Consider the following 56061-nt stretch of genomic DNA (forward strand, 5'->3'; position numbering starts at 1 on the left):
AACCACTTCGGCGGCAATGCACTCGTCGCCGGCACGACCGACGCTGAACATCCCGTCGCAGTCGTCGTCATGCCGCCATCGACGCTCACACCGATCGACGCAACCAAAGACTGGTTCCGCGCACGCGGCGGCAACAACGCCTACCTGCCGTGGTGGGGGCGTCGATACGATACCGATTACGGCATGCAGGGCTATTCGTGGTGATGTAAGCGACACGGCGGCGCAATCCGAGCGACCGGGTTGCCGCCGCCGTGTCATCGAACGAAATGGCCAAAGCGCGAGGATTCATCCCGGCCGAGCGAAGTCCCACGCACCCTCCCACCGACGATAGAACGCCAGTGAACAGCGTGCCCCGCAACACACGCTCGGTGGCCTCCGCACACACACCATCAAGGCGCCAGCCGCGTGAACACGAAGTCGTGATTCTTCACGCGCGCCTGGTGGCACGCAAAGCACGTCTGGTGCTGACCGATATCGGCCGGCACGCCGTTGATGAAGCGCCCGAAGCCCCACCCGCCCGTCGACGCATAGCGACGCGAATCCTTCACCATCACCTGCACGGTCGTCGCCTGGCCGGGCACCGTTGCCGGCGCGAACTCGTCCGACTGCTTGCGCTTGTACGCAAGCTTCACGAGGATCGTGCCGTCCGGAAACGGCAGCGTCGATTGCTCGAGCGCACGGATCGCGACGGGGTTGCCGAGCACCACGCGCAATTCGTCGAGCGGCGCGGCTTCCTCCGCCGGCGCGACCATTTCCCACTTCCGGTAGCCGGGCGGGATCGTCACGCCATAGATCGGCGACGCGGCCGCGGCCGGCTGCGGCTGCTCCGCGAACGCGGCCGGGCCGCTCGCCGACAACGCGCCGGCCAGCAGCACACCCGCAACCAGCGCACGGCGCGCGCCGCGACGCACGACACCCGAACCTGCCCGCATCACAGATGCTCCACTTGCAGGATCGCATCCGCGAACGCCTGCGGCGCTTCCTGCGGCAGGTTGTGGCCGATGCCGCCGGTGATCGTCCGGTGCTGGTACTTGCCGGTGAACTTCTTCGCATACGCGGCCGGTTCCGGATGCGGTGCGCCGTTCGCGTCGCCTTCCATCGTGATCGTCGGCACGGTGATGGCCGGGCCGGCCGCGAGCCGCCGCTCGATGTCGTCGTATTGCGCCTCGCCCTTCGCGAGCCCGAGGCGCCAGCGATAGTTGTGGATCACGACGGCCACGTGGTCGGGGTTCCGGAACGACGCGGCGCTGCGCGCATAGGTCTCGTCGGAGAACTGCCATTTCGGCGACGCGAGCTGCCAGATCAGCTTGTTGAACGCATCGCGGTTCTCCGCGTAGCCGAGCGCGCCGCGCTCGGTCGAGAAGTAGAACTGATACCACCACTGGAATTCGGCCTGCGGCGGCAGCGGCTTGCTGTTCGCCTGCTGGCTGCCGATCAGGTAGCCGCTCACCGACACCAGCGCCTTCACACGCTGCGGCCACAGCGCCGCGATGATGTCGGCCGTGCGCGCGCCCCAGTCGTAGCCGCCGAACACCGCGCGGTCGATCTTCAGCGCATCCATCAGCGCGACGATGTCGACGGCCGTCACCGCCTGCTGGCCGTTGCGCACCGTGTCGGCCGAGCGGAACGTCGTCGATCCGTAGCCGCGCAGGTACGGCACGATCACGCGATAGCCGGCCGCCGTGAGCAGCGGCGCGACTTCCGCGTAGCTGTAGATGTCGTACGGCCAGCCGTGCAGCAGGAACACGACGGGGCCGTTCTTCGGCCCGAGGTCCGCATACCCGACGTTGAGCACGCCGGCGTCGATCTGGTGGATCTTGCCGAGCGACGCCGCGCCGGCCGCGCGCTTCGGCGTCGACGCATCGGGCGCCGACTGCGCGCGAGCCAGCGAGCCGAACCCGAGGTCGGCCAGGCTCAGGCTGGCGAGTGTCGTACCCAGAATCAGGCGGCGGCGGGTGTTCACGGTATCAGGCATGACGCGTTCTCCATTGTCGATCGCTAAGGAAGGGGCCCGCGGCACATGCGGGCGCTCCGGTATCACCGTTCAGGGCGGCGGCGCATGGCACCGCGCCGCCGTGTGAATCGCTTCACCGGTTTTATATCCGAACCATCCGGATGCTTTGTATCCCAACGTATCTGTGTTCGGGGACGACACACAGCGATTCAAAATCGCACGCTAAACGGCGCGTTTCGGCAGCCGCGCGGCACACGCGGCCCCATGCGCCGAAGCGTCAGAGCAGCTTGACGATCGCCGGCACGCTGAGCACGGCGACGTAGTAGCCCATGAACTGCACGCCGGTATTGAACGCGAACAGGCGCGACAGCATCCCGCCGAACAGGCCGACCGTGACGATCACCGCCAGCCCCAGCAGTTGCCCTTCCCACACGCCGATCACGACGATCAGCCCGGCGAAGGTCGCGATGATCGCCTCGTGGCTCAGCTTGCGCGCGACGAACGACGCCGCGCGGTGCGCGTGATGCATTGCAAGCGGATACGCGATCAGCGCGGCCAGCAGGATCGACAGCAGCCCGTAGCCGAGGAACTCGGGCCAGCTCATCAGCGTATGCAGGTTGTGGATCTGCCCGCTCGCCGCGTCGACCGTGAAGCGCGGCGGCGCATTGAACAGCGGCGCGGCCGGGCCGGCCGCCACCGGGCTCAGCGGCAGCCCGAACGCGATCAGCGGAATCAGTGCCTCGGCGATGTAGGTCGCCTCGGTCACGCCGTTGCGCGCGGCGATCACGGTCGTCAGGCGCTGATACGCATGACGCACGCGCGCGCCGACGATCTCGCCCATCAGCACCGTCATCGCGACCGGGCTGAACACGAAGGTCGCGCTCGACACCGCAGCCGTCCCGACCGTCCAGCCCACCTGCTCGCGGTCGAGCACCTTCAGCGGATTCGGGAAGTAGCCGCGCCAGCCCTTCACGTCCGGCGCGAGCACGAACGTCGACGGCCCGTCGCGGCGCATGCGCCGCCGCTCGGCCGGCGACAGGATCGAGAACAGGTCGGCGACCAGCGGCCCGATCGCGATCCCGAGGAAGTAGCTGACGCTCAGCTTCACGCCGTAATGACCGGTCAGCGCCTGCAGCCCGACCACCAGCATCACGAACGGCACGAGCAGCAGCACCGACGCCCAGCGTCCCGCGGAAAAATATGCAATGCCGACCGCGGCCGCGAGAAACACCCATGGCGCGGCTTTGGCGATCACCGTGCCGAACGGCGCGAGCAGCGACGCGAACAGCACCGCGAGCGGCAGCGCGACGAACGCGGCGACGATCGCGCCGGAGATCATCTTGCGCAGCGCGATGTGCGGCACGCCGAGCGCGCGCAGCAGCGTCGCCTGCTGCAGCAGCGGCGCGGCCATCGTATCGCCGGGAATGCCGAGCAGCGCGGTCGGGATCGAATGCGTGATGTGCTTGGCCACCGCGCCCGCGAGGAAGAACGTGAACACGCCGGCGGGCGGCACGCCGAGCAGCGCGACGAGCAACGTGAGCGGCGCGATCGTCGTCGTTTCGTCGGTGCCGGAGATCAGACCGATGCCCGAGAACACGATCGCGCCGAGCAGCCCCATCGCCAGCGCGGCCGGCAACGCATGCAGGAGCGCGTCCATCAGCGACCTCCGGTGCGCGCCCGCGCGCTCGACGCTTCGTACGAAGCGAACAGGTCGAGCAGACCGAGCTCTTCCATCTCGGCGCGCGCACTCGGCGACAGGTCGCTCACCGCGCCGAGCCCGCCCGATGCTTCGGCGAGCTGCCGGAGCGCTTCGTCGCGCTCGGGGCCACCGGCCGCGTGCTCGATCACCGTACGCTTCGGCTTGAACAGCAACGCGCACAGCGCGCCGGCCAGCAGGCAGCCGCCGAGGCCGATCAGCATCGCGTATGCCCGCGCGATGGCCGCGTCGTGCACGAACGACGCGAGCGCGATCCGGCCGGTCTCGAAGGCGCCGAGGCTGATCGCGATGCCGAGCAGGACCGACCACGCCAGGTGCTTCGTGGCGACCGTGTCGCCCCACACCTCGACGAGCGTGTCGGCGGACGCATCGGCCTGCGCGAACGGCTGCACGCGATGCGACGACGCCGATACCGCGCTTGAACCGGTCTGTTCCATCTGTCTCCTCCTTGATTGATCTGTCGCCGGCCATACCGGCACGGCATGCGGCACACGGCATGCCGAACGCCGCGCGTCAGCCGGCGCTGCGCTCCGTCAGCAGCGCGACCGCGAAATCCGCGCGCACGTCTTTCGCCGCGACCATCCGCTGCGCGATCCGGTCGATGTCCGCGCCCGTTGCACCGGCCGCGACGGCGATGTTGCGCGCATGCAGCGCCATGTGGCCGCGCTGGATCCCTTCGGTCGCGAGCGCGCGCAGCGCTCCGAGATTCTGCGCAAGGCCGACCGCGACCGCAATCTCGCCGAGTTCCTGCGCGGACGTCACGTCCATGATCTTCAGCGCGAGACGCGCGAGCGGATGCGTCTTGGTCGCGCCGCCGACGAGCCCGACCGGCATCGGCATCTCGATCGTGCCGACGAGGTCGCCGTTGTCGGCCTTCTCCCACGTCGTCAGCGACGTGTAGCGGCCGCTGCGGCTCGCATACGCATGCGCGCCGGCCTCGACCGCGCGCCAGTCGTTGCCGGTCGCGACCACCACCGGATCGATGCCGTTCATGATCCCCTTGTTGTGTGTCGCGGCACGGTACGGGTCGGTCGCCGCGAACACGTACGCATCGATCACGCGATCGATGACCGCCTCGCCCGGATAGTCGACGGTCGCGAGCGTCTGCGCCGAGTACCGTACCTCTGCACGCGCCAGCCGAAGATCCGCGAGATTGGACAGTATCCGCAACCGTACCTGCCCGCCGGTGATCGCTTCAATACGGGTCGCGACGGCTTCGGCCATCGTGTTGACCGTGTTCGCGCCCATCGCGTCGCGCACGTCGACGATCAGGTGCGCAATCACCATCGCGCCGCGCGGCGTGTCGGGGAACACATGCACCTCGATGTCGCGGCAGCCGCCGCCCAGGCCGACCAGCACCTTGTCGCGGCTGTTCGCGAGCGCGATCAGTTCGGCCGCGTGCCGCAGGATCGCGAGCCGCGCGCCGTACGGGTCGCCGACGCCGATCACCTGCACCTGCGCGCGCATCAGCGGCCCGCTGCTCGACGTGCGGAAACCGCCGGCCGCGCGGGACAGCTTCGCCATATACGAGGCGGCCGCAACGATCGACGGCTCCTCGACGGCCATCGGCACGATCACGTCACGGTCGTTGATCCGGAAGTAGCCGGCAACCGCCATCGGCAACTCGAACGTGCCGATCACGTTCTCGATCATCCCGTTCGCGGTGTCGAGCGACAGCGCACCGGGTTCGGCGAGCAGCGCGTGCTCGGCATCGTCGAGCCCGACAGTACGGGCGAGGTGGGACAGGCGCTGTGCGGGCGTGAGCGCACGAAAGTTCGGCAACGCGGAATCGATGGGCATGATGTCGTTCTGTTTCGGGGTGGCGCTGTTGCCTGCTGCGGTTGCGGCGGGCTGCGGATAGCCGAATAATAGTCACACTGTACCCATTTAAAAGGTACAGACGGACCAGACAGTCGACCCTCCGTACCCATGACAGTGAACCTGCCCGACGGAACATTGCGATGAAACAGCGTGCAAGAGCCAGCCTGTCTGGCGCCATGGCGGACAATCTCGCCAGACAGATCGAGGAAGGCGTGTTGCCGGCCGGCGCGAAGCTGCCTTCCATCAGGGAATACGCTGAGGCGTCCGGGTGTTCGAAGAACACCGTGATCAGCGCGTTCGAGATGCTCGCCGCCGACGGCCTGATCGAGCCGCGCCGCGGTGCCGGCTTCTTCGTCACGCGGCGCGCGGCGGCCGCGCCCGACCTCGACGAGCCGAGCTCGCTCGACCGCGCGATGGACATCGTGTGGCTGATGCGCGAGCAGCTTCACGAGAAACCCGACGTGCTCAATCTCGGCGAAGGCTTCCCGCCGATCGAATGGCTCGAGGAAACGCGGCTGAACCAGTACCAGCAGCGCATCGTGCGTACCGGGTCCGCTTCGCTGTTCCGCTACGGCAGCCGGTTCGGCTACCTGCCGCTGCGCCAGTCGCTGCAGCAGAAGCTCGCCGGCTACGAGATCGAGGCGCCGCCCGCGCAGATCGTGCTCACCCACGGCGCGAACCAGGCGATGGACCTCGTGCTGCGCTACTTCGTGCGCCCCGGCGACACCGTGCTCGTCGACGATCCCGGCTACTACCCGCTGTTCGGCAAGCTCAAGCTGAGCGGCGCGAACATCGTCGGTGTGCCGCGCGAGATCGACGGCCCGGATGTCGCGAAGCTGGCCGAGCATATCGCCGCGTATCGGCCGAAGCTGTTCTTCACGCAATCGGTCGGGCACAACCCGACCGCGACCGACACGAGCGCGGCCAAGGCACACCGGATCCTGCAGCTCGCCGACGCGCACGACCTGATCATCGTCGAGGACGATGCGCTGGCCGATCTGCGGCCGCGCTCGCTCACGCGCATTTCGACGCTCGATCAGCTGCGCCGGACGATCTATATCGGCAGTTTCTCGAAGTCGGTATCGGCGGCGCTGCGCGTGGGCTTCCTCGCGTGCAACGCGGCACTCGCGAGCGACCTCGCCGACGTGAAGATGCTGACCCACGTCAGCAGCTCCGAATACTGCGAGCGTACGCTCGATGCGATCGTCAGCGACGGGCATTTCCTCCGGCACACGAATCATCTACAGGAGAAGCTGCGGCGCGCGACCGCCACTGCGCTCGACGCGCTCGATCGGCTCGGCGCGCAGGTCTATCGGCCGAGCGAGCAAAGCCTGTATCTGTGGGCCGCGTTGCCCGGATGGTCCGATTCGATGGAACTCGCGCAGGCGATGCTGGCGCGTGGCGTGATCCTCGCGCCGGGCGCGGTGTTCTCGCCGCAGGCCGATCAACCGTCCGCCTATTGCCGGTTCAATGTCGCGTATCTGGCCGACAAGCGGTTTGCGCAGGCGCTGCAGGCGCTGAAGTAGCAAGGAACACGGGGCGGCATTGCAGCCGGCCCGCGCGCTCCCGTCAGACCACGCTTACGTGCGCCGCAACGGCCGGAACCCGGCACGCACGTCGCGGGCAAACAGCTCCGGCTCCTCCCATGCCGCGAAATGCCCGCCCTTGTCGACTTCGTTGAAGTAGATCAGGTTGTGATAGCTGCGCTCGGCCCAGCTGCGCGGCGCCTGGTAGATCTCGCCGGGGAACACCGTGATCGCCGCCGGCAGCGAGATGTCTACCGCGTTGAAGTTGTTCGAATGATCCTCCCAGTAGATCTGCGCGGCGGACGTCGCCGAGTTGGTCAACCAGTACAACGAAATGTCGTCGAGAATCTCGTCGCGCGGAATCGAGCGTTCGGGCACGCCGCCGCTATAGGTCCACTGCGAGATCTTGTCGTACATCCACGCGGCCTGCCCCGACGGCGAGTCGGCGAGTGCGTAGCCGACCGTCTGCGGACGCGTGACCATCATCGCCGAGTAGCCGCAGTTGTCGCGATAGAACGTCGCGAGCTTCTCGTACGCGGCCTTCTCCTTCGGCGACAGCGATGCCGGCGCCGGCGCGTCGGTCTGGAGCAGCGTCGCGATGTCCGGCGGCACCGTCGCCGGCATGTTCACGTGAATCCCGGCCAGGCCCTGTACACGCTGCATCGCCATCCGGTGCGAGATCACCGAGCCGCAGTCGCCGCCCTGCGACACGAAGCGCGTATAGCCGAGGCGCGCCATCAGCTCGCCCCATGCGCGCGCGATGTGGTCGGAGCCCCAGCCCGGCTTCGTCGGCTTGCCCGAGAAACCGAAGCCCGGCAGCGACGGCACGACGACGTGGAACGCATCGTCGGCACTGGCACCGTGTGCGGTCGGGTCGGTCAGCGGGCCGATCGCCTTCAGCAGTTCGAAGATCGAACCGGGCCAGCCGTGCGTCATGATCATCGGCATCGCGTTCGCGTGCCGCGACCGCACGTGGATGAAGTGAATGTCGAGCCCGTCGATTTCGGTGATGAACATCGGGAAACCGTTCAGGCGCGCCTCGCCCTTGCGCCAGTCGTAGTCGGTGCCCCAGTACTGCAGCAGCGCCTGCATGCGCGCGAGCCGCACGCCCTGCGATTCGTCGGCGACGGTCTCGCGTCCCGGCCAGCGCGTCGCGGCGATGCGGCGGCGCAGATCGGCCAGCGCTTCATCGGGAATGTGTGCGGTGAACGGGCGTATGCCGTTGCCGCCGGTTGCCGCATGGAGCGCGGTGGGCAGCATCGCGGATACACCGGCGGCCACGGAAGTGGCCAGCAGGTGGCGACGCATCGGGGAAAACGGTGTGGAAGACATCGTTCGGCATCTCCTTTCGTGAAGTGGAAAGTGAACATGCCGCGCGCCCGAGCGCGCCTTCGCTTTCAATCGGGCGCGCGCCGATCACGCGGCGTTGCCCATTTGAAAGGTCTGATGTATCCGGGATTTGTCTGATTTGTACGCGTTTGTAGCGGAGATGCGGACGCCACCGTCACCTCAGGGCGCGACCCAGCGGCCTTCGTAGCCGTCGTCGTTCAGGTCGAACACCGCGCGGCGATGACCGCTGCGGGCGAGATCGAGCCAGTCGATGCGCGTCACCGTGACATGGAGCACGCAGAAGTTCCGATAACCGTCGTCGATGGGCGATGTGCCTGGGCTTGCGCTCGCCGTGATATGCGCTTCTTCAGGCGACTCGATCGGCGTGCCCGGCCGCAACGGTGCGCGATACAACAGCAGCGTATGCGGACGGCTCGACTGCCAGATCGCGCGACGTTGCGCTTCGTCGTCGCAGATCGATGCGACGCCTTCCGCGCGAATCTGCACGAGCGCGTCGAGATCGGTCGCGACGATGGCGATGCGCGGATCGCGGCGCAGCTCCGCAACCTTCTCCGAACGCGCATCGGTATGGAACGCCAGCAGACGATCGGCGCGGCTCACTTGCCGCAACACAATCGTGCGCACCTTCGGCGCGCCGTCGAGCCCGAGCGTCGCGGCCTGCACCATCGTGAACGGCGAGCGCTCTGTGCCGACGCCGGACTCGAGGCAGGACCAAAGGCGGTGGTACGTTTGCGTCAGCGATTCGGAGGCGGGATCAGACATGATGGCGCGGCGATCTTGCGGGATTCGGTCGCGCTAGCTTAACCGTTTCCGCGGCAGGATTCGTGGCACCCCACTGCTTCCGTTGAAACCCGCCGCCGCATGGTTCAGTTGTAGCCGAGGACGACCGGTGCGGCGTCGCTCGTGTCGTTCGAATCAGCGCCAAAGCGGCCGAGCACGTCCGCGACGTACTGCGGCCCCGCGCTGATCTGCGACGACTTGTGTTCGACGGGACGGATAGCGGCCATGCCCGGCGCTTCATCCATCCATGCGGTGTCGTTGATGACGATGTTCATGTGTGTCTCCTCACCCGGCCAGCGCCGCACCATACGCGCGCATCAGGCGCGCGACGCCTTCCCGGATCGCGTCGACGTCGGGCGCGGCGAACGACAGACGCAGCGATGCGGCGTCGACGTTGTCCGCGAAGAACGCCTTGCCCGGCACGAAGACGACCTTGTTCGCGATCGCCTGTTGCAGCAGCACGTCCGACGACACCGCGCCGATCCGCGCCCACACGAACATCCCGCCTTCGGGACGATGGAACGTGATCGCATCGCCGAATCCGTCGCGCAGCGCGTCGCACATCGCATCGCATTTGCGCTTGTAGGCCGCCGTGATGCGCGGCAGGTGGCGTTCGAGCGCGCCGTCGGCGAGATACTCGGCGGCGGTGGCTTGCGTCCACGGTGCGCTGCACAGGTCGACAGTCTGCTTCGCTATCACGCAGCGTCGCGCGATCTCGGCCGGCGCGATCGTCCAGCCCACGCGCAGCCCCGGTGCGACGATTTTCGACAGGCTCGCGAAGTGCACGATCCAGTCGCGCGCGCCTTCGACTTCGTTCGCGAGCGCGAGCATCGACGGCACCGGTTCGCCTGCAAAACGCAGGTCGCCGTAGGGATCGTCCTCGACGATCAGGAAACGGTATTGCACCGCGAGACGCAGCAGCTTCACCCGGCGCTCGCGCGTGAGCGTCGCGCCGGTCGGGTTCGCGAAGGTCGGGACCGTGTAGAGCAGCTTCGGCTGCGCGATCGCGCCGGATGCGAGCTGCGACGCGAGACGGTCGACGTCGAGGCCTTCGCCGTCGACTGGGATCGTCACGATGCGCGCCTGTTGCAGACGCATCGCCGACAGCGTCGCCGGATAAGCCGGTTGTTCGGTCAGCACGACGTCGCCCGGGGCGACCATCACGCGCAGCAGCAGGTCGAGGCCCTGCTGCGAGCCGGTCGTGACGAGCAGTTCGGCCGGCGTGCAGGTCACGTTGCGGCGCGCCATCAAGGCGATCAGTTGCTGCTTCAGTTCGGCGAGGCCGTCGGTCGGGCCGTATTGCAGGCAGCGGACCGGCTGCGCGTACGCGCGTTCGGCGGCGGTGTTCAGGCCGTCGACGTCGAACAGGTCGCTGGCCGGATAGCCGCCCGCGAAGGAAATCATCCCCGGCTCGGAGAGGTACTTGAACAGCTCGCGGATCGGCGAACCGGCTGGATTCTGGAATGAGGGCGTAAACGCGTACATGTCGTCGTGAGCTGGATGGCACGGACGGCCGGGATAGCCGACAGGTGCCGCCCGCCAGGGCGCTTCTGGCGCCCAAGGCGGGAATTCGAGCCACGATTGTCGATAGTCATTAACGCTGCGGCAAACGATATCTATGCACTAGGTCTTGCGGTTTGGTCATTAATTGGGTGGAGCGGGGGATGCTTGCTGTCGGCTGGAATCGAATCTATTCGACGGCCTCGACAGACACGTTGGAGCTTCACGGTGTGGCAGCAAGCTCTCTCTGGCAAATTGCTGCTGCACACCTTTCCGCATCTCTCCGCCATCTCAATGTATTGCTACGTGTAGCCCTCGGGACACCAAGATCAACGATACGGCAATTTCTGTAGCCCACGGGCTACTAGACCCTTGTTTGATCGACTCAACAATCGACTGCCACTTCACTGGCCGGCAGCACCGCGCACAAACAGCGACCACCGGCCAAAGACGCATGGCAGCCCCACCCCGCCCCCGATTACCTAGGTAATTGACACCTATCGACCTAGGTAATTGTCCTCCCTACCATGGTTTCCGACGCGACCCAAAGCGCCCCACACCAAGAGGACACGACCATGACCACCCAGGACGTCGACACCAGCACCCTGCGGCGCGTGATCGCCGCAGCGTCCATCGGCAATTTCGTCGAATGGTTCGATTTCGCCGCATACGGCTTTCTCGCCACCATCCTGACGCGCGAATTCTTCCCGAGCGGCGACCCCACCATCGGGCTCCTGAAGACCTTCGCCGTCTTCGCGGTGGCCTTCGCATTCCGCCCGCTGGGTGGCCTCATCTTCGGCGTCATCGGCGACCGGATCGGCCGCAAGCGCACGCTTGCGCTGACGATCCTGATGATGGCCGGCTCGACGACGTTGATCGGCCTGCTGCCGACCTACGCGAGCATCGGATACTGGGCGCCGTTGCTGCTCACGATGATTCGCTGCGTGCAGGGCTTTTCCGCCGGCGGCGAATATGCCGGTGCATGCGCTTACGTGATGGAACACGCACCGCGCCGCCGCCGCGCCTTCTTCGGCAGCTTCGTGCCGGTATCGACCTTCTCGTCGTTCGCTTGCGCGGCGGTGGTGGCCTATCTGCTCGAGTCGTCGCTGTCGTCGCAGGCGATGATCGACTGGGGCTGGCGCGTGCCGTTCCTGATCGCGGCACCGGTCGGCCTCATCGGCGTCTACCTGCGTGTCAACCTGAATGAAACGCCCGCGTTCCAGGCGCTCGAAGGCAAGCACGACGTCGCGCATGCCCCGCTGATGGAAACGCTGCATTCGCAGTCGTTGAATATCCTGAAGCTCGGTGCGTTCGTGTCCGTGACGGCGCTGTCGTTCTACACGTTCACCACGTATTTCGCGACTTACCTGCAAGTGGCCGGACACCTGTCCCGCGGCACGTCGCTTCTCGTGACGGTGCTCGCCCTCCTCTTCGCAGCGGCGTTGTGCCCGGTCGCCGGCCTCTTCTCCGACCTCGTCGGCCGCCGCGCGACGATCGCCACGACCTGCCTCTTCATCATCGTGTCGGTTTATCCGGCATTCTCGCTGGGCGGCTCGGGCGTGTTGTCGCAATCGCTGATCGGCGTCGCGCTGCTCGCGATCGGCGCGGTGTTCTCGGGCGTGGTGACGGCACCGCTGATGTCGGAAGTGTTCGCGACGAAAACCCGCTATACGGCATCCGCGATCACCTACAACCTCGCCTACACGATCTTCGGCGGCACCGCCCCGCTCGTCGCCACGTGGCTGATCTCCGCGACCGGAACGAACCTGTCGCCTGCGTACTACCTGATCGCCGTGTCGATCTTCGCGATGATCGGTGGCCTGGCGCTGCCGGAAACGTCGAAGACGGCACTCGAGGAAGCCGGTCCGGCAACCGCGAGAACCGCCAAGCGCGGCGTCGAACGCGCCGTTTGAGCAACCCGTCACGCAAGAAGATCAACACACGGAGAGGCATCATGACCAACCTTCACGACGCCAGCATCATCATCGACGGCCTGAACATTTCCAGATTCGAGCGCTCGGTGTTCGAAGACATGCGCAAAGGCGGTGTCACGGCCGTCAATTGCACGGTCTCCGTGTGGGAAGACTTCCAGAAGACGATCGACAACATCGCGGAAATGAAGCAGCAGATCCGCGAATACAGCGAAATCCTCACGCTGGTACGCACGACGGACGACATCCTGCGCGCGAAGCAGGAGAACAAGACGGGCATCATCCTCGGCTTCCAGAACGCGTACGCGTTCGAGGACAATCTCGGCTACATCGAAGTGTTCAAGGAACTCGGCGTGAACGTGGTGCAGCTCTGCTACAACACGCAGAACCTCGTCGGCACAGGTTCTTATGAACCTGACGGCGGATTGTCCGGATACGGCCGCGAAGTGATTCAGGAGATGAACCGCGTCGGCATCATGGTGGATCTCTCGCACGTCGGTGCGAAAACATCATCCGATGCGATCGCCTGTTCGAAGAAACCGGTCACCTACTCGCACTGCTGCCCGTCCGGTTTGAAAGAGCATCCGCGCAACAAGACGGACGATCAACTGCGCGAGATCGCCGAAGCAAACGGCTTCGTGGGCGTCACGATGTTCATGCCGTTCCTGCGACGCGGCGCCGACGCGACGATCGACGACTATCTCGAAGCGATCGAATACGTGATCGACGTAATCGGCGAGGACAAGGTCGGCATCGGCACGGACTTCACGCAGGGCTACAGCACCGAGTTCTTCGACTGGATCACGCACGACAAGGGCCGCTATCGTCGTCTGACGGACTTCGGCAAGGTCGTCAATCCGGAAGGCATCCGCACGATCGGCGAATTCCCGAACCTCACGGCCGCGATGCAGCGCGCCGGCTGGAGCGAGTCGCGCATCAAGAAGGTGATGGGCGAAAACTGGCTGCGGGTATTCGGCGAAGTCTGGAACGGTTGAACCGCACGACAGATACGCTCGCGCCATGCGGTTCGGCTGAAGTCCAGGGCGTGAGCGAGGGGCACGATTGGCGTGTCTTTCACGTCGGATGAGTGCCTTGCACGCGCTACCGCTACAATCCGACAGGAGCGCCCCACCCGATAGCATGGGTCCGAACCCGGTTCGGCCCAGTCGACAAGATGCCGAACATGACCGACACGATGCCCAGCCTCGACTACGAAGATCTCTTCAGGCATCTGCCTGTCGCGGCGATCGTGGCCAGGGAGCGCATCATGATCGACTGCAACGAGCAGGCGCTGCAACTGTTCAGGGCGAGCCGCGACGACATCGTCGACCAGTCGTTCGCGAAGCTGTATCCGCAGCAGAAGGACTTCGCGACGACCGGCCGCCGCCTCGCGCCGCTGCTCGCGAAACATGCGGGATTCAGCGACGACCGCATCATGCGCCGTGTCGACGGCAGCCATTTCTGGGTGACCGTATGCGGCTTCGGATACAACCCGAAGCGCCCCTTCGAGCTGGCCATCTGGACCTTCACCGACCTGTCGGGCAACGCCAAGCATCCGGACGTCGCCAACACGTTGACCGATCGCGAGCGCGACGTCGCGGCCTTCCTGGTGCACGGCCTCACCAGCAAGGAAATCGGCAAGGAGCTGAACATCAGCCCACGCACCGTCGACATCCATCGCGCGAGCCTGCTGAGAAAGTACGAAGTCCGTACGACCCACGATCTGATCGCGTGCCTGCTGGCGTGAGTCGGGCGCGCGTCAACAAAGAAGGGGGCTTCGTGGATTTCCGCGGACATCGCTTGCCGACCCGGAGCGCACCTTCAGCGTACTCGCCTGAAAAATCCGCAAGCAGATGTATAAAGGCCGCCGACGTTAGACACTCGTCTGTCCGCGATGCGCCAACGATCTTGTCAAAGATGCAAGTAGAGATGCTTGCCGAACGCGCGTATTACCTCTTCATTACGAGAGACAAAAATCCACTGACCCACTCGGTTTGAAACGAGAAGCCCGGCGTCAATCAACGTCGCGATATGTGCAGACACCGTAGACTGCGACAGACCGCTACGTGCATGGATCGCATTCGACGGCACGCCGTGACGAAAGTCGACGACGCCTCTCTCGAATCCTCGATCCGGCGTTTTCAGCCACGCCAGAATTTCGCGCCTCAAGGGGTTCGCGAGCGCCTTATGAATCAGATTTTCGTCAATCATGATGTTCGACCAGGATCGGGATGGAAGTCGGCGATATGAGGCAAGGCGGGGCTGGCATACGATATGCGTCGCCCCGACCGTTCTGCTTCACGTCGTGCACACGTTAGGTGCCGCAGCGCCAGAGTGCGGCAGCATCAGAACATGTCGGTCCGGTTCGGGTGGCCTTCGTGGTGCGCGCCACGCTCAATGCCCGCCCGAGCCTCGATAAAGGGCCCCGTGACCATCGTCGAATAGCTTTGGCCCGGCCCGACCATTGGGAACACATCGGCGTCCGGGTCGATCCTTACGTCGAGGAAGGCTGGCCCCTCGAATTCAATGAACGCCCTGAGCTTGGCCTCCAATTCATTGACCGTATCGACGCGGCAAGCGAATTCGAATCCATCGGCTCGAGCCGCCATCACGAAGTCCTTTCGATGAAGCGCCTTGTCGCTCACGAACATCCGTCCATCAAAGAAGAGCCGCTGCCACTGCCGGATCATCCCGTCGCCGCAGTTGTTGAGAAGCAGCACCTTCACGGGCACACCATACGTACTCGCCGTTTCGAGTTCGCCGACATTCATCCGGATGCTGCCGTCACCGTCGATATCGATGACGAGGGCATCCGGCCTCGCCAACTGCGCACCGATCGCAGCCGGTAGCCCGAAGCCCATTGTGCCCATGCTGCCCGATGTGAGGAAGCTGCGCGGCTCGACGAAATCGAAATACTGAGCAGCCCACATCTGATGCTGGCCTACTCCAGTCGTGACGATCGCGCGCCCGCCTGTCATCTCGCTGAGTTTCTCGATCACATACTGTGGCTGAATCGCCGTGTTGTTCCGGTCGAAATTCATGCCGTGGCGACGCTTGAGTTCCCCCACCCGATCGAGCCAGTCCGCAGAGCTTTGCACAATACGGTCATGCGCCATCAACGACTGCAACGCGTCCTTCGCATTGCCGACGTGGCTCCACTGCACCCGCTTGACCTTGTTGATTTCCGCTTCGTCGATATCGATGTGAGCCACATGCCGCGCGCCCGGCGCGAATCGGTCAGGGCGGCCACCCACGACCCGATCGTCGAACCGAGCACCCACTGCGATCAGGAAGTCGCAGTCTTCGACCGCATAGTTCGCGCAGGCGGCGCCATGCATGCCGAGCATGCCGAGCCCCAGCTCATATCGTGCGGGTATCGCACCGATGCCCATGAGCGTGGTCACGACGGGAATCCTGTAGCGCTCGGAAAACCGCAGCAGCTCATCCGCCGCTTCTGCCGCGACAACGCCGCCGCCCGCATAAAGCAGCGGGCGCCGGCTCTGCGCCAGCAGGTCGAAGAATGCCGCACGCTTGTCGTCGTCCAGATGGACGCCCTGCGCCACCATTCGAAGGCGATCCGAGTATCCGCGAAAACTGCAATGTACCGTGCCCGAGATAAGGTCCCATCCAGTTCTGAACGTCCTTCGGCACATCGACGACCACGGGTCCCGGACGGCCGGTGCGAGCGATGTCGAACGCGCTTCGCAACGTCTGCTCCAGCTTCGACGGATCGGTGACAAGAAATACCTGTTTTGCGCACGCCGACATGATGTTGAAGACAGGTGCTTCCTGAAACGCATCGGTGCCGACCATTGCGCGAGGCACTTGTCCGCAAATCAGGACGACGGGAACCGAATCCCCGTTGCAGTCGGCGATCGGCGTCACCGCATTCGTTGCACCTGGGCCGGATGTCACCATGAACACGCCCACTTTTCCGCTGGCACGAGCGTAGCCGGCGGCCATGAAGCCTGCAGCCTGCTCGTTGGCAGGAACGACGAACCGAATCTGACGCTCGGGGCTTGCCTTGTGTCGTTCGTTGAAACGAAACACCGCGTCGTACGTCGGCAGGATTGCGCCGCCGCTATAGCCGAACAGCGTATCGACGCCCTGTTCGGCGAGCACTCGCAGGATGATGTCTGCGCCGGACATCAGCTCGCCGGCGTGAGCCGGCGGATGAAGGCGTTGCGACGCAACATTCGGATTCTGGGTCATGGATAACTCGCAGGGAAAGGGACACCGATTACGTCGGCGACCGATGACAAGGGATGATTTCCCTTCCAACTCGAGAACAGCGTATGTTCCAAACCAGTTCGTGGACGATCGTTCCAACGGGCTCGGTGTATCGGGCCCTGCCCATCGCGCACGTTGGTGCTTGCGCGCCTGGAAGAATTGCGAAGGAGTTGAAATCATTCTGCCAACGATCGAAGCCGCCGGTGCGCGGATGAACCACGCGCACGGGCCAAAGTGATCGTTATCCGGGCCACGGCGGGCTCGACGCCATCGTCCTGATCAGCGTCCCGATGTCCCGGGGCAAACGCGTGCGACCGATGGGGTTGGCTCGCGCGCCGCTTCGGTGCGGTTACGCCAACAACGCTTTGGCGATGCGCTCGACGACGCGTTGACCGAGATCCTCGCTGACCAGGGCCAGGGCCAGGCGGATGCCGGCGTTCACCCCGTCCGCCGAATAGACGTTCCCGTCTTTCACGCAATGCTGACCCGCGAGGACGTTGACTCGGGAATGCTCGTTGGCAAGGCGTTGTGCGTCGCCGGGATGCGTGACCAGCCAACGACGATCGGCAAGGCCGGCACGGGCGAGCAAAAACGCACCGTTGGACACGGTCGCGAGCTTCCGCGCGTGATAACCGGTTTCGCGAAGCCAATCGACGAGTTCCCGATGCTCTCGCTCCGGACCGGCGAACCGGGAGCCGGGTATGACGACGATGTCGAACGACGCGGGCGCGTCCGCCAGGCTAGCTGTCGTGCCTACCGCGGTTCCGTTCGAGCAAACGACCGGCCCGGGCGCCGGCCCGACGAGGTGCTGTTCGTAGACTATCCGGCCACACTGTCGATTCGCTTCCTGAAACACATCCATCGGACCGCTTGCTTCGAGAAGCCGAAACCCGGCGTACAGCATGATTGCGACATCCATAGTGCATTACTCCGCAGACGTACTCGGGCGAATCGCTGACTTTGTCGCCGCACCGCAGTGGCAGGCCATGCCGGCGGGAACGCCTCCGGCCGACCGGGCATAGCCGGCACGGGCCCCCGACATGGCATGCAATTCCTTCGAACAACGGCAACGCGTGACGCGCTTCGGTCGATACGACAATTCGGCTTACCCGATCCATTTCCGGCGCCGTTCTTGCCCCGCACGTTGTCGGAACCCAGTCTAGTCAGACGACGCGAAAGCCGAAACCCGAACATGCAATCTTGCGCGGCCAATCGCGGCGAGATTTCGGCCACGTCGCGTCGCCGGTTTCGGCGCCCGACGAGCGGCTGCAACGCTGCAAACGTCGAAGCACGCCGGCCTGGCTGACATTCAGCCTTGTTCCCACGACGCAAAAGTCAATTACCGGACCGTGTGTCCACGCAGTCCCTCCGTTGCGGTAATCTGGCGCAACGCTCGTCACCACGTCCCCGCGCCGGCTCGAAACGCGATGCAGCAGCCGCGGCGCGTGATGCCTCTGCGCGAGCGGGCTCTTACTTGCTGAAGGTCAGGAATGAAAGTCGCCATTGTCATCTTCGATGGTGTGCAGGCGTTGGATGTCGCAGGCCCACTGGACGTATTTGCGGAAGCCAACACATATCTTCCTGTTCATCAAAGGTATGAGGTTTCCCTCGTGGGAAGCCGGGCCGGCACCGTGACCTGTTCGAACGGAATGCAGTTGTCCGTCCCGTTCGGCTTTGCGGATATCGACGCGCAATATGACCTGATACTGGTCGCGGGTGGTCCGCAGTTGCCGGACGCCCGACCGTCCGGCGACGTCCTTGCCTGGCTGCAGTCGCAGGCACGGGGCGCGACACGGTTCGGCTCCGTGTGCAACGGCACGTTTCTGCTCGGCCATGCGGGCCTGATCGACGGCAAGGCCGTGACGACGCACTGGGCGGTTGCAGAGCGTCTCGCAAACGAGTTTCCATTGGCAAGCGTAAAACCCGACAGCATATTCATCCGGGACGGGCGACTGTTTACGTCCGCCGGCGTGACGGCAGGCATCGATCTTTGCCTGTCGTTCGTGTCGGAAGACTGGGGACACGAGATGGCCGTCCGCATCGCGAAGCAACTGGTCGTCTATATTCAGCGCGAAGGCGGGCAGTCGCAGTACAGTCCGTTCGTCTCGGCCGGCAAGGACGAGGATCCGATCATCGGCAAGGTTCACCAGTACGTGACCGACCACATCACCGATACGCTGTCGATCGAGCAGCTCGCGAGCGCCGTGTCGGTGAGCCGCCGGACCTTCTCGCGGCTGTTTGCCAAGCATGCAAAGGTGACGCCGTCCGCGTTCGTCGAACAGATTCGCGTCGACACCGCGAGGACATTGCTCGAAAAGTCCGACGCACCGCTCAAGACCGTCGCGTTCAGATGCGGCTTTCACAGCGCGACGCATATGCGCTCGACGTTCGCGCGGCGGCTCAACGTCACGCCGCAACAGTACCGGCAACGGTTCAGGAGCACGGCGGATTCGAATCGGCACGCGCAGGCCGGTGCGGGCGACCCAGCCGGTTCGCAAGAGCCATTGCATCCGTGAGTCGCGCCGATTCGGTTCAGCCGCTGCCGGACATTCTCGAGCCCGGGTTGTCGGTGATCTTCTGCGGAATCAACCCGGGGCTCGGTTCGGCGTCGACGGGCCATCACTTCTCGAACGCAAGCAACCGATTCTGGCGCGTCGTTCACCTGGCCGGCTTTTCTCCCGAACGGATTCGTCCCGAAGACGATCGCACGCTTCTTCGATATGGTTGCGGGCTCACCACGGCAGTTTCGCGTGCGACGGCGCGTGCCGACGAGTTGTCGCGATCAGAGCTGGAAGCGGCCGCATCCGGATTTAAGCGGAAGATCGAACATCATGCGCCGCGGTACGTCGCGTTTCTCGGCAAGGCCGCACTTGCCGCGATGTCCGGCAAGCGCGACATCCAGTGGGGCACGCAACCCGATACGTTCGGCGGTGCACTTGCATGGGTGCTGCCGAATCCGAGCGGCCTGAACCGCGCGTTCGACCTCGATTCACTGGTAGCCGCCTACCGTGAACTCCGTGTCGCGATCGCGTCCGTGCCTTGAAGTTCTGCGTTGTTGCGCAGCGTGTCGGTAACGAAATCCACGAAGGCCCGGACCTTTCCGCTCGCGCCTCGCCGCTCGACATGGAGCAGGCTTACCGGAATCGGCTCGGGCTCGAACGCCGTCAGGACGGGCCGAAGCCTGCCGTCGCGCACCTCCTGGGCGGCCTGATACGACAGAAGCTGCGTCATGCCCACGGAATCGACGGCAGCCAGAACGGCGGCCGGAACCAGGTCGACGATCATCCGCGGTCGAAGTCGAACGGGCACCCGCAAACCGTTGTCGTAAAACACCCACTCGAGCGGAAGCGACACACCGGTGCATGACACGCAGTCGTGACGGATCAGGTCGCGCGGATGCGCGGGTTCTCCATGCGCGGCGAAATAGGCAGGCGCTGCGTACGTTCGTCGCCGAACGACACCCAACGGAAGCGCGAATATCGACGAGTCGCCCAGGTGGCCGATCCGGATGGCAATATCGACGCCCTCCTCGAGCAGCCGCGTGGTCCGGTCGACATACACCGCGTTGACGTCGACATCGGGATAACGCAATACGAATGCATTCACCAGCGGCGCGATGAAGCGCTGGCCGAACAGCACCGGGGCCGAAACGGTCAGCGTGCCCACGGGGTTCTCATGATCCGCGGCAATATTCACCTCCGCGTCCGCGATGACGTCCAGCACCTTGCGGCACGCATCGGCGTAGGTCGTACCCGCGTCCGTTGCCCGCACCGAGCGCGTCGTGCGCGCCAGCAGTTGCGTGCCGATTCTGGTTTCGAGCGAATGGACCGCCCGCGAAACCGCCGCCGTCGACAAGCCGAGCTTCTCCGATGCGGCGGTGAAGCTGCCGCGGTCGACGACGGCCACAAAGACTTCCATCTCGCGCAACTTGTCCACTCCGCCTCCCGACCCGGTCGATTGAATCCATACGTCGCGATTGTATGCGCGCGATCCTGCCGGTCGTGCTTTCGCACGTTCGGGTGACCCAAAAACGCGGCAGGATGGCCGCAATCGATCCATTTCCGTTCGGCATGAAGCATGCCGATCGTGCCACTCGCGGTTCGCCGATGCCGGTCATTCCGGCCCGACGTAAACAGAGTCTTTCCGTTCGTGCCGGTAATGAAGACGTCCACTACGGCCGTGGCACATTTCGCTCGCTCATTGGCCCAAAACCGAAGCTGCTCGCGCTATGGGAAAGCCGCTCCATCTCTGACAATGAATGCCATCACCGCGTGGCCGCGACAGCACGACAATACCGGCCCGCATCGCCGGGCGCCGTGCGTCTTGCACATTGCGTCGTATTGCTAACCGAATGAGAGAGTCCGCCATGTTTTCTGCAATGCTTGAAGTCAAGCCGATACCGGAACAGTTCGATGCCTATCTCGGCATGGCGAAGATGCTTCGGCCCGAACTCGAGAAGATCGACGGGTTCGTCGATAACACGCGCTATGGAAGCCTGACCCGGGACGGATGGCTTCTGTCGCTGTCGAGCTGGCGCGACGAGAAGTCGCTGGTGCGCTGGCGAACCTCGACGAAGCACCACACCATTCAGCAGGTCGCGCGCGATCGCATATTTTCCGACTACCACCTGCGCATCGGCCAGGTCGTCGCCGATACGTGCATTCCAGCAGGTCAGGTCCTGCAGGAACAGCGCCTCGACGTGACCGAGGTCGGCGCAGGCACGGCCGTCATGCTGCTGGATGCGACGTGCGCACCGGACTGGCCCAGGCAGGCAGGCGCGCAAGCGGTTGCCGAATGGTTGGGGCTCGACACGCAGGCGCACGGCCTCGTTGCATGGGACGCGTTTGACGCGCTGTTGACGCCCGGCGACGTGATCGTCGTCGCGACCTGGCGCGATCAGGCTGCCGCCGCCGCGTTCGAACGCGGAGCGAACCTGCGCTCCGATACGCGCGTTCGGCATATCCGCATCGTGCGGGAGTACGGCATGTTCGATCGCAGGGAAGCGCCGCAGCACTTCGACGAAGCGCGTCGCCATGAACCGGCCACACGCTGACGGCATCTTGCCGATGCCGTCATTTCTCCAATCTCTGTAGATAAGGGATCCTATGAGTTCCGCCCCCCCTTCGACGACCGGAACGAGCGAGCCGCTCGGCGTACCCGCACCGGCGCACGCGCCGTTGCGGAACACGCAGACGCCGGTGCAGCCGGGCTCCGGCCACGCTGCATTGTCGCCGCGTGTCGCTATCGGCCTGGTCGGAATGCTGTTCGCGTCGTTGCTGGCGATACTCAACGAACAGGTCACCGCATCGGCGATGGCCGACATTCAAGGCGCACTGTCGATCGGACATGACGACGGGACCTGGCTGACCGCGCTGTTCGAAGCCGCCAACGTTGCGACGATGGTGTTCGCCCCATGGTTCGGCATGACCTTCACGCTGAAACGATTCACGATCGGCGCCGTCGTCGCCACGTTGATCTTCGGCATGCTTTGTCCGCTCGCGCCGACCCTGCCCGCACTTTACGTGCTGCGCGTGCTGCAGGGCGTGGCGGGCGGTTGCCTGCCGCCGATGCTGATCATCGTCGCGCTGCGCTATCTGCCGCCCAAGATAAAGTTGTACGGGCTCGCCGGATACGCGCTGACCGCAACGTTCGGGCCCGCGCTCGGCACGCCGCTGGCTGCATTGTGGACGGAGTATGTCAGTTGGCGCATGGCCTTTCTTCAGATTGTGCCGCTCGGGATCGCGAGCTGTCTGGCGATTCGGTTCGGCATCCCGGCCGATCCGCTGAAACTCGAACGGTTCGGTTCGTTCAACTGGATCGGATTCCTCACCGGCTTTCCCGGCGTGGCAATGCTCGTGATCGGCCTTCTGCAAGGCGATCGCCTCGACTGGCTGCATTCCGGCTTCATCTGCGCGATGTTTTCCGGCGGGGCGTTCCTGCTTGCGGTGTTCCTCGTCAACGAATGGTTTCACCCGCTGCCCTTTTTCAAGCTGCAGATGCTCGGCCGCCGCAACTTCGCGCACGGCCTCCTCACGCTCACGGGCGCCGTGGTGCTGCTGGTCGGCGTCGCCGCGATACCGGGGCAGTATCTCGCGAAGGTTCACGCCTATAGAGCGCTGCAGACGGCTCCGCTGTCGCTGCTGGTCGCGCTCCCGCTACTGATTGCGCTGCCCCTGACGGCCGCCGTGCTGAACCTTCGGCAGATCGATCGCCGCTGGGTGCTCGGTATCGGACTTGCCCTCATGGCAACGACATGTGCGATGGGTAGCGTGATGACGTCCGAGTGGATTCGCGACAATTTCTATCTGCTTCAGTCGTTACAGATCGCGGCCCAGCCGATGGTAATCCTGTCGATCCTGATGGGCGTCACGACGGGTTTGCCGCCGACCGAGGGCCCGTTTGCGTCGGCCATGTTCAATTCGCTGAAGACGTTCTCCGCCGCAGCCGCGACTGCGCTGATCGAAGGAGTCGGTACCGCTCGCGAACGCTTTCATTCGAACGTGCTGGTGGACCGCCTGGGCAACCACATGGCGGCGACGGACCAGAGCATCGACACCCTTCGCGGTCTTAGCGAGCTTGCACACCGAGTCCACGAGCAAGCGTTCGTGCTGACGTCGGCCGATCTCTATCGCGTGATGGCGGGCGTCGCGATTGCGCTTCTTCTCCTCGTTCCGGTGTTGCCCGTGCGGATCTATCCGCCGTGGACCATGACGCCGCCTCCTTCCCGTTGATGGACAAAATCATGTCAACCGCCACCCGTTTCCCGTTCAAGACCGCTTACGTTGCCGCATCCTTGGTCGCGGCAGGCATGGCCGTATGGGGCTGCGCACGGCTCATTTCCGCACCGGCTACCGAGTCAACGAACGACGCCTACGTACAGGCCGACTTCACGCTCGTTGCACCGCGCGTCGCCGGTCAGATTTCCGACGTCCTGGTGGACGACAACGAGTCGGTGAAAGCCGGCCAGTTGCTGGTACGCATCGACGATCGCGACTTCCGCGCGGCATTGCTGAGTGCCCAGGCGGATGTGATTGCTGCCAAGGCGTCCGTGGCCAATTTCGAAGCCGAGATTGCACGACAGCCATCGCTCGTCGGGCAGGCGCGAGCGACGCTTCGGTCCGACGAGGCCAGTATCGCGTTTGCGCGGGCGAATGCATCGCGTTACCAGAATCTCTCGGAAGCCGGTGCAGGCACGGCACAGGAGCAGCAGCACGCTTCGACGACGCTCGCCGAGCAGCTCGCCCAGCAAGCGCGCGATCAGGCCGTGTTGACGGCGACCGAGCAGAACCTCGACGTCCTGCGCGCCGGACGCGACAAGGCGGCGGGCGCGCTGGCGCGTGCCGAGGCGGCGCTGGAACAGGCCACGCTCAATCTGTCCTATACGGAAATCCGCGCGCCGGTTGACGGAAAGATTGGACGACGTTCCGCGCGGGTGGGTGCGTTCGTGACGCCCGGGACAGCGATTCTCGCGATCGTTCCGCTCCGCGACGCCTATGTCGTGGCCAACTTTCAGGAAAACCAGATCACCAACATGCGACGAGGTGCCGGCGTACGCATCAAGGTCGACAGCTTTCCGGGCGTCGTGATTCGCGGCCATGTGGACGGTCTCGCGCCCGCGACCGGCGTGAGCTTCGCGCCCATCGCGCCCGACAACGCGACAGGCAATTTCACGAAGGTCGTACAGCGTGTACCCGTCAAGATCACGATCGACCGCGGGCAGCAGGCAGCGTCTGCACTGAGTGTGGGGCTTTCCGTCGAAGCGGAAGTGGCCGTTGGCGAGCATCGCGATGTGCCGGTGGCGGGAGGGAACGGGAAATGAAAACGAGCGAATTCTCCGTACGCGAGACGGTACTGGCGATACTCGCATGTCTCGTGATGGCGGGATGCACGTTGGGTCCTGACTTCGAACGTCCGAAAAGCCCGACACCCGATGTCTTCAGCCGCACCGAAGCGGCGCAAGCTTCGAGCAAACCCGTCGAATCGCCATTCAATCCGGATTGGTGGGCGCTCTTCGGCGATCCGATACTCGACTCGCTGGAAAAACAGCTCGCCGACGCGAATCTGGACGTGGCAGCGGCCTCGGCACGCCTGCGACAGAGCCGTGCGCAACGGCGCGTTGCGGGTGCCGCGGAACTTCCCACCATCGTCGGCGCTGCATCGTATGACCGCGAGCGTGGAAGCGAGAACGGCATATTGTCGTTGCTTGGCGTCACGCCGACACAGACTCAACCGCAATCGGCATCGGGAAACGCGCCGGTCGGCGTGGCGGCGTTGCCGGGATCCAAAGGTTCGCCGGCCTACAATTTGTATCAGTCGGGTTTCGATGTATCGTGGGAGATCGACATCTGGGGCCGGGTTCGACGCGGCGTCGAAGCTGCAACGGCATTGACCGACGCGTCTTACGAGGATCGCAATGCCGTGCTGCTGTCGGTCCGGGCCGAGCTCGCGCGGGACTATATCGAGTTGCGCGATACGCAGTCTCAGCTTCGTATCGCACGGCAGAACCTCGAGATTGCCCGGGATGCAGTCAACCTCACGCAAGTTCGCGTGCGCGAAGGGGTAACGACGGAGCTCGACGTCGCCAATGCCTCTGCACAGGCCGAGTCGATTGAAAGTCTGATCCCGACGCTCGAAGCGAAATGCGAGACGACGATCAATGCGATTGGCATGTTGCTCGCACAGAATCCGGGGGCGCTGCGGGATGTGCTCGGCGAGTCTCGCGACGTTCCGCCGCTCCCTGAACACGTGCCGATCGGCTTTCCGTCCGAACTCATGCTGCGCAGACCGGATGTCAGGAGAGCGGAGGCGCAGCTGCATGCAGCAACGGCGTCGATCGGAATGGCGAAGGCCGACTTTTATCCGCGCATTTCGTTGAACGGCAGCGCGGGTTTCCAGAGCCTGCAACTGTCGAGCCTCGCCAACTGGGCATCCGGCCAGTTCGTCGTCGGGCCGTCGATTACGCTTCCGATCTTCGAGGGTGGCCGTCTCAAGGGAATGCTCCACCTGCGGGAAGCGCAACAACAGGAGGCCGCGATCAACTACCAACGTACCGTACTCGAGGCATGGCGGGAAGTGGACGACGCGCTGGTCGTCTACACTGCCGAACAGCGCCGGCGCGATCGGCTCGTATCCGTGGTGACGCTGAACCAGCGCGCGCTCGCGATCGCGCGGCAACGGTACAAGGCGGGAGCGGTCGATTACCTCGATGTACTGAACGTGCAGAAGCAGCTGGTGGCGGCACAGAGCAATCTCGAGCAAAGCAAGGCAACCGCCGACACCAACCTCGTCACGCTTTGCAAGGCACTCGGTGGCGGCTGGGAATCGACGTACTCGATTCAGGACGCTGCTCGCTGACAAGGCGCTCAGGCGTAAACTCACCCCAACAAAAAAGGCCCGGCAAAGCCGGGCCAATCAGATCGAGACACAAGGAGAATCCCGCCCACCCCACACCGGGCGGTCACGCCGCACTACCGCACTACACGACGTTCTTTTCGACGATCGGCCGGTTTTCGAGCACACGCTCCCAGCCGAGCGACGACAGGTCGAGCGATTCATACCGCCCGCCCAGAATCAGTTCACTCACCCCACGCCCGGTCGCAGGCCCCTGCTGCAGCCCGTGCCCGCTATATCCGTTCGCGAACACGACGTTGTCGAGCTCGGGGTGATACCCGATGATCGCGTTGTGATCGAACACGTTGTACTCGTAGTATCCGGACCAGCAGTTCTCCACGCGCAGCGCTTCGAACTCCGGCACGCGATTCGCAAGCGTCGGCCAGATCACCTCGTCGAACAGGTCGTGATCGACCTCGTCGAGCGGCAGATCGTCGGGATCGCGATCGGGGCTCGGCGACGTCCCGCAGATATACGTGCGCCCTTCCGGCCGGAAATACACGCCCGTCGGATCGATCAGCAGCGGGCAATCGGTGAGCTTCGCCGGCGACGACACGTTGAAGATGCTGCGACGCCGCGCATACACGGGAATGTCGATGCCCATCATCGACGACAGCGTGCGCGTCCACGCACCAGCCGCGTTGACGAGCGTGTCGCACGCGTAGCGCTCGCCGTCGCTCGTCATCACATGCGTTACCTTGCGACCATCGCGAACGACGCCGGTCACGTCCGACGGCACGTAGCGCGCGCCCAGCGCCTGTGCCTTCTTGCGCAGCGCCTGCACGAGCCCGTAGCCGTCGAACCACCCTTCGCCGCTGACGCCATACGCGCCCGACACGAGATCGTCGACGTTCAGCCACGGGAACTTCGCGCGCAGCGCATCGCGATCCATCAAGCGGATATCGGCACCGAGCTTCGTTTGCAGCGCATGGTTCTCGCGCAGCGTCGCATCGCCTGCCGGCGTCGCGAGGAACAGGTAACCGCCCTCATGCAGATCGATCGACGGCCGGCTGCCGTCGACCTCGAGCCGTTCGCCGATCGTGCGCAGGAAATCGATTCCGAACAGCGACATCTCGATCGACAGCGGCGTCGAGAACTGCTGGCGAATCGACGCGGCCGACAGCGCCGACGACGACTTCGCATAGGTGGGATCGCGTTCGATGACGGTCACGGACACCGTCGGATCGGTAGCACGCAGGAAATACGCGATCGAGCTGCCGATCACACCACCGCCGACGATGACGACTTGAGAACTCACGACTGACTCCAGTTGCACGTGAAAGGCGCGGCCAGCCGGCCGCGCCCGAAGGTTGTTCGTGCCGCGTCGCGCGCGGCGCCGTGCGTGTGGACCGCCCGGCGAATCGCCTCGACATGCACCGCGATCGGATCCGATCGCTTCGGGTATTTCAGCACGTCCGGCGTCGCCGCGAAAGCCCGCACGCGTCGGGTATTCAGTCCGACGTTTGCGTGGTGACGGGCTGCCACGCGGCGTTCTTCACTTCATACAGCGTCGAGCTCGGGTTCTTCAGGTCGCCCGTGTTCGTGAACGCGATCGTGCCGGTGATGCCGTCGTAGCGCGTGCCCTTCAGCGCGCCGTTGAAATCGGCCGGCTTCGCCGAGTTCGCCTTCTGCATCGCGTTGATCGCGATCCACGTCGCGTCGTACGCGAACGGCGCATACGCGAGCATGTCGACGCCGTACTTCTGCTTGAATTTCGTTTCGAACTGCTTGCCCTTCGCGAGACGCGACAGCGGCTGCCCGTATTCCCACACGGCCGCGCCTTCGGCCGCATTGCCGGCAAGCTTGATGAAGTTCGCGTTCATCACGCCGCCGCCTGCCAGGAACTGCGCGCGGATGCCGAGCTGGCGCATGCGCTTGACCAGCATCGCGGACTGCGCGTCGAGGCCGCCGAAGAACACCAGGTCGGCATTCGTGCTCTTGATCTTCGTGAGCTGCGCGCTGAAGTCGACGGCCTTGTCGTTCGTGAATTCGCGCGCGACGATCGTGCCGCCGTTCGCCTTCGCGGCCTTTTCGAACTCGTCGGCTTCGCCCTGGCCGAACGCGGTGCGGTCGTCGATGATCGCGATGCGCTTCGCCTTGGTCACGCTCGCCGCATACGCGCCGGCGTTGCCGGCGTTCTGCGCGTCGGTTGCGATCACGCGGTACACGGTGCCGAGCCCGGCGCGCGTGATGTCGGGATTGGTCGCCGACGGCGTGATCATCGGAATGCCGGCCTTCGCGTAGATCTTCGACGCGGGCAGCGTCGTGCCCGAATTGAAGTGGCCGATCACGACGGCCACCTGTGCGTCGGTCAGCTGCTGCGCGGCCTGCACGCCGATGCGCGGGTCGCTCTGGTCGTCCTGCGATGCGACGACGAACTTCACCGGCTTGCCGCCGATCGTCGTGTGCGCGGCGTTCGCCTCGTCGACTGCCATGCGCACGCCGTTCTCGATGTCCTTGCCGTAGGCGGCGCCGCCGCCGGTCAGCGGCACGGCCACGCCGACCTTGACGACCGTCTCCTGCGCGTGGGCCGCGCCCATCTGGAACGCGAAAATCGCGGCGGTCAGTGCGATGCCGGAAAGCGAGCGAATGCGGAACGTCATCGGCCAATCCTTCTTGTATGGGTCGGGATGCGGCGCGCGACCATCGCGCGCCGGCGACCTCTCGCGTGCCGGTGATTTTTTCTGTCGCCGGGGCGTCGCCAATGGCGCATCGCCTGCCGGTCGATCACCGCGGTTCCGTCTCCGGGGAACCTGTCAGCGCGAAAGAGGTGAACCGATTGTGGGTAGCCAATACGCGTGCAGCAAACGAAATATCGGAACTATGTTGTGAGGAATTGTCATCAAGTACCGTCGCTACCGACGGTACGCGGCCCGCGCGACGGCGGGCCCGGAGGGGGAAACTTCAAGCGATGCGCGCAGATGCCGTTGCATCAAGGCGGCGCCGGGTAATGCCGATGGAGAATCAATCGCTGTGTCAGGCCGCCGCCCGTGACGTGACACGTCGCGCATCGCACGATTCGGTCGCGGACGCTCAGTGCCGGTCGATGTGCGTATCGGTGCCCATATGCTTGCGCACCGCATCGGCTGCCTCGCCGGCCTTCTCCTGCAGCTTGCCGGCCTGCTGCTCCGCGACGCCCTGCGCTTCCGTCTCGCGGTCGCCCGTCACCTTGCCGAGCGCTTCCTTGACCGAACCCTTCACTTGTTTGAGCTTGCCTTCGATGCGATTCCTGTCCATGGTCGTCTCCTGCGATGAGTTGGGGAGAGAGCCGACGGCAAGGCAGCCTGCGCCGCACCGCCGAGTGGACAGGATCGCAGCCGCGCGCCGCACGCGGCAGATGCGGATGCACCAGCCCGCATGGTGCATTCGCACCGATGGGGCAGCGGCCGGCGTCAGCCCTTGCCGGTCGCGCCGCCCTTGTCGGCGGCCTTCTCGGCGCCCTTCTCGCCGCGCGCGCCGTTCGCGTCGGCCGCGCCGACGATCCCCCGCTCGCGCGCCCACACGATCGCCTCGCCGCGGCTATGCACGTCGAGCTTCGCGTAGATCGTCGCGACGTGATTGCGGACCGTGTTCGGCGCGAGCCCGAGGCGGCCGGCGATCTCCTTGTCGGCGAGACCGTGACACAGCAGGTCGAACACGTCGCGCTCGCGTGCGGTGAGGTCCGACAGCTGCGCGCCCGCGTCCGGCGCATTCGCGCGCCGCACGTTCGCCAGTTTTTCGATCAGCGTGCGGCTGAACCACGACGCGTCCTGCATCGCGGTCTCGATCGCGTAGACGAGTTCCATCTCGGTACGCTTGCGATCGCTGATGTCGAGCAACGCGATCAGCAGGCAATCCTGGCCGTGAATCGCGACCGGGTCGGCCGATACCACGCAATCGCGCACGTCGCCATCGCGCGTGCGGATCTGCACGTCCGCGTTGCGCACGTTGCCGTCGCGCGCGAGCTGGCTGTCGATCCGCTGGCGCGCGCCGCGCTCGGCCCACAGCCCGATCTCGTCCGCGGACTTGCCGAGCAGGTCGTCGCGCGCATGGCCGGCCATCGCGACGAATGCATCGTTCACGTCGAGCAGCTCGAAGCGGTCGGCCGTGACGATCGCGGTCGCGACCGGCGCCATCCGGAACGCCTTCGCGAAACGCTCCTCGCTCTGCCGCAACGCGAACTCCGCCTGCTTGCGCGGCTCGAGATCCATGAACGTGAACAGCATGCATGCTTCGCCGTTCATGTCGATCGGCTGCCCGGCGACGACGACCGCCTTCGTGCCGCCGTCCGCGCACTTCAATACGGCCTCCATCTGCGGGATCGTCGCGCCCTCGCCGAGCCGCTCGATCGCGAGTTCGCGCCGCTCGGCCTGTTCGAGCACATCGAGTTCATAGACGGAGCGGCCGAGCACGTCGTCGCGCGCGTGGCCCGTCATGTCGAGGAAGCCTTGATTGACCTTCACGTAGCGCAGGTCGTCGAGCCGGCAGATCACGGCCGGCGCCGGATTCGCGTTGAACGTGCGCTCGAAGCGCTCCTCGGCGCTCGCCCATTCGGTCGCGTCGTGCAGCACGAGCGCGAGACAGTCGGGCTCGCCGGCCGCATTCGTCAGCACGAGGCTGCGGATCCGGTGGACCCAGCTCACGTTCTCGTCGGCGGCCGATTCGACTTCGACCGTCACGTCGCTGAACTCCTCGCCCGCGATCACGCGGTCCATCGGATAGTGGCCGTCGCGCACCGGATGATTGTTCCGGTAGCGCAGCCGGAAGCGCTCGCGATACTCGGTCACGTCCGCGCCGAGCGCATCGAGCTCGGTCACGCCGTGCATCGCGAGTGCGGCCTCGTTCGCCCACACGATCCGCTGGTCGGGTTCGATGAGGATCACGCCCTCGGTGAGCCCCGCGATGATCTGATGCAACTGGCGCCGGTCGGTATGCGACTTGAGCACCTGTTCGTTTACGCGTTCGTCCATTGATTGGTGGTCCACATGGTCGACATGGTTGCCGGGCCGGTCGCCTCCGCGCCGACATGCGCCGGATGGCGCGTGCCGCGATGATCGCGTGCCGCCGATACGACGGGCAGGTGCAGATGCGCCACGCGCAATAGTACATTCGCATGCCGCGCCGCCTGCGTGCGCTACCCCGCCGAGCGGCGCGCGGCGCGGCATCCGCGCCTGCCGTCCCGCGTTGCCCCCGTCATGGCGCATGCCTCGTTCCCGCTCCTTCGTTCCGTCCCCGTGCAAACGCACTAGCCGATCCGGTGAATTTGCGCGATGTCCGCGTGCGTTCGCGCCGGTACGCTGGTACTGAATCGGCGCGTACGCGCTGCCCTACCGCAGAGGAGGACCACCTGATGAAGCTGCATCAGACACCCGATCCGACGCGGCCCGAACCGGCCCCGGACCATCCGCCCGAACCGTCGCCCGGCACCGATCCGCCGGTGCCGCTGCCGCCCGACGTGCCGCGCCCGGACATGCCGCCGCGCGAGCCCGGCTACGACACGCCGATCGCGCGGTAGCACACGGCGCGATCGGCATTCATCCACTCACGCCAATCGCAGGAGAACATCAATGAACAAGATCTCGCACCTTTCGACACTGCTCGCCGTCAGCGCGGCCTTCCTGCTCGCCGCCGCACCGCTCACGAGCGCGCAGGCACAGGCGTCGTCGCCGGCCGGCAACGGCATGACGACCGAATCGAACCAGCCCGTCACCGACACATGGATCACGACCAAGGTGAAGAGCGAACTCGCGACCACCGAAGGCCTGAAGAGCACTCACGTCAGCGTGAAGACGGTCGACGGTGTCGTCACGCTGACGGGCGTGCTGCCGTCGAAGATCGCGGTGAAGAAGGCCGTCGCCGTGACGCGCTCGATCAAGGGCGTGAAGCACGTCCACGCATCCGGCCTGAAGGCTCAGGCCTGAGTTGTCACGCGGCCGAGCGCCGCACTTTTCTCCCCTTACTCCAGGAGCGAACGATGAACGAAGACAAGATCAAGGGCCAGTGGAAGCAGCTCACCGGCAAGCTGAAGGCCAAGTGGGGCAAGCTGACCGACGACGATCTGACCGCTGCCGAAGGCAACCGCGACTATCTGGTCGGCAAGATCCAGGAGCGTTACGGGATCGCGCGCGACGAAGCCGAGAAGCAACTGAAGGAATTCGATCGCAAGCTGTAACGCGCCGGTCGTCTCACCCCGCCGCGATGCGTCCCGCGTCGCGGCAACGCGAAGGACAACGACATGGGCAAATATCTGATCGCATGGCTGCTCGGCGTGCCGGTCGGCGTGCTGGTGCTGTTCTACCTCGTCACGCACCTGTTCTGACGCTCGCGGCGCCCATGCAACGCAAACGGGCCGGAGGCTGTCATCAGCCGCCGGCCCGTTTGCCTTGGTGCGTCGCGCTTACTTCGCCGCGTTCGCCGTCATCTTGAAGATGCCCTGCGCATTGCCCGCATCGAAACGCAGGTCCGTGACCCAGCGGCGCGCCGTCTGGTCGAACGTGCGGCGGCGGGTGATGAATTCATAGAACGAGCCCGGCACGTTGCGCTTCACCGTGCCGCCGTCGCGCGTGCGGAACTCGCGCTCGACGATGTCCGCGCGATACGCGGTCTGGAACACGCGGCCCGAACGCGAGCGCTCGACTTCCGGCTTCATCGGCCGGCCCTTCGCCTTCTCGTCGTCGGACAGCTTGAACACGTCGGTCACGCGATCGGTCGCATGGTTGAACGCGTTGCCTTCGGTCGCGATCCATGCCATCTCGGCCGATTCGAGCAGCAGCGTCTCGTAGTCGAGTTCGTTCGGCAGGTCGTGCTGGCGAGCGAACGCGCCGACGATCTCGGGCAGCAGTGCGTGCGCGGCGTCGAGCGACAGCCAGCCTTCGCGCTCGATCTCCCACAACAGCGCGACGGCCGCCGGCGACAGCGGATCGCGCGACGAGCTCACGACGTTCGTCACGGCCTGCTGGAATTCTTTCGAGAAACGTTCCGGATGCAGTTCGCTGACGAAGAACTGCGCGATCTCGTCCGGCGCGTCTTCATGCGCGTATGCGCGGCCGGTCATGCCGAGCTTGTCGAGCGGGTAGCGGCCGTTCAGGCGAAAGCCGAGCGGACGCAGGATGCGCGTGAACGCGGCTTCGCCCGGCGGCAGCGCGCCCGTGTGCGGCCAGCGCACCGTGCGCAGCGCGCCGTGGTCGAAGTAGACCGAGCCGCCGTTCTCGATGGCATCGGCCGTGTACGCGCGGCCGTTCGCCGAACGTTCGAGCAGCCCTTCGAACAGCGCCATGTTCATCGCCTGGGCGATTTCCGCACGCGTGACGACGTCGGTTTCCCATTCGTCGAGGATGGCCGGCATGTTCAGGGTCGCGAACAGGGCGTCGGTCTTCGCCTGTCCCAGCAGCTTCGTCAGCAAGCTCTCGATATTCGGATTGCGCATCAGGATTCTCGTCTCGGGGGACCGCCGGCAAACGTGCCGGCAACTCGGGTGGCCGGCCGCCCAACGGGCGCCTTGCCTTGCGTGGGATGCATTATTCAAAGAGTTGCAGCGGGGCGTAAAGCGAGATTAAATTGACACGTGATGAGTTTTTGGAATTATTCGCGGCCTCCGCACTCGTCGCCGGCCCGCCGTGGGCGGGTCCGTTTGTCAGACAAAACGAGCATCATGCGCAAATTCAAGATCCCCAACATGGGTGCGCTCGTGGCTTTCGAAGCCGCGGCGCGCCACGAGAGCTTCACGCACGCGGCGAAGGAGCTGTTCCTGACCGAAAGCGCGGTATCGCGGCAGATCGCGACGCTTGAAGCGAGCCTCGGCGTGCGGCTGTTCGCGCGCGTGAAGCAGCGCGTCGTGCTGACGCGCGCCGGCAAGCTGTACGGCACGCAGGTGCGGCGCGCGCTCGAGGCGCTCGATCGCGACACGCTGTCGATCATCGCGCACGGCAGCGGCGGCGGCTACCTGGAGCTCGCCGTGCTGCCGACCTTCGCATCGCACTGGCTGATCCCGCGCATCAAGAGCTTCTACGACCGCACGCCGGACGTGCGCGTGAACATGGGCAGCCGCACCGACCTGTTCTCGTTCGAGGACACGCACTTCGAAGCCGCGATCCACTACGGCAAGCCGACCTGGCCGGGCACCTCGTCCGACTACCTGTTCGGCGAGGAAGTCGTACCGATCTGCTCGCCCGCGCTGCTCGACGGGCCGGTCGAACGCGTGGAGGACCTGCTCGCGTATCCGCTGCTGCACTCGACCACGCGTCCCGGCGCGTGGGCGCAATGGTTCGAGACGCACGGCGTCGAGGACATCCGCACGATGCAGGGCGTGCGCTACGAACTCCACACGATGCTGATCAGCGCGGCCGCGGCCGGGCTCGGGATCGCGCTGGTGCCGAAGTTCTTCGTCGAGGAACAGCTGCAGCAGCTCGGCCTCGTCGTGCCGTGCGACGCGGCGACGGTCGGCGATTCGGCGTACTACCTCGTGTATCCGACCGAGTTCAGCCACAGCAAGCCGCTGGAGTCGTTTCGTGCGTGGTTGCTGGAACAGGCGAGCGCGTATGCGGCGCCGGGGCGGGAGGAAAACGACGTGGCGGATGGCGAAGACGACGAGGATGTCGAATAACGCGCGGCATCGCGATGTAGCGTGCTTCGCCGTCTTGTCGTACGGACGGGCGCCCTGCTTGAGCACCGCGCTGACGCGCCAATGTCGGTAATGCCGGCAATGTCGGAACAGGGAAAAAACGGGACGACGAGGATGCCGGGAGACGCGAGTGGTCCGGTGCGCGCCGGGCGGGCAACCCCGACCCGGCGCTCCGGGCAGCCGACCTCGCTTCGGCAGCGCGGCGGACCTTCTCTCATTTCTTCACTGCGTATGTTTTCTCTCAGGTTCGGGGGCATTTTTTACTTCACCGCGCCCGGCCATTATCCGCCCAAACCGGTCGAAGTGAAACGTTTGCGCTTGCGCCGGGCAACTTATTCCCGGCATTCGGAAACAATCCTTCAAAACACTTACGAACCAAACGATCTCGCTCGGCAAATCTTGCAATCGGCTCGGCGTTCCTTTCTAATGGAACTGGTTCCATTCCGCGTTTCGGCCACGCCGTCGCGTGACGCCTCGACGTTCGCGCGTCATGATGCCGATTCAGGATCGAGGATCATTCAGTTCAGGATTCCGCATCGCCCGTCCTTCCCGGACACCCGTCAAACGAGACCGTCATGCCCGATTCCGCCTCCCTGCAGCAGTTGTTTCCCGCCTATCAAGACATCCCCGCCGAGTTCCGGCTCGCCGCACCGATCCACCAGCGCGTGTCGCTGGTCGACGGCGCGCTGCGCCCGTGGGACGGCACGACCAAGACCGTGCTGTCGCCCGTGTGCGTGCGCCAGCCGGACGGCAGCGTCGCGCAGATGGAGATCGGCAGCTATCCGGTGATGGGCGAGACGGAAAGCGACGCGGCGCTCGACGCCGCGGTGCGCGCGTACGACTCGGGCCGCGGCGAGTGGCCCACGATGAAGGTCGAGCAGCGCATCGCGTGCATGCAGGACTTCATCAAGCGGATGGTCGCGCAGCGCGAGCTGGTCGTGAACCTGATCATGTGGGAGATCGGCAAGAGCCTCGCCGATTCGCAGAAGGAGTTCGACCGCACCGTCACGTACATGACGCAGACGATCGACGCGCTGAAGGAGCTCGACAACGCGAACTCGCGCTTCGTGATCGCGGAAGGCACGATCGGCCAGATCCGCCGCACGCCGCTCGGCGTGGTGCTGTGCATGGGGCCGTACAACTATCCGCTGAACGAGACCTTCGCGACGCTGATCCCCGCGCTGCTGATGGGCAACACCGTGGTCTTCAAGCCGCCTCAGTACGGCACGCTGCTGTTCGAGCCGCTGCTCGAGGCGTTCCGCGACGCGTTCCCGAAAGGCGTGATCAACACGATCTACGCGCCGGGCGCGGTGGTCGTGCCGCACATGCTCGCGTCGGGCAAGATCAACGTGCTCGCGCTGATCGGATCGAGCAAGGTCGCCGATCACCTGAAGAAGCAGCATCCGAAGTCGCACCGCCTGCGCGCGATCCTCGGCCTCGACGCGAAGAACGCGGCGATCGTGCTGCCCGACGCCGATCTCGACCTCACCGTGAAGGAGTGCCTGCTCGGCGCGCTGTCGTTCAACGGCCAGCGCTGTACCGCGCTGAAGATGCTGCTCGTGCATCGGTCGATCGTCGACGAATTCCTGAAGCGCTTCACCGCCGCGCTCGAACAGCTGAAGATCGGCATGCCGTGGGAGAAAGGCGTCAGCATCACGCCGCTGCCGGGCATGCATCGCACCACCTACATGACCGATGCGATCGACGACGCGAAGGCGAAGGGCGCGCAGGTCGTCAACCACTCGGGCGGCGAGTTCAGCAAGACGCTGTTCTACCCGGCCGTCGTGTATCCGGTGTCCGAAGGCATGAAGCTGTACCGCGAGGAGCAGTTCGGGCCGATCATTCCGGTCGCGCCGTTCGACGACGTGGAAACCGCGCTCGACTACGTGACGACGTCGGAGCACGGCCAGCAGGTCAGCATCTTCGGTTCCGATCCGGCGCAGATCGGCGCGCTCGTCGATCCGCTCGTGAACCAGGTGTGCCGCGTGAACATCAACTGCCAGTGCCAGCGCGGGCCCGACGTGTTCCCGTTCGCGGGACGCAAGGATTCGGCGGAAGGCACGCTGTCGGTGACCGATGCGCTGCGCGCGTTCTCGATCCGTTCGATGGTCGCGGCCAAGCAGACCGACGGCAGCAAGCAACTGCTCGATTCGATCGTGTCGGACCACCACTCGAAGTTCATCAACACGGGCTTCATTTTCTGAAGCACTGAAGCGGGTTCGATGCGATGGATGATCCGCCGCGCGTTCGCGCGGCGGATCATCCGTTCATATGCGTGCGGGTCGTACGTTCATACGTTCGACGCCAGCAACCTGATGCCCGCCACACCGAACACCACCGCGAGACACGCTTCCATCGCGCGCCGGCCGCGCACGTAGAGCCGGCGCGCGCCGTCCGTCGAGAACACCAGCGCATAGCCGCCGAACACCAGGCACCCGATCGCGATGCAGCCCGGCACGACGGCGCCGTGCGACGCGCCCGCGCCGTTCGACGACAGCGCGACGATCGACACCCACACCAGGATGGCTTTCGGATTCGTCAGGTGCAGCATCGCGCCGCGTGCGTAGAAGCGCGACAGCGTCTGATCGGGCGCCGCCTTCAGCGTGGCGGCAGCCTTGGCCGACCACGCGGTGCGCCCCGACTTGAACGCGAGCCACAGCAGGTACACGCCGCCGAACAGCTTGATCGCGACCAGCAGCTTCGACCACGCGAGCAGCGCCGCCGATACGCCCAGCGCGGCCACCGTCGCCCAGAACATCGATCCCGAGATGACGCCGAGCGCGAACGCGAGCGCCGCCTTGCGGCCATGGTTCGCGGCGACCGACATGATCGCGAGATTGCTCGGGCCGGGGCTGGCCGTGCCGACGAAATAAGCCGTGTAGGCCAGCAGCAGGTTGGCCGAGAAGAAGGCGTGGACGCTCATGTCGAACCTCGCGAGGATGATCCCCGGATTGTTCGCAAACACGGCGCGGCTGCCCATGGACAGTTGTCCGGTTATTCGCTGGGCCAGTTGGGTGGCGCGGGCGACGACGTTGCGCTCGCATCCGGATCGCCGCGCGCAAAACGTCTCGAATCTGAAACATCCGGCGCAGGTGGCGCGGCATTCGATCGTGCGGCGGACCTCGTTGCGGCGCGCGGCACACAACCGGCCCGAGGCCGCCGGGACGCCCGACACACCAGCGTCGCGACCTTCCGGCGATGCGTCGGCTGAAACGCACAGTTGGTTTCAACCCGACATTACGTTACATCGCTGAAGCATTTCATCCGTCCGGGCCCTCTCGTGCGGCCGAGCGCGACCGAGGGCAGCGTACGGACACCCGCGTCGATTTTCCGTGCAAGCCAGTAGCGGCGGGACACGCTGGCCGCTGCCGCGACTCGCGGCAACCGTGCTCGACCACCGGATCGCGGCGCTGGTACGGAACCTGCATTCGCAGTGCAGTGACAACCGCGCCGCCGGTTGGTGCGGACATGAACCCGGATCGGGACCCGTCCACCGGATACGCCCGAACGATCCACGCAAGCAACGAGGTTCCTCATGGATGCGCTGCCCAACTCATCCGATACGTCGTTCCAGCTCTTTCTCGCGAAACTGCTCGAACAGCCGCAGCCCGAATGGACCGAAAAGCAGCAGATGGAACTCGAGATGGCGCGTGCGCTGTCGACCCAGATGGTCCACTTCGCCGAAGGCATGCGCGGCGGCAACGCGGATCTCGCGCGCTGCCTCGTGCTGCTGCGCTACGCGAAGGTCCTCGACTTCATGCTGACGTCGCTCGCCGCACGCCGCGACATTCACCCGCAGACGCTGCGCACGCTGTTCCGGCTCGCGAACCTGAAGGTCGACGACGCGTATCCGGTCTGAGCGGGCACCGGGCCGCACAACGCACCGCCCCTACGGCTAGCGCGCAACCCGCCCCGCCATCCACTTGCGGTAACGCCGCGTCTGGCACTGCGCGGCCATCTGCTGCGACACCAGCGCGCGCAGCGGCGACACGCCCGGATGCGTGCGTCGCCCCGCGCTCAACCGCGCGAGCTGGAACTTCACGACGGCCATGTTCGCCAGCGCGCCCAGCGCCTTGTTCTTCCACCGGATCGGCTGCAGCGCCGGCGCGCTGTCCTTGCCGGCCTGCCAGTCGCGCGGCAGGTTCGGATCGATCGACAGCGCGGTCGCGATGCCGACCATCGCCACGCCGCTGGCGACCACCTGCTCGGCCACCGCGCGGCGCCGGATCCCGCCCGTGACCATCAGCGGCATGCGTGCGACCGCCGTGATGTCCCGCGCGAATTCGAGGAAATACGCTTCCCGGGCCAACGTGCGTCCGTCGCGCGCCTCGCCCTGCATCGCCGGCACTTCGTAGCTGCCGCCCGACAGCTCGACTAGATCGACGCCGAGCGGATTCAGCAGTTCCACGACGCGCTTCGCATCGTCCGCGCTGAAGCCGCCGCGCTGGAAGTCGGCCGAATTCAGCTTGACCGACACGACGAACGCGGGCGACACCGTCGCACGCACGGCGCGGACGATGTCGAGCAGCAGCCGCGCGCGGTGCTCGATGCTGCCGCCCCACGCGTCCTGCCGGCGGTTCGTCAGCGGCGACAGGAACTGGCTCAGCAGGTAACCGTGCGCCGCGTGGATCTGCACGCCGGTGAAGCCGCTTTGCTCGGCAAGCTGCGCGGCGCGCACGAAGCGCTGCTGCACGTCGGCGATGTCGGCTTCCGTCATCTCCTTCGGCACCGGGAACTGCTTCGACAGCGCGCCGAGCGCGAGCGGCACGGCCGACGGCGCGAGCGTCGTCTGGCCGAGCGCCGCCTGCATCTGGCGCCCCGGATGGTTGATCTGCATCCAGACATGCGCGCCGCCGGAGCGTGCGACCTGCGCCCACCGGCGGAAGCGGTCGAGATGCGCGTCGCTGTCGAGCACGACGCCGTTCGGCCCCGTCATCGCGCGGCCGTCCACCATCACGTTGCCGGTCAGGATCAGGCCGGCCCGGCCGTCGGCCCATGCCTGGTACAGGCGCAGCAACGCATCGGACGGCGCGTGATCCGCGTCGGCCATGTTCTCCTCCATCGCGGCCTTGGCCAGCCGGTTCGGAATCACCGCGCCATTGGGCAGTGTGAGGGGGGCAAACAGGTTCATGGTGGGCATCCTCGATTGACGATGCCCAACCATAACTTTAAAGTCAGCTTCAAGGTCAAGCCCCTCAGGAGCACACCATGAAAATCGGCGAACTGGCGCGCACCAGCGGCATCGCGGCGTCGCGTATCCGGTTCTACGAAGCGAGCGGCCTGCTCGAACCGGCACGTCGGCAGGCGAACGGCTATCGGGAATACGGGCCGGAAGCGCTGACGCGGCTCGCGATCATCGATCGCGCGCAGCGCGCGGGTTTCGCGCTCGATGAAATCCGCGCGGTGCTGCCGCCCGATCTCGGCGCGTGGCCGCGCGACGAGCTGCTCCAGACATTGCGGCACAAGGTCGACGAAATCGCGCTGCTGGAGCAGCGGCTCGCGCAGAACCGCCGCAGCCTGCAGGCGCTGATCGACGAGATCGCGAACAAGCCCGCCGGCGAGGATTGCGCGGGCGCCGCGCAACGCATGCTCGACAAGCTGTGCAAGGAAGAGGCCGAGGCCGCAGCGGCGCCTGCGCCGGTGTCGCACCCGAGGCCGGCACGCAAGCGCGCGTGAGCGTGCGTGTACACGCATGGCGCCGGCTGTCCGCGGTGCATGGCCACATGGATTTGCTTACGTCGCAGGTAATCGACGCGCATCGCCCGCGCGCCGATCATGGCTGCATCGATCGACGCATCGCATCGACACCCCGGAGCCCGCCATGACCGCCTACGCCATCGCCCACCTGCACGACGTTCAAATGTGCGACGACATCGTCGAATACCTCGAACGCATCGACGGCACGCTCGCGCCATTCGACGGCCGTTTCGTCATTCACGGCGCGCGGCCCGACGCGCGCGAAGGCGTGTGGCGCGGCGACCTGATCGCGATCGCCTTTCCCGATCTCGCCGCGGCGCGCGCCTGGTACGAATCGGATGCGTACCGGCAGATCCAGCCGCTACGCGCTCGGCACGCGAGCGGCCGGTTGATCCTGATCGACGGCGTCGACGAGTCGCACAAGGCGACGGACATCCTGCGCTGAACCACGACGCATGCGACACATGCATCGCATGCGACGCTTACTTCGCGTTGCGCTCCATCGGCTCGCCGACGACGAAACCGCCGCCCTGGTAGCGCTGCGCGGGATCGTCGTACTCGGCGGTCGGCGCCGTCGGCGGGAACAGCCCCGCGAACTGCGCCGAGCTGTCCTGCGGCCGGAAGCCGAGGAAGCCGGCCTTCGTGTTGTCCCACCACTTCACCGGGTTGTCCGACACGCCGTAGACGATCGCGTGCCCGACGCGGTTCGTCAGCAGCGAGCAGCGCACGAGCTCGATGAAGTCGCGATAGCTGAGGAACGTGACGAGCATGCGCGGATTCTTCGGCGCCTCGAACGACGAACCGATCCTCAGGCACACCGTTTCGATCCCGAAGCGGTCGAAGTAGTAGCGCGACAGCGACTCGCCGAAGCACTTCGTCACGCCATAGAGACTGTCCGGACGCAGCGGCGAATCGGCATCGAGCACTTCCGTGACCGGATGGAAACCGATCGCATGGTTCGAGCTCGCGAACACGATCCGCTTCACGCCGTGCTTGCGCGCGGCTTCATACAGGTTGTACGTGCCGGTGATGTTCGCACCCACGAGATCGTCGAACGGCGCATCGACCGAAATGCCGCCGAGGTGGACGATCGCGTCGACGCCGTCGACGAGGTCCATCACCGCCGGCCGGTCGGCCAGGTCGACGACACGGGTTTCTTCGTGCGCGGCCGCGTCGTCCAGCGCGGCGATGTCGCTCACGCGCACGACGTCGGCCCAGTTCGCCAGCGCGCCGCGCACCTGGCGGCCGAGGTTGCCGGCCGCGCCGGTCAGCAGCAGGCGCCCGAACGGCTTGCGTGCGCCGGTGGATGAGGCGTTCATCGAGTCTCCTTGAATCTGTCCTGAGGGTGTCCGGGAAGTTGCCCGAAATCGATGGAATCAGCTGAAATCGGAAAACGTTTTCCAACTATACGCGTGACAAAAGCCGAACGTCAATGGCCGAACCTGTTCGCAGCTATCCACACTTTCCCGATATCGGCCGGTGGCCGGACGCGGGCTTTTTCTGCCACAATCCGGCATAAGCTGACGAAAACGTTACCCTTCCAATGAAAAAAGTTTCCCCGACGATCCGCGACGTGGCGGCGGAAGCCGGCGTGTCGGTCGCGACGGTATCCAAGTACGTGAACGGCACGCAGCGCTTTTCGCCGGCCGTCGAGGCGCGCCTCAAGGAAGCGATCGAGCGGCTCGGCTACCGTTCGAATCCGCTCGCGCGCTCGATGATCACCGGACGCACGCGCACCATCGGCCTCGTGATCCTCGACATCAGCAACCCGTACTTCACGAACGTCGTCAAAGGCGCGAACCGCGTCGCGCTCGAGCACGACTACACGCTGCTGCTCGTCGATACCGAAGAGAACCAGGCGCGCGAACGCTCGCTGATCGAGGCGCTCGCGCAGCGCGTCGACGGGCTGATCGTCAGCACGCGGATGCCCGACGACGAAGCCGGCTGGATGCTCGACCTGCACAAGCCGCTCGTGCTGCTGCGGCGCAGCCCCGGCCTGCCGATCCCGAGCGTCGGCATCGACAACCGGCTCGCCACCTACATGCTCGCGCGTCACCTGCTCAATCTCGGCCATACGCGCATCGCGTACCTCGGCTTCGGCACCGCGCGCGTGAACGACGAACGGATCCAGGGCGCGCGCGACTGTCTCGCGGAAGCGGGGCTCACGCTCGACGTGCACGATGCGCATGCGCCGACCGCCGAAGCCGGCGAGCGCGCGTGCTCGCGCGTGATGCTCGGGCCGCAGCGCCCGCAGGCCGTGATCTGCTACAACGACCTGATCGCGCTCGGCTTCATGAAGGAAGCCGCATCGCTCGGGTTCCGGCTGCCGCAGGACGTGTCCGTCGCCGGCATCGACAACGTGCCGTACGGCGAATATGCGGCGCCCGCGCTGACCACCATCGACATCCAGAGCGAGAACATGGGCGAGTTCGCGATGCAGAAGCTGATCGACGCGCTCGCCGGGCGCACCGATGCGAGCTATTCGACGTTCGAGCCACGGCTGATCATGCGCGCGTCGACGGCCGCGGCCGGTTGAAGCGCGCGCCACGTCCTGCCTTCATCGCTTCCGCGCATCACACATGAGAAACGCGCCGCCTCCGGGCGGCGCGTTCGTTTCCCGGCACGCGATTACGCGTCGAGCTTCGCGGGCTTCATCTTCGGCGTAAGCACGTGCATGATCGCCAGCGCGAGCAGGTAAGCCAGCGCGCCGATCGCGAACAGCACCCAGTAGTGGCCCGTACGCTGCAGCACCTGGCCGATCACTTCCGAGAACAGCACGCCGCCGATCGAGCCGGCCATCCCGCCGATGCCGACCACCGACGCGACCGCGCGGCGCGGGAACAGGTCGGACGCCGTCGTGAACAGGTTCGCCGACCAGCCCTGGTGCGCGGCGGCGGCGAGGCCGACGATCAGCACCGCGATCCACAGGCTCTGCACCTGCGACACGAACGCGATCGGCAGCACGCAGCATGCGCAGATCAGCATCGCCGTCTTGCGCGCGCCGTTCACGCTCCAGCCCGCGCGCAGCAGCTCCGACGACAGCCAGCCGCCGCCGATGCTGCCGACCGTCGTCAGCGCATAGATGCACACGAGCGGCAGACCGATATGCTGCATATCCATCCCGCGCGATTCGTTGAGCCACTTCGGCAGCCAGAACAGGTAGAACCACCACACCGGGTCGGTCAGGAACTTGCCGATCAGGAACGCCCACGTCTCGCGCTTGCGGATCAGCTCGCCCCAGCGCGGCGCGCCGGCGTCCGCGTTCGCCGCGTCGAGCGCTTCGGCTTCGTCGCACGGCTCGTCGTATTCCGCGGCGAGCGCGCGCGTGTCGGCCGTGCGATAGAGCACCAGCCACACCGCGAGCCACACGATGCCGATCGCGCCGATGATCACGAACGCCGCGCGCCACCCGTAGGCCACCGCGATCGCGGGAATGATCGCCGGTGCGAACACCGCGCCGATGTTCGCGCCCGAGTTGAAGATGCCGGTTGCGAGCGCGCGTTCGCGGCGCGGAAACCATTCGGCCGTGGTCTTGATCGCGGCCGGGAAGTTGCCGCCCTCGCCGATCCCGAGCAGCGCGCGCACGGCCGCGAAGCCCATCACCGAGCCGACCATCGCATGCAGCATCGCGGCGATGCTCCACACCAGCATCGCGACCGCATACGAGATGCGCGTGCCGAGCCAGTCGACGATGCGCCCGAAACCGAGCAGGCCGATCGCGTAGAACGCGGAAAACGCCATCACGATGCGGCCGTACTGCACCTGGCTCCAGCCGATGTCGTGCTGGAGCATCGGCGCGAGCAGGCCGAGGATCTGGCGATCCATGTAGTTGATGACGGTCGCGAAGAACAACAGCGCACAGACGGTCCAGCGATAGCGGCTGGCGGCGGCGCGCACCGCGCCGACGACGGCAGATTGCATGAGTGTCTCCGATACGCGGCCGCGCCCGTCGCGCCGCTGGATGTTGCTGTCCGTGACCGGCGACGGGCGCCGGGGCGGGCAATCGGGCCACCTTTTCGTGGTGCGGCCGATTGCCCGTCGAGTTCTGGAAAACGTTTTTCAAAGGATAGGGCGCGGCCCGGTGCCGTGTCAGTCGGGGATTTCGATGAGTCATCTCAAATCTGGCCGCACAAAAAGAGATGACTGTTTTGCAGATTGGCATTAACCGTTTTTCCGGCATTTTCCTGCGCGCAAAATGGGGCCATGACGCAAACCGGTGCGCCGATACACATGTCCGATTCCAGCCAGAATCGGCGGCGAGGATGGTTTACAGTCGTCGCATGCGCCTCGATCCCGACACCTGCTACGACGCCCTGCTTTCGCGGAACCGCCGCTTCGACGGCTGGTTCTTCGTCGGCGTATCGACGACGGGCGTGTATTGCCGCCCCGTCTGCCCGGTGAAACCGCCGAAGGCGCAGAACTGCAGCTATTACCCGACCGCCGCCGCCGCGGAGAAGGCCGGCTTTCGGCCGTGCATGCGCTGCCGGCCCGAACTCGCGCCCGGCCATGGGCTGCTCGACCTGTCCGGCAACCTCGCCGATGCGGCCGCCATACTGATCGAGGACGGTTTCCTGAACGAACACTCCGTCGACGCGCTCGCGCAGCGGGTCGGCGTGACCGAGCGCCATCTGCGCCGGATCTTCGCCGCGCAGTTCGGCGTGTCGCCGGTCGAGTTCGCGCAGACGCACCGGCTGCTGATGGCCAAGCGCCTGCTGACCGATACCGCGCTGCCGGTGGCCGTCGTCGCGTCGACCGCCGGGTTCGGCAGCGTGCGGCGCTTCAACGACCTGTTCCGGCAACGCTACGGCCTCAATCCGCTGCGCTTGCGCAAAGGTGCCGGCGCAGCCGCCGGCAGCGACATGACGTTCCCGCTACCTTACAGGCCGCCGTTCGCGTGGCCCGAGTTGATGCGCTTTCTCGCGCAGCGGCAGATCGACGGCGTCGAGCGGGTCGACGCACACGGCTATGCGCGCGTTGTCGCGCTGCCGAACGGCAACGGTCACGTGACGGGCTGGCTGTCCGTCGCGCACGCGCCGCAGCGGTTCGCACTCGCGGTCACCGTGTCGCCCACGCTGACGCCCGTCGTGCCGGCCGTGCTCGCGCGCGTGCGGCGGCTGTTCGATCTCGACAGCCGCCCCGACGTGATCGACGCGCATCTGGGCGAACTCGCGGAAGGCACGCCCGGCCTGCGCGTGCCCGGCGCATTCGACGGACTCGAGATCGCGATCCGTGCGATCGCGGGTGAACACCTGGCGGCAACGCAGGCGAGTGCCGTGCTGACGCGCGTTGCCGAACGCTTCGGTACGCCGGTCGACAACGCGCCGCCCGGGCTCACGCATGCGTTGCCTTCGGCTGCCACGCTGGCGGTCTTGCCGCCGGCTGCGCTCGAAGCAATCGGCGTGACGCGCGATGCCGCACGGGCGATCGTGTCGCTCGCACGCGCAGTGGCCGACGGCACGCTCGCGCTCGAACCGATGGCGCCGCTCGATGCGACGCTCGCCGCGTTGCGCGCACTGCCCGGCTTCGACGAACGCGCGGTGCAATACGTCGCGATGCGGGCGATGGCCTGGCCGAACGCGTTCCCCGCCGACGACGCGTGGCTCGCGCCGCGCATCGCCGCCGAACGCCCGCGCATCGCATCATCCGCGCCGCATGCGGCACACTGGGCGCCGTGGCGCGCGTATGCCGCACTGCATGTGTGGCGCCTTCATGGAGAAGCTTCGCGATGATTCCCGCTCATCTGATTCCGAGCCCGCTGGGCGACATCGCCATTCGTATCGAAGACGATGCGCTGACGGGCCTTTTCTTCGTCGGCCAGAAATACTATCCGTCGCTGGCAATCGTTGCGGACGCGAACGCGGACGCACGCGCCGCATCGCCGCTCGTGCACCAGGTTGCAGAAGAAATCGCCGAATATTTCACCGGCACGCGCGAAACCTTCTCGGTGCCGATTCACCTGCGCGGCACCGCGTTCCAGCGCAGCGTGTGGAAGGAACTGCTCGCGATTCCATTCGGCGAACTCGTGTCGTACGGCGACATCACCGAGCGCGTGGGGCTGCCGATGAGTGCGGCGCGCGCCGTCGGCGGCGCGGTCGGCCGCAACCCGGTGTCGATCATGGTGCCGTGCCATCGCGTGATCGGCGCGTCAGGCAGCCTCACCGGTTATGCAGGCGGAATTGAACGGAAGCGCGCGTTGTTGTCGCTCGAAGGCGCCGGGTTCGCGCGCGGCGAGCGTCACCCGGTGCAGCAGGCGCTCGCGTTCTGACGTCGCGAATTTACCGTTCGGCGTGCGTGGTGCGGCCTAGTCGTCGCTGCGCTTGCGCATCGCATGCGCGACCCGCGCGTTCGCCTCGAACTTCGCGCGATGTGTCGAGAAGAACGTCCGCACGTTGCGCACGTTCGATGCGCCGGTGAACAGCCGCCGCGCGAACGCGTCGTATTCGGCGACGTCGGCCAGATCGGCCACCACCACGAAGTCCGGCCCCGGCGACACGCGGTAGCACTGCGTAACCGCCGGCTCCGCGCAGACGTACGCTTCGAACGCGTCGTAGTCTTCGGCCGTCTGCCGGTCGAGGCTGATCTCGATCAGCGCCGTGACGGCCGTGCCGATCGCGACCGGATCGAGCACCGCGACCTGGCGGCGGATCACGCCCGCTTCCGTGAGCCGCCGCACACGGCGCATGCAGGTCGGCGGCGACGACAGCGCGCGCTCGGCCAGTTGCAGGTTCGACACCGATGCGTCGTCCTGCAGGATCGCGAGAATGCGCAGATCGAGATCGTCGAGCGTGATGCCGGCCATCGTCGGCTCCTTCCGGTCAGGATGTGAAATTTAATTTCAATATCATAACGCATCGCCCGTTTGCTTCATTTATTGGCTTATTTTGAAATTTAATTTCATTCAACCGCTTCTACCATCGCTGTCACGGATCCAGACCGGACATTTACGGAGCGCGATATGTGTGGAATTGTCGGGGCGGTTGCCCAGCGGGACATCCTGCCGAACCTCGTCGACGGGCTGAAGCGGCTCGAATACCGCGGCTACGACTCGTGCGGCATCGTGGTCTATCGCGACCGTGCGCTGGCACGCGCGCGCAGCGTCGAGCGCGTCGCCAACCTGCAGCGCGAGATCGCCGCGCATGCGCTGTCGGGCTACACCGGCATCGCGCATACGCGCTGGGCCACGCACGGCGCGCCCGTCACGCTCAATGCGCACCCGCACTTCTCGCCGAGCGACGACAACGCACGCATCGCGCTGTCGCACAACGGGATCATCGAGAACTGCGATCAACTGCGCGCGGAACTGCAGGCGCATGGTTATGTGTTTGCCAGCCAGACCGACAGCGAGGCGATCGCGCACCTGATCGACCACCTGTACGACGGCGACCTGTTCGACGCAGTGCGCCGCGCGGTCGCGCGACTGCGCGGCAGCTACGCGATCGCGGTGATGTGCCGCGACGAGCCGCACCGGATCGTCGGGGCGCGCGACGGGATGCCGCTCGTCGTCGGTGTCGGCGATGGCGAGAATTTCCTCGCGTCGGATGCGATCGCGTTGTCGGGCATCACCGATCGCATCGCGTATCTGGAGAACGGTGACGTCGCCGACATTCAACTGCATCGCTACTGGGTCGTCGATGCGAACGGCCAGCGCGTCGAGCGCGCGGTGCAGCGGGTGGCGGCTCACAGCGGCGCGGCCGACCTCGGGTCGTATCGCTACTACATGCAGAAGGAAATCTTCGAGCAACCGCAGGCGGTGGCCGATACGCTGCTCGACGTCGCGTCTATCATGCCGGAGCTGTTCGGCGACGGCGCGTGGCGCGTGTTCAACGACGTCGATTCGGTGCTGCTGCTCGCGTGCGGCGGCAGCTATCACGCGGCGCTGACCGCGAAGTACTGGATCGAGAGCATCGCGAAGCTGCCGGCGAGCGTGGAGATTGCGAGCGAGTTCCGTTATCGCGACAGCGTGCCGAATCCGCGCACGCTCGTCGTCGCGGTGTCGCAGAGCGGCGAGACGGCCGACGTGCTCGGCGCCGTGCATGTCGCGAAGCAGCGCGGGATGATGCATACGCTCGCGATCTGCAACGTCGCGACGAGCGCGCTGATGCGCGAATGCGCGCTGCAGTTCGTCACGCGTGCGGGGATCGAGATCGGGGTCGCGTCGACGAAGGCTTTCACGACGCAGCTCGTTGCGCTGTTTCTGCTCACGCTGGCGCTTGCGCAGGTGCGTGGGCGGTTGAGCGACGACGAGGAGAAAGCGCATTTGCGTGCGCTGCGGCATCTGCCCGATGCGATGTCGAAGGTGCTCGCGCTGGAGCCGCAGATCATGGGCTGGTCGGAGCTGCTCGCGCGACGCGACAACATGCTGTTTCTCGGGCGCGGGATGCATTATCCGATCGCGCTGGAAGGCGCGCTGAAGATGAAGGAGATTTCGTATATCCACGCGGAGGCTTATCCCGCCGGGGAGTTGAAGCACGGGCCGCTGGCGTTGGTCAGCAATGAAATGCCGGTTATCGCGGTGGCGCCGAATGATGTGCTTCTGGAAAAACTCCGGTCGAACATGCATGAAGTCAGTGCGCGGAATGGCAGGCTCTTTGTGTTCGCGGACGTGGACTGCGGGTTGGTGCCGAGCGAAGGGATCGAGGTGATTCGGCTCAATGAGTACTATGGGCCGCTGTCGCCGATTCTGCATACGGTGCCGATGCAACTGCTGGCTTATCACGCTGCGTTGGCACGGGGGACGGATATTGATAAGCCGAGGAATCTGGCGAAGTCGGTGACGGTGGAGTGAGGGGCATTCGTCGTAGACCACGATGTGGCAATCTGGATTAGAAGCGTTTACACGTCAACGTTTCTAATCCGTCCGGAGCCAGTTTTTGTCTCCAAACACTTGTTTTTGTGACGTAAACGCTTCTAATCCTGCAACGAGAAATTGCCCACTTCAAAGGGGAAATTCCGAAAAAGTTGAACCGAAATGATTCCATCAAGCGGGTGTTCGGGGCATCGACCCCGGTCTCATGCCGTTAGCCCCGTGGCTCCAAATAGCTTCGGCCACGGGCCCACCTGTCTCATGGAGAAGCCACGCTAACGCCTTCGCAACAGCAACCTTGATACCCTTATCCTTCGACTCCTCCACCTGCTCTATCTTGCTGTATGACTCGATGAGCTTCGCCACAAACTCCCTCAGCTCCATATATGGATAATTGGAGACTTCTTTGACCTTCTCGGCCAACACTGGACTATTCAGAACGAACGCCCTCAACAACGGATTGCGGGTATCGGATACGCTGCCCTTAGCCCATTTGACGAGCACATCAACGACATCCTTGCGGTCAGCCGAGCCTTCGATGCATCGTGTAAACGTGTTTGTGTAGCTCAGCCCGCATCGCCAGCTTCCCGGCTCGTAATCCGACTCGAAAACATTCAAAAATGCGGAACTGGACAGCCATGCCTGATGGTCTTGCGACAGTGGCACAAGCGTGCTCGTTTGCTCCAACTTCATCGCCTTCGCCATCGCTTGCCGAAAGTCGACGATAGCCTGCTGCCGATAGTGGGTCGTATAAGGCTTCCATGCCTCCGGTCCAGCTGTCGCAAGCCCAGCCTCTTTCATCGCCTCAATGCTCTTGAGCTGCTTCTCCAGCGCCCTGCCACCATCGAACAGAGCACCGAGGCCCATACCCTCATAGGTATTGGCTTCTAGCATGCTGGCGCCACGTTCCACGTCCTCTTTCGCCGATACCGTGGCGGCACCGGAACGAACACGCCGGGACGCACGCGCTTCGCTTCGGCATGCTTCCCTCAGCGCGCTCGACAGGGGTCGCCTACAGGTAGTCCAGCTCGAACGGGCATTCCGACAGCGAAACCGGTCCGTCCCGAGTGATCAGCACCGGCTGCTCGAGCTTCACGCCGTCCACACCGCCGGGCACGCCGACATAGCTCTCCACGCATACCGTCATCCCCTCTTCGAAGACCCCCGGGTACTGGTAAGCGGGTGCATCGGGCGGGAAATACACGAGCGGGTACTCGACGCCGAACCCGAGACCGTGCACGATTTCAGCGTAGCGGTTCGGTACGTACACTTCCGGCATCTTCCAGGTGCTGTCGATGAAGTCGTGGAACGAAAGCCCCGGTCGCAGCAACGACATGTTGTGCTGCAGTTGCTCGTACGCGAGGGCGTAGTTCGTTCGCTGCTCGTTGTTCGGCCGCCCATCGCCGATCACGAAGGATCGCGTCTGGTCCGCGAAAACGCCGTGCGGGCCGATCAGGTCGCTGTCGAACACCAGCATCTCGCCGGCCTCGACGATCTTTTCGGATGCCTCGACAAACCACGGGTTCGTGTGGTGACCGGACGCGAGCCCCCTCGTCTCCTGATACTCGCCACCGTGCTCGATGTTGTACTGGTTCAGCAGCGACAGCAGGTAGTTCTCGCTGACGCCCGGACGTACGTGCTCGCGCATGTAAGCGATGGCATCGGTGCAGACCCGCATCGAGTCGCGAATGATCCGGACTTCGTCCGGACTCTTGACCGACTTCGCACGCTCGAGCGGCCCCTTCGCATCGACTGTTCGAACGTGAAGCCTGTCGAGCGCGCGCAGCGGCAACAGGTCGATACGGTCCAGCCCCAGCACCGCACCTTTCCCGCACACCTGTGTGAGCAAGTCGGCGATTTCCTCCGCCCACAGGTTTGCATGCTCCTCTGCACGTGAACCCGACCCAAAGTAGTCCCAGGACTTGGCGGGCCGGGCTTCATCAATCAGCTCATTGCCTGCAGACAGGTGAAGCGCGCCGCCATAGTCGAACATCACGACCTTGCCTGTGACGGGCACGAAGGCATAGCGCACCATGTGATGCGAGGACCACACCTGCATGTTCCGACAGTTCGTCGCATACCTCAGATTCAGCGGATCGAACAGCACCGCCGCATCGATACCTTCGGCCTTCAACATCTCGCGCGTCCGCTCGAGGCGTCGCGCGTAAACTTTCGTGTAGTCAATTGTCTCCACAGCCTGGAACCTCGCCACTCATCGTCGTCGCAAACGGAGTTCGAACCTCGATGGTCGAACCGCGTGACAGGGGAAGCACCTGCGCCAACGGCGTCCCGCATCGTCCGCCGGAAAGCGTCAATCCCCTGTACCGGCTCAATTCTGGTAGACGACATCGGGCCCAGGCAAACGAATCTTCTTGAGTCGGTTTATCAAAATATTTGAAGCACCGCATCAGATAGTTTCGTTTGCTTTGACCATATCGGCTGGGTACTGTGATTTCGCGATACGACATACCCCTGCCGCAGCTCCGCACGAGAAAGGCCTGCACGCCTGTGCGTCTGCGAGCAAACGAATCCTGCCGTTCGCGTCCATACCCCATTGAATCCGATACGTCCGACATGACCTCATCTCACCTCATCCCTTCCGTTTCCAAGCAACCGGCGCCGAGCGACATCGAACAGAAAATTGCGGGCTGGGATTCCTGGCAATGCACCGACAGTACATTTGCGCATCGATACGTTCCTGGCGCCACCTTCCTCGTCGTTCGCGGTCAGGCGAAACTGACCTTCAAGCACGGGCTCGAGCTCGACATCGCTCAAGGGGACCTCGTGACCATTGGCGAAGGCGCCGAAGCCGAATGGGTCATCTCCTCGCCCATCGAGACGCGGTACGCGTACCACGAGAGCGGTGGCGCTGCGGGAGCGTGATCATGAGCCAGGCATTGGAATTTGACTATGTGATTGGCGGAGCCGGTTCGGCAGGCTGCGTTCTTGCACGACGTCTCGCTGACGCAGGCAATCGAGTCCTGCTGATAGAGGCCGGTCCCAAAGACAACGCGTGGGTCATCCGTATGCCTGCCGGCCTTCGTTCGATTTTCAAGCCTTCCTCGAAGTACAACTACTGGTTCGAGACGGAGCCGCAGCGCAACCTCGGCAATCGGTGCATTCAACAGCCGCGCGGCCGTGTCCTCGGAGGCTCCTCCTCGATCAACGGCATGACTTGGCTGCGCGGTCACCCGCTCGACTACGACCGCTGGGCGCAGGAAGGCGCGACCGGCTGGGACTGGCAAAACTGCCTGCCGTACTTCCGGAAGATCGAGCGCAGCGACGTCAGGAGTGCCTACCGCGGCACCGACGGATTCATCCATGCTCAACGTCAGGAAAGCCTCTCCCCGCTGAACCAGGCGTTTCTCGACGCCGGCGTCGAAGCCGGATTCCCGCTGACAGGCGATGTCAACGGCTACCAGCAGGCAGGCGTCTCGCGCTTCGAGATGAGCGTCGACCATGGGATCCGCAATAGTGCTTCGTATGGCTATCTGCACTCGCGTCAGGACGATGGCAACCTCACCATCTGGACGCGAAGCACGCTGCGAAAAATCAACATGATCGGGAACCGGGCGACGGGTTTCCAGGTGTTGCATGAAGGTTCGATCGTCGACGTACTCGCTCGCAAGGAGACGCTGCTCTGCAGCGGGGTGTTCGGTTCTCCTCAACTGCTGATGCTTTCCGGCATCGGACCGGGCGCACATCTGAAGGAGAAAGGCATCGACGTACGAGTTGATTTGCCCGGCGTTGGCCAGAACCTGCAAGACCACCTCGAATGCCACATTCAGATCGAGACCAAGGAGCCCGTCTCGTTGAATCGCGAGCTTCGACTGCACCGGATGCTGCTCGCCGGCGTGCAATGGTTCGGTTTCAAGTCCGGCATCGCTTCTGTCAATCAATGCCATGTTGGTGCCTTCCTGAAGAGCGCCGACTACATCACGCATCCGGACATCCAGTTCCACTTCTTCCCGGTGTTCTTCGACAAGAACTGGATTCCGACTCGGCAGACCAACGGCTATCGAATCGGCGTCGGTCCGATGCGGCCGACCAGCCGCGGCCAGGTTAGACTGAAGTCGAACGTGGCGGAAGAGGCCCTCTCCATCGACCCCAACTACATGGATACCGAAGAGGACTGGCGCGTCATGCGCGAGGCAATGCGCCTGGGCCTGCTGTTCTCGAAGCAGCCCGCCTTCAGCCGGTATCACTTCCGCGAGGACATGCCCGGTATCGACGTCAGCGCCACCGAGGCGCTGGACGAGTTCATCCGGATGGACGCGTCCAGCGCGTACCACCCGTGCGGCACCTGCAAGATCGGCCCGAAGAAAGACCGGCTGGCAGTCAGCGGAACAGACCTGAAGGTTCATGGCGTCGAACGGCTTCGCGTCATCGATGCGTCGGTCATGCCCTCGGTGCCCAGTGCAAACATCAATGCCGCCACGATCATGCTGGCAGAGCGCGCGAGTGACATCGTGCTCGGAAAGCCGGTGCTGCGGGGTGATTCCCTGAAGTTTGTTGCATGACCTGAAGCGCGCCGCGGCCCGATTGGCCGCGCGACAACCCACGCAAAGCTTGGCCCCGAAACCTTCCAACAGGGAAACACCATGAAGATGTCCAGATTACTGAAATTCCTCTTGCCGGCCGCTGTCTTCCTCTCTGCGGCGGGTACTGCACATGCCGACGACAAGGCAATCACGATCGGCGTCAACAACTGGGCCGAGAACATCGCCGTCGCGAACATGTGGAAGATTCTCCTCGACGAGAAAGGCTACAACGTCAAGCTGCAGAGCGCCGACAAGGCCCTGCTCTATAACGGCGTCGCCAACGGGCAAATCGATATGACCTTCGAGGTCTGGCTCCCGACGCTCGACAAGCCGGCCTACGACAAGGTCAAGGAACGCGTTGCCCTCGTCGGTCCGTGGTTCAAGGAAGCCAACCTGGGCCTGGCCGTTCCCGACTATGTCAACGTCGACAGCATCGAGCAGCTCAACGCGAACAAAACCCTGTTCGCGTCGAACGGCCGCCCGAAGATTGTCGGCATCGATTCCGGCAGCAGCCTGATGCGCGAAACCGAGACTGCGAAGAACAGCTACAAGCTGGATTGGGATGTGCAGCCGTCGTCCGAGTCGGCGATGATCCTGTCGCTGGAACGCGCCGAGAGCCGCAAGGAACCGATCGTCGTCACGCTGTGGAAGCCACACTGGATCTGGTCGAAGTACAAGTTGAAGTACCTCAAGGACCCGAAAGGCGAGTTCGGTTCGACCGATTCCATCTACGGCATCGAAACCCTGGCATTCAAGAAGCAACATCCGGACGTCGAGCGGTGGCTCCAGAAATGGAAGATGGACGACAACTCGCTTGGCAGCCTGATGTCCGAAATCAACAAGCAAGGTGCGACCACGCCTGAGAAGGGCACCAGGATCTGGATCGATGCCCATCGCTCCCTCGTGCAGCAGTGGATGCAGTAAGCGTCGGCAAGGCGTTCGGTACGCCGCTGGCGACAGGCACTCGCCAGCGGCGTGATTGCCGCACTGATTACCGCAGCAAATCGCATGGGCACCCGGAATTTGCATCCTCACATCGCCGACCGGATAATCATGCAACGACATGGACGTGCGGCGAGCGGAGTCAGGTAATGCGACGAGGAAAGCTGGACCTTAATGTACTTGAGACATTCGCCACGGTCTGTCTCTCCGGCAGCCTCAAGAGCGCGGCCGAGCACCTGTACCTCACGCAGTCTGCGGTCAGCATGCAGATCAAACGCCTTGAAGAGTGCGTGCAACAGCGGCTGCTCGAGAGGAACAACCAGAGTCTTCGTGTGACACCGGCGGGCGAGAAGATGCTGGCCCATGCCCGCGCCATGCTTCGTCTCGAAAGCGCGGCACTGAATGAATTCCTGCGTGAGCCGATTGCCGGCGAGATCCGCATCGGCGTGCCGGCCGACTATGCTCCCGCCCTTCTGTCATCCGCGCTGCCCTATCTGCACGACAACTTCCCCGCGGTGGTCCCTTCGGTGGAATGCGACCTGAGCAGGAAGCTGCGACGGAAGATCGAGAGCAATGAACTGGACCTGGCGATTCTCACGCAGGATGTGGATATCGATTCCGGCCTGCCCCTATGGGAAGAGAAACTGGTCTGGGCCGAGCCGGTGGGAAGCGAGAGGCGTGCGGACAGCTACACGGCAGTCGGTCTGCTCGACGTCGATTGCGTATTGCGCGACATGACGTTGCGCCTTGCAGCCCAACAGGCCCCCTTTCACCGGATCGCGTTTCGCTCCAACGCGCTATATAGCATTACAGCGGCAGTCGAAAACGGCTTCTGCGCGGCGTTGCTTCCGCAGAGCTCGCTCAGCCCATCGTCGCTCACGTCGAGCAAGCTCAAGGTCACCCCGATCAACGACCAGCTCATGATCCGGCTAGCCATCGCACCCGAGAAGAAGCCCGGGCTGGATTCGATTGCCGAGTTTCTTCAAACCCAATTGCTTCTTTCGGCTCGACGGGCCGAAGCTGCGTCGTAGTCGCGTGTCATTCCCGGATTCGGTTTTCCGCCTGCCGGCTACTTGACTTTGGAAATCAAGTTCCAGGAAAAGGATGCTCGACGGTCGCCGGGGCGCGGCTCTCGCCACAGCGCCCGGCTTCCCGCTTGTCGAAAGTCGAAGCGATCAGAAGAACCCGAGCGCCTCGGCCTGATAGCTGACCAGCAGGCACTTCGTCTGCTGATAGTTCGACAGCGCCATCTTGTGCGTCTCGCGACCGATGCCCGACTG

General features: G+C 64.8%; 52 protein-coding genes and 3 pseudogenes. 29 read left to right on the forward strand and 26 right to left on the reverse strand.

The features are described 5' to 3' along the window. Positions 1-204, forward strand: a pseudogene (locus DIE15_RS32565) (virulence factor); the annotation flags it as partial. 185 nt (positions 205-389) lie between these two features. Here the strand turns inward: DIE15_RS32565 and DIE15_RS32570 are convergent. The 5 genes from DIE15_RS32570 to DIE15_RS32595 form a co-directional block, all read right to left on the reverse strand. Further along, on the reverse strand, positions 390-932 hold the full coding sequence (locus DIE15_RS32570) for a cytochrome P460 family protein (protein WP_057925910.1): 543 nt from the start codon (positions 930-932) through the stop codon (positions 390-392). Further along, complete coding sequence (locus DIE15_RS32575; RefSeq protein ID WP_057925911.1) at positions 932-1975, reverse strand: alpha/beta fold hydrolase; 1044 nt, start codon at positions 1973-1975, stop codon at positions 932-934. The genes DIE15_RS32570 and DIE15_RS32575 overlap by 1 nt, the downstream gene beginning before the upstream one ends. Positions 1976-2231: 256 nt before the next feature. After that, positions 2232-3611 (reverse strand): tripartite tricarboxylate transporter permease, encoded by a 1380-nt coding sequence (locus DIE15_RS32585; RefSeq protein WP_124835453.1) that lies wholly within the window; start codon positions 3609-3611, stop codon positions 2232-2234. Continuing rightward, positions 3611-4108 (reverse strand): hypothetical protein, encoded by a 498-nt coding sequence (locus DIE15_RS32590; protein ID WP_124835454.1) that lies wholly within the window; start codon positions 4106-4108, stop codon positions 3611-3613. Before DIE15_RS32590 ends, DIE15_RS32585 begins: the two co-directional genes overlap by 1 nt. A 76-nt stretch (positions 4109-4184) precedes the next feature. After that, entirely contained in the window at positions 4185-5471 is a 1287-nt protein-coding gene (locus DIE15_RS32595; RefSeq protein WP_124835455.1) for a hydroxymethylglutaryl-CoA reductase, degradative, read from the reverse strand. Positions 5472-5632: 161 nt separating this feature from the next. Here DIE15_RS32595 and DIE15_RS32600 point away from each other — a divergent pair, with 161 nt between their 5' ends. Beyond that, positions 5633-7018 (forward strand): PLP-dependent aminotransferase family protein, encoded by a 1386-nt coding sequence (locus tag DIE15_RS32600; protein ID WP_057925915.1) that lies wholly within the window; start codon positions 5633-5635, stop codon positions 7016-7018. A gap of 54 nt (positions 7019-7072) precedes the next feature. Here DIE15_RS32600 and DIE15_RS32605 read toward each other — a convergent pair whose 3' ends face one another. The 4 genes from DIE15_RS32605 to DIE15_RS32620 all read right to left on the reverse strand — a co-directional run bounded on the left by DIE15_RS32605 (position 7073) and on the right by DIE15_RS32620 (position 10633). Next, complete coding sequence (locus DIE15_RS32605) at positions 7073-8350, reverse strand: epoxide hydrolase family protein (RefSeq protein ID WP_124835456.1); 1278 nt, start codon at positions 8348-8350, stop codon at positions 7073-7075. Positions 8351-8527: 177 nt separating this feature from the next. Then, on the reverse strand, positions 8528-9130 hold the full coding sequence (locus tag DIE15_RS32610; protein ID WP_124835457.1) for a pyridoxamine 5'-phosphate oxidase family protein: 603 nt from the start codon (positions 9128-9130) through the stop codon (positions 8528-8530). A gap of 104 nt (positions 9131-9234) precedes the next feature. Continuing rightward, positions 9235-9423, reverse strand: coding sequence for a hypothetical protein (locus DIE15_RS32615; protein WP_124835458.1), 189 nt, complete (start codon positions 9421-9423; stop codon positions 9235-9237). A gap of 10 nt (positions 9424-9433) precedes the next feature. Beyond that, positions 9434-10633, reverse strand: a complete 1200-nt coding sequence (locus DIE15_RS32620; protein ID WP_124835459.1) for a PLP-dependent aminotransferase family protein — start codon at positions 10631-10633, stop codon at positions 9434-9436. A gap of 590 nt (positions 10634-11223) precedes the next feature. Here DIE15_RS32620 and DIE15_RS32625 point away from each other — a divergent pair. From DIE15_RS32625 to DIE15_RS32635, 3 genes are all read left to right on the forward strand, one after another. Next, positions 11224-12561 (forward strand): MFS transporter, encoded by a 1338-nt coding sequence (locus DIE15_RS32625; protein ID WP_057925919.1) that lies wholly within the window; start codon positions 11224-11226, stop codon positions 12559-12561. 41 nt (positions 12562-12602) lie between these two features. Further along, complete coding sequence (locus DIE15_RS32630) at positions 12603-13574, forward strand: dipeptidase (protein WP_057925920.1); 972 nt, start codon at positions 12603-12605, stop codon at positions 13572-13574. 179 nt (positions 13575-13753) lie between these two features. Further along, a complete protein-coding gene (locus DIE15_RS32635; protein ID WP_057925921.1) occupies positions 13754-14326 on the forward strand; it encodes a PAS and helix-turn-helix domain-containing protein in 573 nt (190 codons plus the stop codon). A gap of 164 nt (positions 14327-14490) precedes the next feature. Here DIE15_RS32635 and DIE15_RS32640 read toward each other — a convergent pair whose 3' ends face one another. The 3 genes and pseudogenes from DIE15_RS32640 to DIE15_RS32650 form a co-directional block, all read right to left on the reverse strand. Continuing rightward, the gene (locus DIE15_RS32640; RefSeq protein ID WP_057925922.1) at positions 14491-14790 is read right to left on the reverse strand and encodes a helix-turn-helix transcriptional regulator; all 300 of its coding nucleotides are present in this window, start codon (positions 14788-14790) and stop codon (positions 14491-14493) included. A gap of 134 nt (positions 14791-14924) precedes the next feature. After that, positions 14925-16791 (reverse strand): annotated as a pseudogene (gene ilvB, locus DIE15_RS32645) (biosynthetic-type acetolactate synthase large subunit). Positions 16792-17158: 367 nt separating this feature from the next. Next, a complete protein-coding gene (locus DIE15_RS32650) occupies positions 17159-17728 on the reverse strand; it encodes a DJ-1/PfpI family protein (RefSeq protein WP_057925923.1) in 570 nt (189 codons plus the stop codon). A 571-nt stretch (positions 17729-18299) separates the two neighbouring features. On the opposite strand from DIE15_RS32650, the gene DIE15_RS32655 reads away from it, so the two are divergent. Then, entirely contained in the window at positions 18300-19325 is a 1026-nt protein-coding gene (locus DIE15_RS32655; protein ID WP_057925924.1) for a GlxA family transcriptional regulator, read from the forward strand. Beyond that, positions 19322-19852, forward strand: a complete 531-nt coding sequence (mug, locus tag DIE15_RS32660) for a G/U mismatch-specific DNA glycosylase (RefSeq protein ID WP_185734587.1) — start codon at positions 19322-19324, stop codon at positions 19850-19852. Before DIE15_RS32655 ends, mug begins: the two co-directional genes overlap by 4 nt. Here mug and DIE15_RS32665 read toward each other — a convergent pair. Further along, on the reverse strand, positions 19813-20745 hold the full coding sequence (locus DIE15_RS32665) for a LysR family transcriptional regulator (RefSeq protein WP_124835461.1): 933 nt from the start codon (positions 20743-20745) through the stop codon (positions 19813-19815). The genes mug and DIE15_RS32665 overlap by 40 nt on opposite strands. Before the next feature lie 44 nt (positions 20746-20789). Here DIE15_RS32665 and DIE15_RS32670 point away from each other — a divergent pair, with 44 nt between their 5' ends. Genes DIE15_RS32670 through DIE15_RS32690 form a run of 5 tightly spaced genes read left to right on the forward strand, consistent with a single transcriptional unit; the run spans position 20790 to position 26163 of the window. Beyond that, on the forward strand, positions 20790-21164 hold the full coding sequence (locus DIE15_RS32670) for a hypothetical protein (protein WP_124835462.1): 375 nt from the start codon (positions 20790-20792) through the stop codon (positions 21162-21164). 11 nt (positions 21165-21175) lie between these two features. Beyond that, positions 21176-21862 (forward strand): antibiotic biosynthesis monooxygenase, encoded by a 687-nt coding sequence (locus DIE15_RS32675; RefSeq protein ID WP_057925927.1) that lies wholly within the window; start codon positions 21176-21178, stop codon positions 21860-21862. 52 nt (positions 21863-21914) lie between these two features. After that, a complete protein-coding gene (locus DIE15_RS32680; RefSeq protein ID WP_124835463.1) occupies positions 21915-23540 on the forward strand; it encodes an MFS transporter in 1626 nt (541 codons plus the stop codon). 11 nt (positions 23541-23551) lie between these two features. Continuing rightward, positions 23552-24628: an HlyD family secretion protein gene (locus tag DIE15_RS32685; RefSeq protein WP_124835464.1), complete on the forward strand. Its 1077-nt coding sequence runs from the start codon at positions 23552-23554 to the stop codon at positions 24626-24628. After that, a complete protein-coding gene (locus tag DIE15_RS32690; RefSeq protein WP_124835465.1) occupies positions 24625-26163 on the forward strand; it encodes an efflux transporter outer membrane subunit in 1539 nt (512 codons plus the stop codon). Before DIE15_RS32685 ends, DIE15_RS32690 begins: the two co-directional genes overlap by 4 nt. A gap of 121 nt (positions 26164-26284) precedes the next feature. On the opposite strand, the gene DIE15_RS32695 is transcribed toward DIE15_RS32690, so the two are convergent. From DIE15_RS32695 to DIE15_RS32720, 5 genes are all read right to left on the reverse strand, one after another. Next, positions 26285-27457, reverse strand: coding sequence for an FAD-binding oxidoreductase (locus DIE15_RS32695; protein WP_057925930.1), 1173 nt, complete (start codon positions 27455-27457; stop codon positions 26285-26287). Then, positions 27454-27612: a hypothetical protein gene (locus DIE15_RS32700; protein WP_242431796.1), complete on the reverse strand. Its 159-nt coding sequence runs from the start codon at positions 27610-27612 to the stop codon at positions 27454-27456. The genes DIE15_RS32695 and DIE15_RS32700 overlap by 4 nt, the downstream gene beginning before the upstream one ends. A gap of 38 nt (positions 27613-27650) precedes the next feature. Further along, a complete protein-coding gene (locus DIE15_RS32705; protein ID WP_124835467.1) occupies positions 27651-28802 on the reverse strand; it encodes a branched-chain amino acid ABC transporter substrate-binding protein in 1152 nt (383 codons plus the stop codon). Between the two features lie 430 nt (positions 28803-29232). Continuing rightward, the gene (locus DIE15_RS32715) at positions 29233-29436 is read right to left on the reverse strand and encodes a CsbD family protein (RefSeq protein ID WP_057925932.1); all 204 of its coding nucleotides are present in this window, start codon (positions 29434-29436) and stop codon (positions 29233-29235) included. Positions 29437-29591: 155 nt separating this feature from the next. Then, positions 29592-31148, reverse strand: coding sequence for a helix-turn-helix transcriptional regulator (locus DIE15_RS32720; protein WP_057925933.1), 1557 nt, complete (start codon positions 31146-31148; stop codon positions 29592-29594). Between the two features lie 380 nt (positions 31149-31528). Here DIE15_RS32720 and DIE15_RS37255 point away from each other — a divergent pair, with 380 nt between their 5' ends. From DIE15_RS37255 to DIE15_RS32730, 3 genes are read left to right on the forward strand one after another with little or no spacing between them, the layout of a single operon-like run. Continuing rightward, positions 31529-31693 carry a hypothetical protein gene (locus DIE15_RS37255; RefSeq protein ID WP_162840554.1) on the forward strand — a complete coding sequence of 55 codons (165 nt, stop codon included), beginning with the start codon at positions 31529-31531 and terminating at the stop codon, positions 31691-31693. Between the two features lie 52 nt (positions 31694-31745). Continuing rightward, positions 31746-32099, forward strand: coding sequence for a BON domain-containing protein (locus DIE15_RS32725; RefSeq protein WP_057925934.1), 354 nt, complete (start codon positions 31746-31748; stop codon positions 32097-32099). Positions 32100-32152: 53 nt separating this feature from the next. Continuing rightward, on the forward strand, positions 32153-32350 hold the full coding sequence (locus tag DIE15_RS32730; protein ID WP_057925935.1) for a CsbD family protein: 198 nt from the start codon (positions 32153-32155) through the stop codon (positions 32348-32350). Between the two features lie 225 nt (positions 32351-32575). On the opposite strand, the gene DIE15_RS32735 is transcribed toward DIE15_RS32730, so the two are convergent. Then, the gene (locus DIE15_RS32735; RefSeq protein WP_057925936.1) at positions 32576-33604 is read right to left on the reverse strand and encodes a DUF1338 domain-containing protein; all 1029 of its coding nucleotides are present in this window, start codon (positions 33602-33604) and stop codon (positions 32576-32578) included. 225 nt (positions 33605-33829) lie between these two features. Here DIE15_RS32735 and DIE15_RS32740 point away from each other — a divergent pair, with 225 nt between their 5' ends. Together DIE15_RS32740 and DIE15_RS32745 are read left to right on the forward strand one after the other, a co-directional pair. After that, complete coding sequence (locus DIE15_RS32740; RefSeq protein ID WP_124835469.1) at positions 33830-34780, forward strand: LysR family transcriptional regulator; 951 nt, start codon at positions 33830-33832, stop codon at positions 34778-34780. Between the two features lie 593 nt (positions 34781-35373). After that, complete coding sequence (locus DIE15_RS32745; protein WP_057925938.1) at positions 35374-37002, forward strand: NADP-dependent glyceraldehyde-3-phosphate dehydrogenase; 1629 nt, start codon at positions 35374-35376, stop codon at positions 37000-37002. An 86-nt stretch (positions 37003-37088) separates the two neighbouring features. Here DIE15_RS32745 and DIE15_RS32750 read toward each other — a convergent pair whose 3' ends face one another. Then, a complete protein-coding gene (locus DIE15_RS32750) occupies positions 37089-37721 on the reverse strand; it encodes a LysE family translocator (protein WP_057925985.1) in 633 nt (210 codons plus the stop codon). Between DIE15_RS32750 and DIE15_RS32755 the strand changes: the two genes are divergently transcribed. Then, positions 37720-38052 carry a hypothetical protein gene (locus tag DIE15_RS32755; RefSeq protein WP_124835470.1) on the forward strand — a complete coding sequence of 111 codons (333 nt, stop codon included), beginning with the start codon at positions 37720-37722 and terminating at the stop codon, positions 38050-38052. The two genes, DIE15_RS32750 and DIE15_RS32755, sit on opposite strands and share 2 nt — an antisense overlap. A gap of 281 nt (positions 38053-38333) precedes the next feature. Then, the gene (locus DIE15_RS32760; protein WP_057925940.1) at positions 38334-38657 is read left to right on the forward strand and encodes a hypothetical protein; all 324 of its coding nucleotides are present in this window, start codon (positions 38334-38336) and stop codon (positions 38655-38657) included. Between the two features lie 36 nt (positions 38658-38693). Here the strand turns inward: DIE15_RS32760 and DIE15_RS32765 are convergent, their stop codons facing one another. Further along, entirely contained in the window at positions 38694-39929 is a 1236-nt protein-coding gene (locus DIE15_RS32765; RefSeq protein ID WP_124835471.1) for an NADH:flavin oxidoreductase/NADH oxidase family protein, read from the reverse strand. 77 nt (positions 39930-40006) lie between these two features. Here DIE15_RS32765 and DIE15_RS32770 point away from each other — a divergent pair, with 77 nt between their 5' ends. Both DIE15_RS32770 and DIE15_RS32775 read left to right on the forward strand, forming a co-directional pair. Beyond that, positions 40007-40474 (forward strand): MerR family transcriptional regulator, encoded by a 468-nt coding sequence (locus tag DIE15_RS32770; RefSeq protein ID WP_057925942.1) that lies wholly within the window; start codon positions 40007-40009, stop codon positions 40472-40474. A 145-nt stretch (positions 40475-40619) separates the two neighbouring features. Further along, entirely contained in the window at positions 40620-40940 is a 321-nt protein-coding gene (locus tag DIE15_RS32775; RefSeq protein ID WP_124835472.1) for a DUF1330 domain-containing protein, read from the forward strand. Between the two features lie 37 nt (positions 40941-40977). On the opposite strand, the gene DIE15_RS32780 is transcribed toward DIE15_RS32775, so the two are convergent. After that, complete coding sequence (locus DIE15_RS32780; protein ID WP_057925944.1) at positions 40978-41814, reverse strand: NAD(P)-dependent oxidoreductase; 837 nt, start codon at positions 41812-41814, stop codon at positions 40978-40980. Between the two features lie 113 nt (positions 41815-41927). On the opposite strand from DIE15_RS32780, the pseudogene DIE15_RS32785 reads away from it, so the two are divergent. Continuing rightward, positions 41928-43031 (forward strand): annotated as a pseudogene (locus tag DIE15_RS32785) (LacI family DNA-binding transcriptional regulator). A gap of 92 nt (positions 43032-43123) precedes the next feature. Here DIE15_RS32785 and DIE15_RS32790 read toward each other — a convergent pair. Next, positions 43124-44416: an MFS transporter gene (locus DIE15_RS32790; RefSeq protein ID WP_124835474.1), complete on the reverse strand. Its 1293-nt coding sequence runs from the start codon at positions 44414-44416 to the stop codon at positions 43124-43126. A 341-nt stretch (positions 44417-44757) separates the two neighbouring features. Between DIE15_RS32790 and DIE15_RS32795 the strand changes: the two genes are divergently transcribed. Both DIE15_RS32795 and DIE15_RS32800 read left to right on the forward strand, forming a co-directional pair. After that, complete coding sequence (locus DIE15_RS32795; protein WP_124835475.1) at positions 44758-46224, forward strand: DNA-3-methyladenine glycosylase 2 family protein; 1467 nt, start codon at positions 44758-44760, stop codon at positions 46222-46224. Beyond that, positions 46221-46760: a methylated-DNA--[protein]-cysteine S-methyltransferase gene (locus tag DIE15_RS32800; RefSeq protein ID WP_057925948.1), complete on the forward strand. Its 540-nt coding sequence runs from the start codon at positions 46221-46223 to the stop codon at positions 46758-46760. Before DIE15_RS32795 ends, DIE15_RS32800 begins: the two co-directional genes overlap by 4 nt. A gap of 36 nt (positions 46761-46796) precedes the next feature. On the opposite strand, the gene DIE15_RS32805 is transcribed toward DIE15_RS32800, so the two are convergent. Further along, a complete protein-coding gene (locus DIE15_RS32805; protein ID WP_057925949.1) occupies positions 46797-47294 on the reverse strand; it encodes an Lrp/AsnC family transcriptional regulator in 498 nt (165 codons plus the stop codon). Positions 47295-47450: 156 nt separating this feature from the next. On the opposite strand from DIE15_RS32805, the gene glmS reads away from it, so the two are divergent. Next, positions 47451-49280: a glutamine--fructose-6-phosphate transaminase (isomerizing) gene (gene glmS, locus DIE15_RS32810; RefSeq protein WP_124835476.1), complete on the forward strand. Its 1830-nt coding sequence runs from the start codon at positions 47451-47453 to the stop codon at positions 49278-49280. Positions 49281-49472: 192 nt separating this feature from the next. Here glmS and DIE15_RS32815 read toward each other — a convergent pair whose 3' ends face one another. Then, the gene (locus tag DIE15_RS32815; protein ID WP_244104911.1) at positions 49473-50192 is read right to left on the reverse strand and encodes a hypothetical protein; all 720 of its coding nucleotides are present in this window, start codon (positions 50190-50192) and stop codon (positions 49473-49475) included. Positions 50193-50310: 118 nt separating this feature from the next. Continuing rightward, positions 50311-51510 carry a Xaa-Pro peptidase family protein gene (locus DIE15_RS32820; RefSeq protein ID WP_124835477.1) on the reverse strand — a complete coding sequence of 400 codons (1200 nt, stop codon included), beginning with the start codon at positions 51508-51510 and terminating at the stop codon, positions 50311-50313. A gap of 362 nt (positions 51511-51872) precedes the next feature. On the opposite strand from DIE15_RS32820, the gene DIE15_RS32825 reads away from it, so the two are divergent. The 4 genes from DIE15_RS32825 to DIE15_RS32840 all read left to right on the forward strand — a co-directional run bounded on the left by DIE15_RS32825 (position 51873) and on the right by DIE15_RS32840 (position 55812). Continuing rightward, positions 51873-52181: a cupin domain-containing protein gene (locus tag DIE15_RS32825; RefSeq protein WP_057925957.1), complete on the forward strand. Its 309-nt coding sequence runs from the start codon at positions 51873-51875 to the stop codon at positions 52179-52181. 2 nt (positions 52182-52183) lie between these two features. Beyond that, positions 52184-53818: a choline dehydrogenase gene (locus DIE15_RS32830; protein ID WP_124835478.1), complete on the forward strand. Its 1635-nt coding sequence runs from the start codon at positions 52184-52186 to the stop codon at positions 53816-53818. Positions 53819-53899: 81 nt separating this feature from the next. Then, positions 53900-54763: a glycine betaine ABC transporter substrate-binding protein gene (locus DIE15_RS32835; RefSeq protein WP_124835479.1), complete on the forward strand. Its 864-nt coding sequence runs from the start codon at positions 53900-53902 to the stop codon at positions 54761-54763. A 167-nt stretch (positions 54764-54930) separates the two neighbouring features. Then, entirely contained in the window at positions 54931-55812 is an 882-nt protein-coding gene (locus tag DIE15_RS32840) for a LysR family transcriptional regulator (RefSeq protein WP_124835480.1), read from the forward strand. Positions 55813-56061: the final 249 nt, after the last annotated feature.

Source organism: Burkholderia sp. Bp9031, assembly GCF_003857965.1.
GTDB lineage: Bacteria > Pseudomonadota > Gammaproteobacteria > Burkholderiales > Burkholderiaceae > Burkholderia > Burkholderia ambifaria_A.

Bases quoted from the DNA above. Each gene is read 5' to 3' on its own strand.
- DIE15_RS32570 (WP_057925910.1), bottom strand. From the start codon at position 932: ATGCGGGCAGGTTCGGGTGTCGTGCGTCGCGGCGCGCGCCGTGCGCTG.
- DIE15_RS32575 (WP_057925911.1), bottom strand. From the start codon at position 1,975: ATGCCTGATACCGTGAACACCCGCCGCCGCCTGATTCTGGGTACGACA.
- DIE15_RS32585 (WP_124835453.1), bottom strand. From the start codon at position 3,611: ATGGACGCGCTCCTGCATGCGTTGCCGGCCGCGCTGGCGATGGGGCTG.
- DIE15_RS32590 (WP_124835454.1), bottom strand. From the start codon at position 4,108: ATGGAACAGACCGGTTCAAGCGCGGTATCGGCGTCGTCGCATCGCGTG.
- DIE15_RS32595 (WP_124835455.1), bottom strand. From the start codon at position 5,471: ATGCCCATCGATTCCGCGTTGCCGAACTTTCGTGCGCTCACGCCCGCA.
- DIE15_RS32600 (WP_057925915.1), top strand. From the start codon at position 5,633: ATGAAACAGCGTGCAAGAGCCAGCCTGTCTGGCGCCATGGCGGACAAT.
- DIE15_RS32605 (WP_124835456.1), bottom strand. From the start codon at position 8,350: ATGTCTTCCACACCGTTTTCCCCGATGCGTCGCCACCTGCTGGCCACT.
- DIE15_RS32610 (WP_124835457.1), bottom strand. From the start codon at position 9,130: ATGTCTGATCCCGCCTCCGAATCGCTGACGCAAACGTACCACCGCCTT.
- DIE15_RS32615 (WP_124835458.1), bottom strand. From the start codon at position 9,423: ATGAACATCGTCATCAACGACACCGCATGGATGGATGAAGCGCCGGGC.
- DIE15_RS32620 (WP_124835459.1), bottom strand. From the start codon at position 10,633: ATGTACGCGTTTACGCCCTCATTCCAGAATCCAGCCGGTTCGCCGATC.
- DIE15_RS32625 (WP_057925919.1), top strand. From the start codon at position 11,224: ATGACCACCCAGGACGTCGACACCAGCACCCTGCGGCGCGTGATCGCC.
- DIE15_RS32630 (WP_057925920.1), top strand. From the start codon at position 12,603: ATGACCAACCTTCACGACGCCAGCATCATCATCGACGGCCTGAACATT.
- DIE15_RS32635 (WP_057925921.1), top strand. From the start codon at position 13,754: ATGCCGAACATGACCGACACGATGCCCAGCCTCGACTACGAAGATCTC.
- DIE15_RS32640 (WP_057925922.1), bottom strand. From the start codon at position 14,790: ATGATTGACGAAAATCTGATTCATAAGGCGCTCGCGAACCCCTTGAGG.
- DIE15_RS32650 (WP_057925923.1), bottom strand. From the start codon at position 17,728: ATGGATGTCGCAATCATGCTGTACGCCGGGTTTCGGCTTCTCGAAGCA.
- DIE15_RS32655 (WP_057925924.1), top strand. From the start codon at position 18,300: ATGAAAGTCGCCATTGTCATCTTCGATGGTGTGCAGGCGTTGGATGTC.
- DIE15_RS32670 (WP_124835462.1), top strand. From the start codon at position 20,790: ATGCGCGCGATCCTGCCGGTCGTGCTTTCGCACGTTCGGGTGACCCAA.
- DIE15_RS32675 (WP_057925927.1), top strand. From the start codon at position 21,176: ATGTTTTCTGCAATGCTTGAAGTCAAGCCGATACCGGAACAGTTCGAT.
- DIE15_RS32680 (WP_124835463.1), top strand. From the start codon at position 21,915: ATGAGTTCCGCCCCCCCTTCGACGACCGGAACGAGCGAGCCGCTCGGC.
- DIE15_RS32685 (WP_124835464.1), top strand. From the start codon at position 23,552: ATGTCAACCGCCACCCGTTTCCCGTTCAAGACCGCTTACGTTGCCGCA.
- DIE15_RS32690 (WP_124835465.1), top strand. From the start codon at position 24,625: ATGAAAACGAGCGAATTCTCCGTACGCGAGACGGTACTGGCGATACTC.
- DIE15_RS32705 (WP_124835467.1), bottom strand. From the start codon at position 28,802: ATGACGTTCCGCATTCGCTCGCTTTCCGGCATCGCACTGACCGCCGCG.
- DIE15_RS32715 (WP_057925932.1), bottom strand. From the start codon at position 29,436: ATGGACAGGAATCGCATCGAAGGCAAGCTCAAACAAGTGAAGGGTTCG.
- DIE15_RS32720 (WP_057925933.1), bottom strand. From the start codon at position 31,148: ATGGACGAACGCGTAAACGAACAGGTGCTCAAGTCGCATACCGACCGG.
- DIE15_RS37255 (WP_162840554.1), top strand. From the start codon at position 31,529: ATGAAGCTGCATCAGACACCCGATCCGACGCGGCCCGAACCGGCCCCG.
- DIE15_RS32725 (WP_057925934.1), top strand. From the start codon at position 31,746: ATGAACAAGATCTCGCACCTTTCGACACTGCTCGCCGTCAGCGCGGCC.
- DIE15_RS32730 (WP_057925935.1), top strand. From the start codon at position 32,153: ATGAACGAAGACAAGATCAAGGGCCAGTGGAAGCAGCTCACCGGCAAG.
- DIE15_RS32735 (WP_057925936.1), bottom strand. From the start codon at position 33,604: ATGCGCAATCCGAATATCGAGAGCTTGCTGACGAAGCTGCTGGGACAG.
- DIE15_RS32740 (WP_124835469.1), top strand. From the start codon at position 33,830: ATGCGCAAATTCAAGATCCCCAACATGGGTGCGCTCGTGGCTTTCGAA.
- DIE15_RS32745 (WP_057925938.1), top strand. From the start codon at position 35,374: ATGCCCGATTCCGCCTCCCTGCAGCAGTTGTTTCCCGCCTATCAAGAC.
- DIE15_RS32755 (WP_124835470.1), top strand. From the start codon at position 37,720: ATGTCGAACCTCGCGAGGATGATCCCCGGATTGTTCGCAAACACGGCG.
- DIE15_RS32750 (WP_057925985.1), bottom strand. From the start codon at position 37,721: ATGAGCGTCCACGCCTTCTTCTCGGCCAACCTGCTGCTGGCCTACACG.
- DIE15_RS32760 (WP_057925940.1), top strand. From the start codon at position 38,334: ATGGATGCGCTGCCCAACTCATCCGATACGTCGTTCCAGCTCTTTCTC.
- DIE15_RS32765 (WP_124835471.1), bottom strand. From the start codon at position 39,929: ATGAACCTGTTTGCCCCCCTCACACTGCCCAATGGCGCGGTGATTCCG.
- DIE15_RS32770 (WP_057925942.1), top strand. From the start codon at position 40,007: ATGAAAATCGGCGAACTGGCGCGCACCAGCGGCATCGCGGCGTCGCGT.
- DIE15_RS32775 (WP_124835472.1), top strand. From the start codon at position 40,620: ATGACCGCCTACGCCATCGCCCACCTGCACGACGTTCAAATGTGCGAC.
- DIE15_RS32780 (WP_057925944.1), bottom strand. From the start codon at position 41,814: ATGAACGCCTCATCCACCGGCGCACGCAAGCCGTTCGGGCGCCTGCTG.
- DIE15_RS32790 (WP_124835474.1), bottom strand. From the start codon at position 44,416: ATGCAATCTGCCGTCGTCGGCGCGGTGCGCGCCGCCGCCAGCCGCTAT.
- DIE15_RS32795 (WP_124835475.1), top strand. From the start codon at position 44,758: ATGGTTTACAGTCGTCGCATGCGCCTCGATCCCGACACCTGCTACGAC.
- DIE15_RS32800 (WP_057925948.1), top strand. From the start codon at position 46,221: ATGATTCCCGCTCATCTGATTCCGAGCCCGCTGGGCGACATCGCCATT.
- DIE15_RS32805 (WP_057925949.1), bottom strand. From the start codon at position 47,294: ATGGCCGGCATCACGCTCGACGATCTCGATCTGCGCATTCTCGCGATC.
- glmS (WP_124835476.1), top strand. From the start codon at position 47,451: ATGTGTGGAATTGTCGGGGCGGTTGCCCAGCGGGACATCCTGCCGAAC.
- DIE15_RS32815 (WP_244104911.1), bottom strand. From the start codon at position 50,192: ATGCTAGAAGCCAATACCTATGAGGGTATGGGCCTCGGTGCTCTGTTC.
- DIE15_RS32825 (WP_057925957.1), top strand. From the start codon at position 51,873: ATGACCTCATCTCACCTCATCCCTTCCGTTTCCAAGCAACCGGCGCCG.
- DIE15_RS32830 (WP_124835478.1), top strand. From the start codon at position 52,184: ATGAGCCAGGCATTGGAATTTGACTATGTGATTGGCGGAGCCGGTTCG.
- DIE15_RS32835 (WP_124835479.1), top strand. From the start codon at position 53,900: ATGAAGATGTCCAGATTACTGAAATTCCTCTTGCCGGCCGCTGTCTTC.
- DIE15_RS32840 (WP_124835480.1), top strand. From the start codon at position 54,931: ATGCGACGAGGAAAGCTGGACCTTAATGTACTTGAGACATTCGCCACG.